A 56780-nucleotide genomic window follows, 5' to 3' on the forward strand; every position below is an offset into this window, starting at 1 on the left:
ACCGAAGTTCACCGCGGTGGTTCCGGTCAGACCTGTTCCGGTGATGACGACCGTCGTGCCGCCTGCTTCCACGCCCGCGTTCGGCACCACCGCGGTGACGGTGGGCAGTGCGACGTAGGTGTAGGCGACGCTGTTACTGGTTCCGCCCCCGGTGGTGACGGTAACTCCGACGGTCCCCGTTCCCGCCGGTGCGACGGCGACGACTTGGGTGTCGGAGACGACGACGAACGAGGTCGCCGGTGTGGCACCGAAGTTCACCGCGGTCGCTCCGGTGAATCCGGTTCCGGTGATGACGACCGTCGTTCCGCCGGTGACCGGTCCTACGCTCGGAACCACCGTGGTGATGGCGGGCACCGCGACGTAGGTGTAGGCGACGCCGTTACTGGTTCCGCCCGCGGTCGTGACGGTGACCAGCACGGTCCCGGTCCCCGCCGGTGCGACGGCGGTGATCTGGGTGGCCGAGTTGACGGTGAACGAGGCTGCCGGTGTGGCGCCGAAGTTCACCGCGGTCGCTCCGGTGAGCCCGGTGCCGGTGATGACGACCGTTGTCCCGCCGGTGACCGGTCCTATGTTCGGGACCACCGTGGTCAGCGCGGGGATCGGGATATAGGTGTAGGCGAGGCCGTTGCTGGTTCCGCCGGGTGTCGTGACGGTGACCTGCACGGTCCCGGTCCCGGCCGGCGCGACCGCCGTGATCTGGGTAGCCGAGTTGACGGTGAACGAGCTCGCGGGTGTGCCACCGAAACTGACCGCCGTCGCTCCCGTCAGATTCGTTCCCGTGATGATGACCGTCGTCCCCCCGGTGACCGGACCGGTATTCGGCACCAACGTGGTGATGGCGGGCACCGCGACGTAGGTGAAGGGGAGGCCGTTGCTGGTTCCGCCGGGTGTCGTGACGGTGACCTGCACGGTCCCCGTGCCGGCCGGTGCGACGGCGGTGATCTGGGTATCGGAGTTGACGGTGAACGAGGTCGCCGGTGTGCCACCGAAACTGACCGATGTGGCAGTCGACAGGCCCGTTCCGGTGATGACGACCGTGGTTCCGCCGGTTGTCGGTCCGGTATTGGGTGCGAGGCTCGTCAGCGCGGGGACACCGGCGTAGGTGTAGGTGACGCCGTTGCTGGTTCCGCCCGAGGCCGTGACCGTCACCTGCACGCTGCCCGTTCCGGGCGGTGCGATGGCGGTGATCTGAGTGGGGGAGTTGACCGTGAAGATGGTTGCGGTATTGCCGAACCGGACGGTCAACGGGCCGGTGAACCCGGTGCCGGTGATCGTGACGGTGTTGCCGCCCGAGGCGGGCCCGGCGGTCGGCGAAATGGCCGTGATGGTGGGTACGACGACATAGATGAACGGCACCGCACCGCTGGTGCCACCCGGTCCGGTCACCGTGACCGGCACGATCCCCGTTCCGGCAGGCGCGACAGCCGTGATCTGCGTGTCGGAGTTGACGGTGAACGAAGTCGCCGGGGTGCTACCGAAGTTGACCGCGGTGGCGCCCGTGAAGCCCGAGCCGGTAAGGGTGACCGTCGTACCGCCACCCGTGGAGCCCTGATTGGGACTGATGCTGTTCAGCGCGGGGACCGGCACATAGGTGTAGGCGACCCCATTGCTGGTCCCGCTCGAATTGGTCACGGTGACCTGCACCGTACCTACCGATCCGGCGGGAGCTATCGCCGTGATCTGCGTAGGGGAGTTGATGGTGAAAGTGGTCGCGGTGTTACCGAACCGGACGGTCATGGGGCCGGTGAATCCGGTACCCGTGATCGTGACATTGGTTCCCCCCGTGGTCGGGCCTGATGTCGGGGAGAGGGAAGTGATGGTAGGCATGATGCTGCCTCCTTGTCGCCGTGGTGATAATTCCTCTGCACCGGGGGGCGCCCGCCGCTGTTCAGCAGCCCGGCTATCTCCATTAACTCCCTTGAATCGGTGCCTGGCAACGTGTCTGACGATCCGTTTTGGTCCGTTTTCGGATTGGCAACGGCGCGTCGCATTGTGACGTGAACGTCCTGGCAGGCGTTGTGGCAGCGTTGTTTTCGGCAGGGCTTCGCCAGGGCTGCCGGTGGGTGCGCCAACGGTGAGCCCGCCGAGAGCCGCGGTGCTGGCGAACGATTGGCGACCAACCGGAACGTCCTTCAGCGTTCCGCCCGGAAAGCGTCTTCTCGCGCTACAGGAACAGCTCCGGTGGGTCGTCGAATTCGATGCCCGCCTGCCGTGCCCGGGTCACCATCTTGCGATCCCACTCGCGGTGCACCCGCAGCGCCATGCGGAACTCGCCCATCTGCTCGGACATCTGCTGGGTCTGCGAAATGGCGAGGTCGCTGAGGACTTTCGCCGCGTCGGCCTTCGTCTTCGTCATGTGAGCGTCGACGTCGCCGCGCTTGAACCACGCGGTGACCGCCGCCGACAGCACCGACGAACTGGCGATGAGCACCAGTGCCGCGAAGATCGGCGACTGCTGGATGATGTTCACGGCGCCTCCCGGAGCTTCACCGCGCGCAGCGCCCGGACGTCCTGCAGTACCTGTCGGCGCTTCCACAGGAACGCGATGCCCAGCGCGATGGGCAGCGGTCCGCCGAGAACCGTGGCCGGACCGATGGTTCGGTGCTGGATCTGCAACAGCAGCAGTTGCGCACCGTAGGCCACCAGTGACCAGCCGAGCGCCCCCAGGCCGACCTGCTCGACCAGATATCCCCAGACGCGCCGGGCGAACAGACCGACCAGCGTCGCGACGCAGCCGATCAACATGAGGACGAGCCACAGCGTGCGGAATCCGGATGGCATGGCCGTGGTCGCCGATGCCGGCGGCGGGCCGTAGATGCACTGCAACAGCATCGAGACACCGAACACAGCGCACAGCACCACCTCGAAGGGGTCGTGGCGCGTCCTTTCCTTCGGGGTCCTCATGCTGGTTCACCGCTGTCCGGTGGCGCCGGGCTCACCCGGTGGCGCGCCGACTCGACCGCGGGCAGGCCCAGAGCCGCCGCGACGATGGCGAGGACGAAACCCGAGAGGTCGGACGAGAGGACGCCCTTGGTGACCCCGTAACCGATCAGCGCCGCCAGCAGCGGGTACAGCAAGGCGCGGACGGGCTCACTGTGCAGGATGGTGACTACTTTGTTCATCGGTTCTTCCCTTTCTTTCTTGTTGTGGCACCGACGGTGCGTCGGCCGATCGCGGACTCCGCCGTCCGAAAGCTGTGCGTTCGTGCGGTTGGTCGGATTCCGGCGATCCGAAAGTTCGGATCGCGTTGTCGCAGGCCCATCCGCGTTGTGGGATCTAGTCGAACCCGTGTGCGGTGGAGGAGGGTTCGTGGTGCGGCGCTGCGGCCCGTGCCGGAGCGGTGCCGTCCACTGGAATGCCGGTTGTCACCGTGCCGCGAGGACCTCGCGAGTTCTGTCCCGAGGACGGGGAGAGGAATGTAGGCATAACGCTGCCTCTCTGTTTGCTGGTTCCTCCGTGCCGGGAGTGTCCGACGGTAGTCGTAAACCGGTTAACTCCGTTATGCCCCAGGATCTGCGGGTCGGCAACGCGTCGGATGATCCGTTTTTGTCCGTTTTCCAGATCGTTGCCAGGTATTGACCAGCGCTGGAGCTCCAGCGCGAACGCATTGTGTGGCCTTGCCGCAGCGCGGATCTCGTCGGTGTGGCCGGAGGGGGTGGTCGGCTGCGGCTTCGGCTGTACCGTACTCGAGCGAAACGCTCTCGCGCGCAACGCTTGTCGCTGTATCCCTGTTCGTCTACTCGGCAGCGGATCGTGTCCGCTCCTCGGAGCCGGTATGCGGAGAGCTCCAGATGATCCTGGTCGGTCTGTTCAATACTGACTCGGGAGGGTTTCGGAGTCGATCGGAGCCAACGTGATTGGGCCGCCGCCGGAAATCCGGCGACGGCCCATGAGCTGTCTCGATCAGGCGTAGGTGTAGGTCAGGCCGTTACTGGTGCCGCCGGAGCCGGTGACGGTCACCTGAACGTCTCCCGCCGCGTGGGCCGGGGCGATGGCGGTGATCTGCGTCGACGAGTCGATCGTGAAGGTCGTCGCGGTGCTGCCGAACCGTACCGTCAGCGGACCGGTGAACCCGGTGCCGGAGATCGTGACGCTGTTCCCGCCCGAGGTGGGGCCCGAAGCCGGGACGATCGACGTAATGGTGGGCACCACGACGTAAATGAAGGGAATCCCGTTGCTGGTGCCACCCGGAGCGGTGACGGTGACCGCCACGATCCCCGTGCCGGCCGGGGCGACGGCCGTGATCTGCGTGTCCGAGTCAACGGTGAACGAAGTCGCCGGTGTGGTACCGAAAGTGACCGCGGTGGCGCCCGTCAGTCCCGAGCCGGTGAGGGTGACCGACGTCCCGGTGGGCCCTTGGCCGGGGGCGATGGAGTTCAATGCCGGCACAGCGAGATAGGTGTAGGTGGCTCCGTTGCTGGTACCGCTCGAGTCGGAGACCGTCACCTGTACCGGACCGGCCGACCCCGCGGGCGCGACGGCCGTGATCTGGATAGCGGAGTCGATGGTGAAAGTCGTTGCGGTGGAGCCGAAGCGCACCGTTAGCGGGCCGGTGAACCCCGTACCGGCAATCGTGACGCTGGTGCCGCCCGTCGTGGGGCCCGAGGTCGGGGTGATAGCAGTGATAGTGGGCACGGCGATGCCTCCTGGTTTCCGTGGAGATCGATTCTCTGTACCGGGCAGTGCCCCGACTCACCAGATGGCCCGGCACTTTCCATTAGCGCCCCGCTACGGTTGATTCGGCAATGAGTCACCCACTCTGTTTTTGTCCGTTTTCGTCGCTGTGCCAGATGTTCTCGTGGCAGGGTGTGGCTCGGTGGTTGCCCTCCGAGCGGCGGGACCGCCGGGCTTCGAGGCCCGTTCGAGAGCGATATCGTGGACCGGTTGTAGAACATTGCGTCTGAGGGGGATTCATTGACCGATCGAGACGGTGCCGGAATCGGTAAGCCGGGCAGTCCAAGCGGGCTTCGCCGGTCTTCCACCGATGCACGAGTAAGTCGTACTCGTCGTGCCGCTCGGGCGGGAATCCGCGCGTGAACGGACGGCCTCCACTGCTCCCGGCCGGTCCGGGTCCGGTCCTCGACGCCAAGTCGATCCTCGACGGAACCGTCGACATGCGCACCTACCAGCGCAAGCACCTGATCATCTACGCGCAGCCCCGGCGCGGTCTCGCCTGGGACTCGGGCCTGCTGAAAGCCAACCACCACGGAACCCTGTCGACCCTGACATCCTGCATCGAATGGTTGGACATGTACTTCGGCTGGGAGGTGGTGAGCGTCTTCACCCGCCAGGTCGACAAGTACTACATCCACCACGCGATGCTCCGGCGTCGAGCCGCGAATCAGCAGGTCTGAATTCGCTTCACCGATCGGGTGCGCTGTCCGGTGACAATGGCCGGTCGAAGATCGTTTGGGCCATTTCGCTCGGGCAGTACTCCCGGTTGTCGAGAGCGCGCGGACGGGGGAGTTGTTCCGGTGGTTCCAGCGGAAGATGTTAGGAAGGTGCCACCAGCGCGTTGTCGTTCCACGCGCCATGCGAGAGCGATCAGCCCTTCAACGTACGGATCATGTGCACCAGTGCTTGCGCGCCCTCTCGTGTCGGTTTGTCATCTCGCGTCGTTTGATCTTCGGTGGCTCTGAAGTGGAGTTCGCCCTTCCAGCCGTCGATCGTGGCGGTGAGGTCGACGTCGAGCAGAGTGGTGGCGTGATCGCCCCCCTTGGGCAGTGGCTCGGTAGCTACCTTGACGGTCGCGCCGTCCACAGTCCGGACCTTGGCCGGGTAGTTCTCTGCCGTCGCGGGAGGTGTGGACAGGGTGTTACCACTGGTGACGCGAAACAGGGATACGTATCCGAGGTAGGGCCACGCGGACCCGTCGGCCTTCTCATAGGCGCACCCGTTGCCGCCGCCGATCTCATCGGTCAGCGCTTTTCCACCAGCACCGGGGCTGATCTTCAGATTTTCGGTACCAGCGCGGGTGACGAAAAACTGTTTCGTAGAGTCGCATAAGTCCTGGATGGTGTGGCTGCTCGTCGGTATCTCATATCTTTCGGGTTTAGTGCGCGAAAACAGATCGCAAGCCGAAAGCATTACTACCAGCACGGAAATCGCCAGCAGCTTTCGCAGGTTCATGTCGCCTGCCATTCAGGGCTGGGATAGTTGGTATTGAAGTCGTCGGAAGCGCTGCGCGGCCACCGGTTGTTATGGAACCCTTTCTGATTTTCTGTCGACTCCCGTATCTTGTTGATGCTCTGCGCTTGTAAAAGTATGGCATCCAGAAGCTTGTTCGTGTGCTCGACGGCGCTGCTGATCGCTTTTCCGATGATATCAATCGTATCGGATATTACCATCGGAGCGGCGACGAAGGTGACGATCTTGGCAAGAGCTGTCCCGAGTTTTATGAGCAGGTCCGCGATATCCGTGACGATCTTGGAATAAAAGTCCCAAGCGATGTCCGATACCTTGGCAAGTGCTTCGGTCATCTTATCGCAGGTTGATTTTGCGGAATCCATTGCGGTGTCCTGGAGTGTGCGCGCCGCTGTGTACTTGAGTGCCGCCGCTCCTGTCCAGTAGCCGATGACGTTCCCGTTGTTCACCTCGTTGTTCTGCGCGCCGCCGATCTTCCCCTTCAGCGTCGTCCATGCCTCGCTCGTCTGCAGGAAGGCGATGGGTGCCTTCAAACTGTCGACCGCGCCCTGCAGTTTGTCCAAGAGCTCCTGGATCTTCTTCTTGATCTCTTCCTTATGGTCCTGCATGTAACCGGTGAAGTCGTCCTCGGTCATCGCGCCGTAGACGGCACCTGCCACCGCACCCGCCATTCCGAAGAATGTCGCTGCCTCGACCTCGGCGGCGGCGATGGCCGCCTTCCGGAACGCGTCATCCACCTTGGCGGGTTGGCTCCTGATCTCCGCGATCTGGTCCGAGAACCTATCGAGTACCGTGTTGATCTCGTCCAGCGACTTCGTGGCACCCATCAGTAATCCGCTTCCAGCTCGATCAGAACGTTCGCGAAGTTCTGGTCCTGCTCCTGATATACCTTGGCGACATGGTCCAGAACCCTGGCGATGGAATCGGTTTCATCTCTTCCTTCGACCAGTCTGTCGTACATATACCGCGCGGCCGCCATCTGGGCATCCCAAGTTTCTCGGAAAAGCCCCCAGGCGACGTCCTGATGACTGAAGTGGATGCTCTGAGCCTCGGTAGCGGCGACGGTGAGGGCGTCCGACGCCTGATCCCAGGCTTTGGCGGCCTTGACAAGTTGGTTCAGATCCGCTGAGAAATTGACCATTACGAGTTCCTCATCAGGTAGCGCTTGTATTCCGCGAGTTCGTGTTCGAGCTCATCGTCGGTGCGGTCGGCCCATGTCCCGTCTTCGTGGAAACGTGGGCGCTGTTGCCGAATCTGATTCGCGCAGTCGAGGATGTCGTGCGCAATGTAGGACGGGCTGGCCGTGGCCGCCCACCGCGGATCGATCTCGATGCCGCCGATGCGCGAGATGTTCGCGACCACCGTGATCGAGGGCACTCCGAAGTCGGTCACCGGCCCTTGCCCTACGAATTCGTCACTCAGCCGCAATGATCGTTCGACCCTCTCGAATTCGGCGAGCGATCGGGTATCGAGAAGCGTGATCAGTTCTTCACGGCGAGAGGGCGTGACGGTCAATTCGGTCCACCTACCCGATGCGATGACCGGCGCGTCATGCCGCCAAAGCGCCACATAGTAGCCGGTCATCGCCGCGGCGGAGAGGTCCGCGGATTCCAGGCGGTCGTGAATATTCCGGCTCACATCGACATCTACCGGAAGGCGCCCTTCGTCGAGATTCATTGTGATCAGGCCGACTCCGATCAAGCCAGTCGCCACTCTTTCCCCTTCTGTCTTCACTGCAGTGGCATGGTTGTGCCGATGGCCGCCCACCGTCGAATCAAGTGACAACGGGCTGCAATCACCGCGGACCGCGTAAGTCACCAGCCCCCTCACGGCCCGCCGTGGTGCACCAGCAATCCAGTAATTCGTTCCCCTCATGCTGTTGCCGGACAGACACTACCGTTCCTTTTGCCGCCCCGACAAGGGTGAAGCCACGGCTTGGAAGGTAGGTCCTGCCACAGCGTACTTCGACGCGAAAACCACACTCCAGCAATACATGAGCCACGCGGCTTCGCTCGGTCGCGTGCGGACGCACCGCCGCTGGAGCCGGGACCCGGCGCGGCGGGCGAGTAGCGACCCACGCCTACCAACTTTCGGGGTGGGTGGCTGCGAGGCGTTCGAGGGCTTGGTTGATCCAGGTTGTGAAGTGGGTGGTCAGGTCGGTGGGGGTGGTTGGGCGGACGGTTATGTGGTCGGTGCGGTGTTCGGTGTAGCGGCCGTCGTCGGAGATGTCGTGCCATTGGAGGACTTTGGTGGGTTTTGCGCGGGTGTGTAGGGGAGCGGTGAGGAGGACGGCGGTGCCGCCGCCGTCGACGGGGCGGCCGAGGAGGCGCTGGTATTGCTCGCGGGGAGTGTTGCGGGCGTTGTCCTGGAGGTAGGTGTCGCGGCGGGGGGTCAGGTCGTGGGGGTGGAAGGTGGCCGGTCGCTCGGCTCCGGGGGTGCAGGGAGGGATGGCGTTCACGAGGCGGGCCGGGAGTTGGTCGGCGGGGAACATGCGTGCGCGGATCGGGCCGTGCTCGGTTTGATTGCCCGCCTGGCTCAGGATGACGGCGCGGTAGCTGTCGCGTGCGCCGAGGATCCGGTACTCGCGGATGTCGTCGGGACCGGTGCTGTTCTTGTGCTTGCACGTGCCGCCGAGGATCTCGATGCGGAGGTCGGAGTCGCCCAAGGTGCGGAAGGCCGCGGCGATCTCATCGCGTTCGTCGGCGGAGTAGCGCTGCCACACGGCGGTACGGTGGGCGGCGAAGTCGTCGCGGAAGGCGAAACGACTGGTGTAGCGCAAGGGGCCGGGGATGCGATCGTGGGCGTCGCCGTACCAGAGAGCGGCGAAGTCGTCGGGATCCCAGGTCCATTCAGCCATGTGAGGTCCAATCCGGCCGCGTGAAGGCGGCCAATGTCCACGCGCGCACGCCCGCCGCCGATACGCGATGCGGGCGCGCGCGAAGTCGAGAAGGGGTGTGGCCCGATCAGTCGGGCGTGCCGCCGATGACGCCGCCGGGCAGCGTTCTCGGGACTTCGCCGAGCAGCTCGTCGGTGTTCTCCTGGGTGATCAGGTAGTCCGGCGTCTTGTGCTCGGATTCGTCGTCCTTGCCGCCGCCGCGAGCCCCGGGGGCCATCATGCCCGGCGTACCGCTCGTGCCGCGGACCGAGGTGTTCGTTGTCGCGGCCGGATTGACCGATGTGCTCGGCGTGCCCGGTGCTCCCGCGATGCTGCGCCCCGGTTGCGGCTGGTTCGTGGTGCCGGGAGTCCCGGGACTGCTCGGGGTGCCCGGGCTGTGCGGAGTCGGAGTTCCGGCCGGCACGGTCTTGGTCGGGTCCGTGGTACCGGCGGGAGTCGTCGACGTGGGGTCCACGCTGGCGGGTGTGGTCGAGGTGTCCGTCGCTGTCGTGTCGGAGGATTGTTCGTCCTGCGTCGACTCGTCGGTGGACTGCGGCTCCTCGGTGCTCGTCTCGTCGGGCTTGCCGTCGCCGTCCTTTTCGCCGGGAGTGCCGGTGTCGGTAGGGCTGGTGCCCGGGTCGTTCGTCGTGGGTCCGCCGCTGTCGTCGCTGTGGTATCCACCCGGCGGGGGCGCTGGAATGTCCACCGATGCGGTCGGGCCGACCGGAGTGGGCAACACCGGGATCTTGCCGTCCATCTCGCTGAACGGCTGCACGTAGAACTCCTTCATCGCCACCCGCGCGGACTGCTCGGCCTCGGACCGGTCGTCCGACAGAATCCATCGCGTCGGATGAAAGATCCGCTCGCCGACGGAGAATTCGACGAGGTCCGGGAGAGCCTTCTTCGTATCGGCGATCGCGGTGGCGGCGTCGCGGACCCGGCAATACAGCTCATCGAGGGAAGTCGTCAAATTTTGCGCTTCACTGGTGTACTTGGCGATCGCGCTTTTGGATTGCTCCGCTGCGGGGCCGGACCAGGCTTGAGCGATGGAGGTTTGGATGGAGCGGGCGAAGGTTTCTACACCCTGCTCCCATTCGCTGCGAGCCTGCCAGTACTTGTCAGCTTGCATGAAAGCGCCACCGTTATCGAGCGGTTTGAACGCCTCGTTGATCTCGGAGTGGCCCCAACTGTCGGGATGCTCGCCACCGTTCGGAATGCGCGGGCTCTCGTAGGCGCTCATCTGCCTGTTCCATCCGGAAGTGAGACGGGTCCTGCAGGACGCTGGACGGGTGACCGCTCCGGTAGTGTTGTGTTCAGTCGCTCGAACTCCGCAGCAAAGTTGCTGTCCGCCTGCATCATTCGATCGCGGGCTATCCGGTGTACCTCTTGGATATCCTCGACGATACGATAGTGGTCGTCCAGGATCGCGTAGACGCTGTTGTTATCGTCCGCGCCTCTTGCCTTGTCCTTGAAGCGGTTGACCAATGTGGACCCTGACACTAACTTTTGGTCTGTCTCGCCAAGCCCCCATGATGGTTGCCGCGAGACCTCATCCATTATCATCTGAATACGGCGGATCGTACGCTTGAAGTAGTCGCAGTCGCGATCGATGTAGACGAAGTCTTCCGCTGTCATCTGAACTGCGACGTTACCCTCACGCGCTGCTGTAACCAGATTCGCCATTGGCCTGGTCGTCTGGTCATCACCCATGTTCACCCCTCCCGGTGATTCCGATCCAAGACCAGTTGATTACGCGTTCGTAGGCATTGTGGGAACAACTTTTTCGGCCAACGTGCGTGCAAGCTCACAGGTATCTAGCGAGCCAGTACTGCGATTCGATGCCGGGTTGCTGAGATTGATCTCCAAGCTGCCGCCTTTCATCTCGACGTTGATGGTGCAAGCTTCTCTGAAGCGTTCAGCAACCTGGCGTGTCGAGATCGACGGACGGCCGGTTATAAGAAACTCGCGGGCGTCGGCGAAGTTCTTTTTCCGAACCATGTCCAGATTGATGTTGGTCGTCTGAATGGTGGCCGCGTAGCCGTCTGTCTGAACCCACATGCATCCGCGCCATTTCACACCGCCGGTGGCTTCGGAGTTGTCCGGTGTCTTGTCGAGCAGCTTTTCCGAGTCCAAGACGGTCTTGGGGACGTCTTCGCACGGTCGGTAACCGGAGGGCACGTCAGACGCAAGGCTCGGTGCGGAGGATGGCGTGCTTTGTCCAGTCGGTTGATCGTCGTCGTCCGAAGTCGAGCATCCCGCCACTGCCACGATCGCGCCGAGAATGGGAATCATTAGTCGTTTGCTGGACCTGCTTGTCATCGAACCCCCGCCGCCGGTACTAGGACGCCCTACTCGAGGAACGGAACCGGCTCCTCCGCCCCATCAGCGAGTGTCGACGCTACCGGGGGTTTCCGGCAGGTGCAAGCGGCAGGAGAAGGACTTTCGCTCACCCGCGCGAGCACGCCCCGGCGCATCCGGCGAGAGAAGGCCGGGGCTGTGGTCGAGGGACTTAGCTACGGCTCAGTCAACTGAGCTCGCCGCTGGCTACGCGTGTGGTGAACCGGTCCCACACGCTCGGCGTGAACACGATTGCCGGGCCAGCGGGGTTCTTCGAATCGCGCACACCCACCAATCCTTCGCGCAGAAACGCGACCTCCACGCAGTCCCTGTCCGCGCTGCTGTAGCTGCTCTTGAACCAAGTGGCATCGGATAGGCTGGCGCTCATTCGGCATACTCCTTGGCGATCTGGCGGATGAGGGCTCGGCTTCTCTCCTGGTCGAGGGCCGATCGCAAGAGGTCCGCGAACGCCTGACGGTGAGCCCGGACCTCGTCAGGCTTCTCAAGATACAGGTCACCGGTGAATCCCTGCACGTAGACGACCGGTGGCTCGGTGAGATGGGCGATCGGGTGCTGCGGGAAGTCGAGAATCACGAACGAGCCGACGTTCAGCCCGGCGTATGCCTCTGCGGCAAGGGGCACCACATGTACCGAAACATTCGGTTGTTCACCGACTCGCACCAGGTGTTCGAGCTGGCCCTCCATGACCGAGGGGCCACCGATCGCCCGACGCAGTGCGGATTCATCGATGACGGCTTCGAAACGTACCGGCTCGGAGTCATTGTCCAAGCGCGATTTCCGCTGCCTGAATGCCTCCATCTTCCGCTCGACCTCCGCCCCGGACATCGCCGCGAAGCGGACCCAGATCAAGGCACGCCGATACTCGTCGGTTTGCAGCAGTCCGGGGAGGAGGGTTGTTTGATAGGAGCCGATGCGTTTGGCTGTCGCCTCCAACTCCACGAAGAGGTTGAAGTCCTCGAGGATGGTGTCGTTGAACGCATGCCACCATCCGCTGCGCTTGGTCTCCTCGACCAGGTTGAGCAGGATGGCGGTGCGTTCTTCGGACGCCCCGTATAGCTTGCACAGCCCCTCCACGAACAGGGGATGGAGCCGGACCGGCTGCCCGGTCTCCATCCGCCACAGCGTTTGTTTGCTGACGTCGATCGCGTCGCGGGCGTACTCCGCGCTGATGCCCGCGCTGATCCGCATCGCCCGCAGCTGCCGCCCCAGCATCCGACGGGGCAGGGTGGAACCTGTTGAAGTCACGACGAATCCCTTTCGTAGCCGAACTAGCGGCCGGGTACCTAACTGGAACCTTGTGGCGGGGGGCCTTGGAACCTGGGCGGTTTTCGCCCGATTCCACCACTGAGAACGTTCCCGCCCAGCAATATCCGGTGCTCTACTGATCGCGACCGGTCCGAATCGAAGAAGTGCTGAAACCTTAACCGCCCCAACGGTTACAGGTCCAGCGACCGGGATTTCTCGCGTACCGAACTAGGTGAATCGAGGTTGGCGAATGAATCATGCGGCATTCGCGGACACCCCAGCGTCCCGCTGTGCGTTTTACCGCCGCACCTGTGGGCTGCCCGCCGGGATACATCCGGAGATCGGCCGCATCGTCGTGAAGGCGGGTGTGGTGGGCGGGATAACGATGCCTGACGGGCTGGGGCAGTGTGTGCGCGACGACATGCTGTTCCGTGGCCAGGCGGTCGGCCCGGTGGTCGCGCATATTCGTTCTCGCCGATGGACTTTCTTGTGCCGGCCGGATGTACCCGACGACGTGCGGCTGTTCGCAGCGTTGTTCCGGATCGACGTTTCGATCGTGCCTTTCGGCAGCGAAATCGCATTGCCGTCACCCGCCGACGCGAGCGGAGGATTTCGTCGATGGGTGGTGCCGCCGCGGGATACGTTCCGTCCGTCCGGGATGGGGATCGTGAACTGCGTGCTGGCCCGTGCGGGCAGGAAAGGTGCGGTATGAGCGACGGACTGCCGACGCGAAGTCAACTGCTGCACGCCTGCCGGGAGGATGCGCCGCCGCCGGGACATCCGGTGCTACTGCGGGCGCGCACCCTGGCCGACCTGCATTTCCGCCGCATCCGCATGGATCGGGGATGTCGCTGCGGCGCCGACGGACAGCGGGACCGGTTGATCAGGGACATCGATCGTTGGATCGAGGTTCGTCTGCCCACGGCGCGCGGCGGAGCCTATCTGCACACCGAATCGTTCGGGTCGGTGGTCGACCGGCTGGCGCGGCTCAGCGCATGCGCGTACGCGGCCATGGCCGACGATCAGCAGTGGGATCTTTGGTTCGCGTGGGAGCGGCTGGCCGAAGCGGCGGTCGCCTACGAGGATCTGGTCAGCGAGCTGAGCAGTGGGCGGCGCCGGTTGCCGAGCACTTTCTAGTGCGGCTCAATTCCGCAGCAGGGTGGCGGCGAGGTGATGTTGCAGTGGTTCGCCGACCGCCGCCATCCGCAGTGTGTAGTCGATGGTGTCGCCGGACAGGCGCAGCGACCGGCCGAGGGCCGTGACGAGTTTCGCGGTGCTGCTGCGGCCGATGGCGGTGGAGTCCAATTCCATGCGCAGCGTGCCGTCCTCGACGGCGAGCGAGCCCTCGCAGATTTCGGTGATACCGGTGGGATGGGCGAGGATCAATTCGACGCGGTCCGGGCGCGGGCAACGCAGATAGCCGGTCTCGGCGTGCAGCGGCCGGCCGTCGTCGGCGGCGCGGGTCTTCTGCCGGTAGGTGAGGAAGGGACGGCCGAGATGGCCGAACCGGATTTCCTCGACATAACCGAACGGCTGAATGGTCGGGTATTCCCCCTGCCCGTTGCCGCGCCAGGTGCCGAGCAGCGGAGCGAGCGGAGCGATATCGGGATGGAGAGCAATAGGAGGCTGGGGTTCGACCACGGCGAACAGCCTAACCCGTCCTCGTTCAACCGTTCGGGTACTCCCGAATTTGCTCCACGCTAAGGTTAGCTTCGCCTTATCACCAATGTGGTGTGGTCGGAAAGGAAACAAGAAGTTGAACGGACGTTGGAATGAGTCGCACCGTGGCGGTCTGCCTCGGTCGCGGACCCGGAGTGGTCTGCTGCGCGCGTCGGCGCTCGGTGTCGCGTTGATCGTGGCGGCGGGCTGCTCGGACTCGAAGTCGGACGACGTGCCCGCGCTCGACGGCAACAAATACGTCCAGACCAATCTCGCGGCCAATAACGCGGAGTACAAGGCGCAGTTCACTTTTCCCGACCTGGTGAACGCCTGGGGGCTGGCCGACCGGCCCAAGGGCGCCGGTGGGCACTTCTGGGTCGGTGCGGGCGGTAAATCGTTCCAGTTCGTCGGCGATGTGACCAGGTCCTCGGACGGGAAGGTGCAGAAGCTCTTCCAGGACGATTTGAAGATCGTCACCATTCCCGGCGCCGATGCCGACACTTCGGACAAGAGCGTGGGCAAGACCACCGGCGTGGTGTTCAATCCGGCGGCGATCACCTCCGATCTGTTCGTCGTGCACGATCAGCCGGTGGAGGCGGAAGGCGGGCCGCTGAACGGTTCGGCGCGGTTCATCTTCGCCACCGACTCCGGCAAGATCTCCGCCTGGACCGAGCTGGGCCTCGAGGGCCGGATCGTGCGCCACGACGGACCCGCGAACCTGGTCTTCGACGGCCAGCCGCAGGGGATGCAGTTCTTCGGCATCGCGCTCGCCCCGTCCGGTGACAAGCTGCTGGCCGCCGACTTCGGCGCCGACCCGCAGGTCCGGACGTTCGACCGCAACTGGCAGCTGATCCCGACCGCCGGCTTCGCCAACCCGTTCGCGACCGGCGACGCGATCGACCCGGCCGCGCCGGAGAAGGGCAAGAAGGCCAAGCCCGGCGATCCGGCGCCGTTCAACGTCTCGACCATCGGTAACCGCGTATTCGTCGCCTACGCCACCACGCAGCCGGACGAGAAGGACGCGACCGGGTTCGACGCCGGCGAGGAGGATTCGCTGGACAAGGACGAAGAGCAGGACGCGGGCGGCAAGCCGGACAAGGGCAAGCTGGCCGAGTTCGACGCAGGCGGCAAGCTGGTGCGCATCATCGACGACGGCAAGCGCCTCAACGCGCCATGGGCGGTGACGATCGCGCCGGACGGGTTCGGGCCGCTCAGCGGCAAACTGCTGGTCGGCAACTTCGGCGGCGCCGGGCACGTGCTGGCCTACGACGACACCACCGGCAAGTTCGCCGATTACCTTCGCGACGCCGACGGCAAGCCGGTCGCCATCGAGGGACTGTGGGCGTTGATGTTCGGCAACGGCGAGAGCCTCGGTGACGCGGACTCGCTGTACTTCACAGCCGGGCCCGACGACGAGAAGGACGGTCTGTTCGGCAAGCTGCGCTTGAAGTAGGCCCGTTCCTGAGCAGCCCGCACCGGATCGGTGCGGGCTGCTCGCGCGTTATCGGCCCCCGGTCGGCGCCGAGTCCCGGCGTTCGGTGCGCCGTTCGCGGATCGCCGACTCGACTTCGTCGACCGCCGTTCGGATCGTCGCCCCGTAGCCGTCGTCGGCGAGTGTGTGCAGACACCCGCGGGCGGCGTCGATTTCGCGCTGCGCGGCGTCGAACGAGCCGAGCCTGCGGTAGTCGTCGGCGAGGTTGAGGTGCAGTGACGGGTAGAACGCGGCCACCCGCAGCGATCCGTCGTAGTTCCGCGCGCGATCGTCGGTAAGGCTGTCGGCGGCGTCCAGCGCGCGGATGTCCCAGGTGAGCGCTTCGGCGGCGTCGTCGTACAGGTCGGCGAGATAGTGGGCGAGCGTGCACCGGTGCAGCGGGTCGCCTTGCGGGCCGAGCGAGGCCCACGCGGAGAGCAGAGCGTTCCGCGCGTCGTCCGGACGGCCCTCGCGGCCGAGCGCGACAGCGCTGGTGATGGCGTCCATGGTGGGGTCGGTTGCGGAGTTCATCGGGTCTCTTTCCGGGGTGGATGGGTGAGGTTCGGTGTTCGGGGTGAGCCGGACGAATTGCTCGGAGCGGCCCGGCAATCGGGAGTAGTCGGAGCGAATAGTGAGGATCGCCCGGCGGAATGAAGGCGCGGTTGCGTGCTTTTCGGCGAAGTGGTTGCGAGGACGATTAGGGGGAAGAGCCGGGTTCGGGAGTCCGGACCGGCATGGCCAAGGTGGTGAGGTCTCCGTCGGTCGCGGAGCGCAGGATCACCGGCTGATCGGCCGCGATGATGTCGAGCATGAGATCGGGGCCCAGCGCGGTGTGGACGGCGGGCAGCAGTGTCGCGGGGTCGAACGACAGGGTGACGGCGCAGCCGGTGACCGTCGCGGGCAGGCGATGCGCTGCGCCGGGTGCGGACGCCATGATTCCGGTCGCGTGGATCACGAATCGTACTGGCGTATGCGCTCTTTCGAGCAAGTCCAGCATCCTGTTCCGGGCGACGATCGCTCTGGTGCGGACCGCTCCCAGTCCCGACAGCACGGCGCGGTGATCCGGAAAGGATTCGTCGATGACACCGAACCGGTGTGTGATGCCGTGGCCGGTCAGAATCAGTCCGTCGTCGGCCGGTGCGGCGACGACCTCGTCCATGTCGCGTAGCCGTTCGGTGATCGACTCGAGGCCGTTCGGATCGAGCACCACGGACCATTCGCCGCCGTGCTGCTGCTTCGCCACCACCGTGCGGGTGGATAGACGGTAGCGGTCGGTCGCCGTGAGGGTGACGGCGTTCGCGCCCGCTTCCAGCAGAACGCCCGCCAGCACGGGAATCTCCCGGGTCCGGGCAGCGGCGGTGCGCACCTGCTCGAGCGCCTGCGCCAGCGCCGCCGCATCGACCGCCACGTGAGCGCCGAGCGATTGTTTGACCGCCGCGGCGACGTGCGCGGCTTCGCGCGCTCTGCGCGTCAGTTCCGCCACGTGACGATCGAGCAGGCGGTGCGCGCGCTCGGCGTCACCGGCGAGAATCTCCGCGATCGCCTCCAGCGGCAGCTCGATCGCCCGCAGCTGCCGGATTAGCGTCGCCTGTTCCCGCTGCGCCTCGGCGTAATAGCGGTATCCGGTCAGTGGGTCGACCCGGGCCGGAACGAGCAGGCCGCAGTCGTCGTAGAACCGCAGCGCGCTCGCCGTGAGCCCGCTGGCCCGCGCGAGCACACCGATCGTGATCAACCCTGCGGGCTCCGAACTCGTCACCCGGCCATCATGGAGCCTCAACCAACTCGAAGGTCAACCCCGCCCTCCCGGCGCGACTCACCGGCTCACACACTTCGCCGAAAAGTCTCGGGCTCGGATGCGGAGCGCGGCAAGCTCCGCTGATTCGACCAGCACAATCGCCCTGATCCGTGGACGTTGCGCAGGCGCGTGAGCCGCTCAGTCGGTACCGGCGTCGGTGGGAGTCACCCGCCAGCGGCGCGACCAGTCCCAGACCGGCCCCAATGCTGTGCCGAGTTCGATGCCCGCGGTGGTCAATTCATACGACTTGTCGGGATTCTTCGCGATCAGGCCCGCGGACTGCAAGTGCTGCAACCGCACCGACAGCATGCTGGAGGAGCAATTGCCCATGCGTCTACGCAGTTCGAGGAAGCCGAGGCGATCGGGTTCCAGTTCCCACAGGATGCGCAGGATCCAGCGCTGGCCGAGCATGTCCATCGTGGCCAGCAGCGGCGCGTTCGCCGGGTTGTCCCGGCCGCGCGGCGGCTTGGGTTCGTTTGCGCTTCTCATTTAGAACCAGCATAGTGATTCTGAAATAGAAGCACTGGCCCGGGCCGCCGGGCGGACCGAGAGGGTGACAGTGGACGACACGACCGGACGGCGAATCGTTCTGATCACGGGCGCCTCCCGCGGTATCGGCGCGGAGACCGCTCGGGTGCTCGCGGCACGGGGTGACCACGTGGTGATCAACTACCGGGAGAAGGCCAAGCGGGCCGACGCGTTGGCGGAGGCGATCCGGCAGGCGGGCGGCAGTGCGTCGACGGCGGGCGCGGACATCGCCGACGCGGATTCGGCAGGCGCCCTGGTCGCCGGGGTGGTCGAGGAGTTCGGCCGGTTGGATGTGCTGATCCTCAACGCCTCCGGTGGGCTGGAGCGCAACGCCTCACCCGGATACGCGATGGCCCTCAACCGTGACGCGCAGGAACGGCTGGTTCGACTTGCCCTGCCGCATATGCCTTCCGGTTCGCGGATCGTGTTCGTGACCAGCCATCAGGCCCACTTCCACGGCCGCAAACCGGTGCCCGCCGACTACGAACCCATCGCCGCCAGCAAGCGCGCCGGCGAGGACGCGCTGCGCGCCATGATCCCGGAACTCTCCGCCGAGGGCATCGCCCTGCACGTCGTCTCCGGCGACATGATCGACGGCACGATCATCGTCCAGTTGCTGGAGCGCCGAAACCCCGACGCGGTCGCCGCGCGCCGCGACCAGGGCACTTTGCCCACCGTCGCGGAGTTCGCCACCGCCGTCGCCCTGGCCACCGCCGCTTCCGCAGAGTCGGGCCACACCACATACATCGGCGGCCAGGACTACCTCGACACCTGCGAGGCCACTTCCTGAGCCTTCATGCGAAGACGAATAATTCGTTGGCGAGTCGCGGGTAAGACTCGGTCGATGGGTCGATGGGTCGATGGGTCGATGGGTCGATGGTGGATTACCTGGGCTCTGCATCGCGGACCGGGTGGGGCGAGATGCCGCAGCCGGTGCGGCTGGAAGTGGAGCGCCTGCTCGGGGATGTCGTGTGCGCGGCCGTGGATCAGCGCGGCGGGTTCAGCCACGGGGTAGCGGCGCGCGTGCGCACCGTCGGAGGCGAGTCGGCCTTCGTCAAGGCGATCGAGGCGGGAGACGAACTCGCGCAGGTGTATCGGCAGGAGGCACACATCGCGTCGCGTCTGCCCGCGACGGCGCCCGCGCCGCAATGCCGGTTCGTCAGCGAGATAGCGGGGTGGTTCGTCGGCGGATGTCGACCCGGATCCGATCATCGCCGCCCATCCGGTGACCCGCGATGTCGACCCCGCGGCTGTCGATGCCTTCGCCTGCGCGCTCGCCGGCTACTGGGCCGCGGCCTGCCGGAAGCCGGGGCCGCCGCGTTCGCCCTGTTTGCGACAGCATCAATCGGCGTTTGCCCGGCTCGCTCGCGAGTGGCTGGCGTGTCGGATCGGATGGCAATAGTCGCAGGAAAGATAGCTCTATCCTCGAAAAACCCAAGGTCACTGGATGTTTGCCACGACAGGGGAGACGGGCAGGGACCGAAAAATCCGGGTGATGGGCGTGTCGCGTGGGCGGAACTCGCCGAATCCGAGGCGGCAGACGCGACTCTCGGTCACGCTAGGCACATGTGGATGTTCGGGCAGTGCCGGGACACCGGCGAGGCAAGGCATCGAGGACGTGGCCGAGACGCGTCCATCCTGGTCGGAAGGGGAGTTCCGGAAATGGACCAGGCATACGAGGCCCGGGTGATTCCCGGCAAAGAACTGCTGCTGGCCGCCTTCCGCGGGTTGCCGCACATGGATCATCCGATGCTGGACGCGGCCGGCGAACTGGCTCAGCTGCACCAGACGCGCGAACGCACGCCCGCGAACCGATGCGACAAACTCGACCGGCGCCGGGCGCAACTCGTGCGCGGCATCGACCGCTGGGTCACCCTGGCGACGCCGATCCCGCCGCCCGCCGCTCCCGAGCACGCGGAGACCGTGGGCCGCATGGTGGACCGCCTGGCCATGCTGGCCGCCCAGGCATTCGTCGCGCTCACGCACGCGCCGGAATCTGTCGTCTACGACGCGTGGGTCCGGATCGACGAATTGGCCGACGGCTACCAGGATCTCGTCGAGGATCTGCGCGCCGGGGCGAGGCGACTACCCGAGGGGCGCTACGACCGCTGGTAGCTATCGGTTACGCCCGAACAGCCGGAACGACCGTTTGCGCCGGCGCGGCAGGGTCGAGTACACCATGGTCATGTCGGCGAAGACCTCGGCTTCCCGCTCGCGATCGACGCCGAAATCGGCACGGCCGAGTACGTGTTCGATCGAGTGCGGCGAGATCGAGGGCAGGATGACGGCCAAGGAGGGCGGCAGCGGATCGCCGCGTTCCTGATATTTGTGGTGACCGAGCAGCATGTGACCTATCTCGTGCAGGATGACGTGATCGGCGTTGCGGCCGGTCGCCGCGGCGTCGTACACGATGATGTCGTCGTGCTTGCGTGCCACCCACAGGCCGCCTCCGCCGCAGCCCGTGTCGGCCAACATCGCTTTGGGCACGGGGTGCAGGCTGATAGAACGTCCGCGATGGGCCGCCACCGCAGCCAGATAAGCGGTCAGATTCCACGGGTTGGGGAGGGGCACGGTCCGGGTGGCATCCCCGAAACGGGCTTCCATGCTGGTCATCGGCGCCCACCTTACCTATCGGGCGGCGACTAGTCATCTACGGAATTCCGGCACACCGAGGGAGATGATCCGCAGCGGCACAAGCCGATCGGTCACTCCGCAGGAGGCCCGCTGTCCAAGGGTTGTGCCCGCATGGCGCGGATGGCCAGGTAGTTCAGGCCCCACAGCGCGATTCCGATGGCCAGCAGCACACCGGCGATGGCGTATTGCGCCGGGTTGCGGTCGGTGAACGGTGTGACCAGAAAGCCACAGCTGAGCGCACCCAGGACGGGCAGCGGCGTCGGCGTCTTGAAGTGTTTGTGCGGCACCGGGTCTCGGCGCAGCACCAGTACGGCGACGTTGACCACGGTGAACACCGCGAGCAGCAGCAGCGCCGTGGTACCGCCGAGTTCGGGCACTTCACCGACGAACAGGATCAGCCCGAGGGCGAGCAGCGTGGTGAAGATGATGGCGTTGTAAGGCGTCCGGCGTCGCTCGTGTACTCGGCCGAACGGCCGGGGCAAGACCCCTTGCCGGGCCATGCCGTAGATCAGGCGGCTGGCCATCAGCATGTTGATCAGCGCCGAATTGGCGACGGCGAACATGGTGATGTAGGCGAAGACATGGGTCGGGAAGCTCGGCGCGCCGACCTCGACCACCTTCAGCAGGGGAGTGTCGCCTTCGCCGAGCTGGTCGGCGGGGACGAGCGCGACCGCGCTGATCGACACCAGAACATAGATCAGCCCGGTGATGAGCAGTCCGGCGAGCAGGACCTTCGGGAAGATGCGGGTGGGCTCCTTGCACTCCTCGGCCATGTTCACCGAGTCCTCGAAACCGACCATCGCGTAGAACGCGAGCGTGGTGGCCACGATGACGCCGCCCACCGCGTTGCGCTCCCCGGTGTCGAACTCGACGATGCGCGAGAAGTCGCCGTCACCCACGCCCAAGGCCCAGCAGCCGATCGCGATGACGATCAGCAGACCGGTCAGCTCCACACAGGTGAGCACCACGTTGAGCTTCACGCCCTCGCTCACACCGCGCAGGTTGATCGCCGCCACCACGGCCATGAACAGCAGCGCGATCCCCGTCACCGCGGCCCCGCTGCCGAGTTCCAGGTCGAAGGCTTCGGCGAAGTTGGCCGCGAAGGCCCGCGAGGCGGTGGAAGCGGAGGTGATACCCGAACTCATCACCGCGAACGCGACCATGAAGGTGAGGAAGTGGATGCCGAACGCCTTGTGCGTGTACAGGGCGGCGCCCGCGGCGTGCGGATATTTGGTGACCAGCTCGAGATAGCTCAAACCGGTGATGAGCGCGACCAGGAACGCTACGAGGAACGGCACCCACACGGCCCCGCCGACCTCGTTGGCCACCTTGCCGGTGAGCGCGTAGATGCCGGTGCCGAGGATGTCGCCGACCACGAACAGCAAGAGCAGCCCCGGCCCCATCACCCGGTTGAGTTCCGGCCCCGATTCCGATGTCGGATTCGCGGTGACTTCGGACATGCGTCCTCCCCTCGGCAGTAAGGGCGAGGGTACCCATTCGGCCGCGGAATAGTCGTTCGACCGGGCCGTCCGCCGCCGTGTTTCGCGGGGAGCGGACGCTCTACTCCATCCGATCCATCCGGCGCGCGGCCTCCACGATCATGGCCGCGGAGTCGCGCGGGCTCAGCGCCATGGCCCGCAGCTGATCGAAAATGACGCCGAAACGGCGGATTTCGGTGTGGCCCTCGATCAACTCGTCGCCCGCGATGCCCTCCACGTAGACCAGTTCGGGATCGGCGGGATCGGGGAAATCCAGCAGGGTGAAGGAGCCCGCCATCCCGGGGTGCGCGCCCGCGTCGAACGGCAGGATCTGCAGAATCACGTTCTTACGCTTGATCTCTTGCATGAGCCGGTCGAGTTGGCCGCGCATCACGGCGGGTCCGCCGACGGAACGACGGATCGCGGCCTCGTCCATGACCACCCACAGCTCGAGCGGGTTCTCCTTGGTCAGGTTGACGGCGCGGTCCATCCTGGCCTTCGCCCTGCTCTCCATGACCGCCGCCTCCAGCTTCGGCATCGAGGTGTCGATCACCGCCGTCGCGTACTCATAGGTCTGCAAAAGTCCTGGGATGATGGAGGTTTGGTAGTGCCGGGCCGACAACGCCTCGGACTCGAAGTTGATGTAGGCGGCGTAGACCTCCGACACGCTGCCCTCGTAGGCGCGCGACATGCCGGGCTTCAGCGCGTCGGACAGGAGCTCCAGTGCATCCTCGCGCTGCTCGTCCGCGATGCGGTAGAGGTCGAGCATCGCCATGAGGGTGCGTCGCTGCGGACGGGCCTGGGCGGTCTCGATCCGGTACAGCGTCGTGACGTTGATGCCGGTCTTCGCGCTGACCTCTTCCTTGCTGAGCTGGGCATTCTCGCGCATCTCGTGCAGCATCGCGGCGAGCCGCCGCAACCGGACGGTCAGTACGGTGCGCTTGCCTGCCATCAGTACAACCCCTTCGGTCTACGCACTTGCTGGAACGTGTTATGACGTTCGCCCTCGAATGCGGCCTATGTGCAGCGGATCTGTGCCGAGTGTGGGCACAGCAACAGAGACTACCTCCAGTGATCCACGTTATGGTCAGTGTTTTCGCGGGCTCTGCGTTCGGCGGCCGAGATCGAGGGGTGAACCGAACCGGCTACTCGGTTGAGCCCGCGTGCGGATACTCGCGGACCCGCTCCGCGTAGGCATGCGGGCGGCGAGAAGGCCGTGCGGCCGGAAAGCGACCGCCGGATGCCATCCCATGCGTCCGCTTCGTCCGCCGGAGGGTGGGTTCGGCTGGGGCGCTGCCGTGCCGGCAAGGCGGCGCTTCCGCGTGGATTCCGGCTCTCGAGCGTCGCGAACCCGCTATTGCAGCTTAATTGCTAGAGGTTTCATGACTAACAGGAATAGTCATTCCATGCAGCTAGAGGGATCTTTATAGAGGATGCCGAGAGTTTGCCACAATTTGATTTCATCTCGTGTTCCGGACCGTGGGCCGCGGACGCCGATGGATAATGGCCGCGTGACGAGGATGGATGACCTCGCGCTGAGAAGCGCCTCCGCGATAGCGAGCGTCATCGCGGGCACGCCGCAGAGCGTGGGCAGCTTCCGCTTCTGGTTCGAGGATCAGCGATGGGAATGGTCGGACGAAGCGGCCGCGATATACGGCTACGCCGAGGGGGAGGCGCAACCCAGTACGGAGTTGCTGCTGGCGCACAAGCACCCCGACGACCGAGCGCTGGTCGCCCAGTCCATCGCCACCGCGGTGCGAACCGGTGAGCCGTTCTGTGGCCGCCACCGCGTCATCGACACCGCCGGGCGAACCCACCACGTCATCGTCGTCGCCGATCGCCTGCTCGACGACCGGGGGCTGGTGGTCGGCACCGCCGGCTACTTCATCGACGTGTCCGGCACCCTCGAGGAGAACCGGCAGGAGATCCTCGACGACACCCTGCCCGAGCTGGTCGAATCACGAGCGGTGATCGAGCAGGCCAAGGGCGTGCTCATGGTGGTGTACGGCATCAACGCCGAACAGGCGTTCCGGGTATTGCAGTGGCGCTCCCAGGAAACCAACATCAAGCTGCGGACGCTGGCGCGCCAACTGGTCGGCGAGGTTCCCGCGCTGGGCGGCGGCCCGGCCTCGCAACGAGCCTGCTTCGACCATCTGTTGCTGACCATGCACGACGTGCTCGCGTCGAAGTGAGCGCCGGGTTCGGTGACCGTCAGCCGATAGATCGAGCGTAGGTCGCGCGCCGGAGGACTCCGGTCGCTGCCGCGCGTCCGGAACCGGCCACTTGCCTGCATGCGCCACCGCGACCCCCCGCCGCGGGCCGAACCCGCCGTTTGCCGCGGCGTCGCCGTCTAATGCCCGGTGTCCCAACGCTATACGGGGGAGGGTGTTGCGTGATCTTCGCCCTTCGACCGATCCCACTCCCGATAAGTCGGAGACAATTCATTGAAAGTAACCATAGTGGGAGGGAGTCCGTTGTGGTCAGTGAGTACACATCGGCACTCGAGCGGGAAATCGTCGACATGCGCGGGCAACACCAGGTGTTGCTGCAGGCCGGGCGGCAGTGGTCGTTGCGCGCGATGTTCGGCACACCCGACTGGGACATCGTCGATTACTGCCGCGACTTCCGGCCCAACCGGTTCGGCGAGCAAGCGTGCGCGGAGGTGGAACGTTTCTGCCGCGAGCACGGCATCTGGCTCGAGCGCGCGGGACCGCACTACAACAGCATGACGCCCTACCTGCACCCCGGCGCCGTCAGCGCCGAGCGGATGACGATCATCGGTCTCTACAACGCGATTCTGTTCTGGCTCAACGACACCGTCGGCCGGGAGAAGTTCGGGCACCTCCGCGACGACGAACAGCGCGAGGCGCGGGTGGCGATCGACCGACTGTGCGTGCTCCTGCGCACCCGGGCGGTCCCCGAGGACGCCACCGCTCTGGAGACCTCGACGTCGGCGTTCCTCGCGATGCTGTCCGCCCTCGCGGACCCGGCCTGGCTCGACCGGTTCGTCGAATCCACCATCGAGCACCTGCGGCCCGCGATCCAGGACCAGAACGCCCGGGCTCGCGGCGGGTTGCTCGGCGTCGCGGAGTACATCGATCTGCGGGCGCAGGTATCCGGCATGTATCCGGCTATCGCGCTGTGCGAGTTCGGCCGGGACGACTATCTGCCGTGGGAACGCATCCGGCACGCCGGGCTGGCCGAGGATCTGCACCGGTTGCGAATATTGACCGTCGAGATCGGCGCGCTGATGAATGACGTGTTCTCGTTCGAGAAGGAGTGCATCGTCGATCTGGCGGATTTCAATTTGATCCCGGCGGTCCTGCTGAACCATCCCGGATGGTCACTGGAGGCCGCCGTGCAGGCTGCCACCGAGATCGTGCGCGCCCGGCTCGCCGAGTTCCGTGAGCTGGGCGCGGTGGCCGCCGAACGGTGCGACCGCCTGGCCGCGCAGGACGCTGCCTTGGCGGCGACGGTCTCGACGCATCTCGCCGATCTGGTCGCGTGCGTCCAGGCGACCTGGGTCTGGCAGATCACGACCCTGCGGTACAAAGGCGCGTCGATCTTCAGGGAGAACGGGTTGCAATAATTCCGCTATCTCGCCATTGCTGGGAATGCTTCCGGTCGGCAGTACTCGACGGTCTCGAACATCTGTGGATACGATGCGTCGGGGGCTATCTCCGGCCTGAATGGTGAGGGGGTTGCGGTGGAACAGATCGAACTCGCCAGGATGGCGAACTTGTGGTGGCGCGCCCTGCAGGCCGTCGCCGGTGGGTCCGCGTCTGTACCGGACCCCGAGGTCGTGCTGCTCGGGATGGTCGAGGAGTTGGCTGCCGGCCTGGAGGCCGAACCCTTCGACGCGGGCGTCGGTCACCGGGTGGGCTCGGCGCTGGTCTCCGCGGGGCTGCTCGGCCCGGCCGTGCCCAGTACGTCCGCCCAGGTTCTGTACGAACTGGCCGAACACCGGTCGGCTCCGGAGACCGGACGGCGGCTCGCGGCGCTGCTCGCGGCGGTCGGGCAGGGATACGAAGCTCAGGCGCGCGCGCACGAGGAAGCGGTGCGCGAGGCACGCCGTTCCGACGACGCGCGGTTCCGCGTGGTCTTCGACAACGCCGCGATCGCGATCGCCATCGGCGACACCGACGGCACCTTGCTGGACGTCAACCGTGGCTTGGCGGAGATGATCGGGGTGCCGGCGGAAGCCCTGCGCGGGGTGTCCGTCTACGACTTCGCGCACCCCAGCGACCGCGAGGGCATCCGCACGCTGGTGTACGAGAAGCTGGTCCCGGCCGGGCAGGGCACGGTGCGACTGGAACAGCGGATCCGCCGCGCCGACGACAGCTACGGGTGGGCGTCGTTCGCCATCACCTTCGTCAAGGGCGTCGACGGGCAGAGCGATTACCTGCTCGCGGTCGGCGAGGACGTCACCGAACAGCACCGGATGCGCGAGGAGTTGCACCGGCAGGCCCGGCACGACCCGCTGACCGGGCTGCCGAACCGGCGTCATCTCATCGAACGGATCGACGCGATGATCGCCGACGCCCGCAACGGGGATCGTGCGGGATTGTGCTTCGTCGACATCGACCGCTTCAAACACATCAACGATCGCTACGGTCACGGCACGGGTGACCAGATCTTGACCGCGGTCGCCGGGCGCCTGCAGGACAGTGTGCGCGAATCGGGGTGCCTGGTCGCCCGCATCGGCGGTGACGAGTTCGTCGCGCTGATCCCGCCGCCGGCCAGCGACCACCGAGTAGCCACCGTGGCGAACAGCCTGCTCGAAGCGCTTGTCGATCCCATCACGGCGGGCGACCGGCGACTACGCATGTCGATCAGCATCGGCGCGGTCGTCACCGCGGTCGCGGGCGCGGACGCCGAATCGCTGCTCGACGCCGCCGATACCGGCCTCTACCGGGCGAAGGCCGACGGTAAGGGGCGGTGGGTGTTGCACATCCTGGACACCGACACCTCCCGCGGTCCGCAACCGGTGTTGTGAGCCGCGCGAACGATCAGTGGGCGTGATCCTCGCGCTGGGCGATTCCGGGCTGTGATGGCGCGTGGCCGACGCCCGTCGCCGGAGTGACGGTCGTGGAGCTCCGGCAGCCGTTCGCGCGGGTGTTCAGCGCGCCAGCAGCCTGTGCAGGAACCTCGGCGGGACCATCGGCCGCTCGTCGTCCCAATGCCCTGCGCGCAGGTCGTAGTCCAAGCCGCGCAACAGCGACACGATCCAGGGCCCCTCGTCGAGCAACGGACGGATGAGCCCGGCGTCGGCGTACCGGATCACTACCGGGACCAACTCGTCCTTCGCCGATTCGGTCTTTCCCGCCGCCGCGAGGCAGGAGGCGAGCAGTAGTGACGCCTGGGCGGCGGCCCGGGGGCGCCGATCGGCGTCGATGGAATCCCGCAACTGCCGGGCGCGCGCGGACGCGGCGGCGACCCTCTTGGCGGCTCCGGAACGCAGCAGCATCCGGATCGCGGAATCCTCGCGCATCTCCGCGGTCATCGTCGCGATACCGCTTTCCCCGGCCGGTGGCTCGGTGACGTAGGTGGCCGTCAGGCCGAGCCGGACCTGCTCGTTGGCGATGCGGGTGGCCAGCCGTGGCAGCTTCAGCGCACGCGCCACCTCGGCGCCTTCGTCCAGTCGGCGCGCGGCGGCCGCCAGGTCACCGCGTAAGGCCTTGATCCGGGCGCCGGTAGCGTAGTTGGCCATCAGGAAGTCGACCGGCCCGCCCTCGGTGCCGAGCCGTCCCGCTTCGTCCAGCAGGCGCTCCGCGGCGGCGAGTTGGTCGCGTTCGTAGAGCAGCTCGCCGAGCATGGCGCCGGCCAGGCGGGCGGCGTAGGACCGCGGGCCCGATGACTTGGCGATGTCGAGCGCGGTCTGGAAGCTGCGCTCCGCCTCACCCATATCGAGCTGTTCGCGTGCCGCGACGCCGACCAGGCTGTGGCTGTACATCAAGATGAACGTGCTGCGGGTCTGCCGGTAGAACGGTGTGGCCCAGTCGTGCCATTCCCGGGCCCGATCGAAGTCGAACCGGCTGAACGCCGTGTACGCGGCCAGGTTCGCGGCTTCGCACAGCACCCACGGCCCCAGCGTGTCGGCCCGGCCCAGGCATTTGCTCACCACGGCGTCCACACCTTCCGGATGGTCGGAGAACGCGCGCTCCACACACTCGATGAGGTCGGCTTCGAGTGCCAGATCGGGGTCGGGGGCCGGAGCCTTCTCCAGCCCGGCCCGTACCAGCCGTAACGCGGCGTGCGATTCGGTGGGCCTGCGCAGCACCGCGTGGGCCCAGGCGATCGCGATCTGCAGCCGAGGACGCGCGGCGGCGGCCGCGGGCGGAAGCTTGGCGACCAGCCCGAGAAACGTCGCCAGTTGCGCGTCTTCCACCAGCGCGCGGGATTTCGCCTCGAGGATGTCGACGGCCATTTCCCCGTCGTCGCCGGCCAGCGCGTGGTCGATGGCCTCGCTGAGCAGCCCGTGATCGCCGAACCAGGCGGCCGCCGCGCGGTGGAGTCCGGCGACCTGCTCGGGATGGTCTCGTTCGAGTCGCCTGCGCAAGAACTGCGCGAACAGATGGTGGTAGCGGAACCAGTCGCCGCTCTCGTCGACACGGCGCAGGAACAGATTGCGGCGTTCGAGGTTCTCCAGCAGATCCTGCCCGTGCGGCCGCCCGGTCAGGGCCGTGGCGAGTTTGCCCGAGACCCGTTCCGGCAGTGACGTTTTGAGCAGCACGTCGAGGAGCTCGGGCTCGACGGTGTCCAGCACGTTCTCGGCCAAGTATTCGGCGATGGCATGGTCACGCCCGGACAGGTGGGCGATCAGCGAAGCCGGGTCGGGGTGCTCGCGCAGCGACAGCGACGCCAGTTGCAATGCCGCCGCCCAGCCCTCGGTGTAGTCGCGCAGCTCGGCGCTCTCGGTGTCCGCCAGGGTGAGCCCGGTCTGCTCGGCGAGGAACGTCCGTGCCTCCTCGGCGTCGAAACGCAATGCGGCCGCGTCGATTTCGACCAGCTGGTGGCGCACGCGCATGGTGCCGAGCGGCAGGCCCTCCAGCGATCGGCTGGTCAGGATGATCTGCAGGTGCTGCGGGCCCTCCTCGATCAGATAGTGCAGGGCGTCGACGGCGGCCGGATCGGTGATCCGATCCCAGTCGTCGATCACCAAGGCGAACCGCTCGTCGCGTTCGTCGATGGCGTCGACCAGCGTGGTGAGCACGTAGCGCGCGGCGGCCGCGTCGCCCTCCTCCAAGACCGGCGCCAGGTCGGGCGCCAGCGGGCTCACGCGGTTGAACGCCTCGATCAGATGCGTCAGCAACCAGACGACGTTGTTGTCGTCACGGTCGACATTCAACCAGGCCACCACCACCTTGTCGGTCTCGGCGAGACGCTTGGCCCACTGGGCGGCCAGCGTGCTCTTGCCGAACCCGGCCGGGGCATGGATGACGGCCAGGCGCGGCCGCGGCTCGGTCTGCAACGCGTCGATCAGGCGCTCGCGCTGGACCAGCGGCCGGGTGGACATCGCAGGGCGGAACTTGGTCTCGGGTGTCGGCGGTGTCTTGGGGGGCGGAGTGGAGAACCGCGCGGTAGCGGTCAACGGCCGCGTGCTGAGGTCTTCGGACGCGGGCCGATCGCCTGCGGGCAGGGTCATGTGCTCGACCGGCATGTCGTTGCCGCGCTGGATATCGCGCAGGATCTCGCCGAACGCGGCGGCCGAGGCCGGACGGTCGGCGGGGTTGTGCGCCATGCTGACCTCGATGGCGGTGGCCACCTCGTCGGGGATGCCGTCGAGCCGTAGATTCGGCAGCGGTTCGGCGCTGATGCGCAGGAACTGGGCGACGATCTGCTCGCCGGACCGGCGCTCGTACGCCGCGTGGCCGGTGATCATGGCGAACAGCGTCGCGCCGAGTCCGTAGATGTCCGAGGCGACCGAGGGAACGCCGGAACGCAGCACCTCGGGCGCGGTGAACGCGGGGGAGCCGGCCACCACTCCCGTGGTGGTCTCGAATCCGCCTTCCACCCGGGCGATCCCGAAATCGGTGAGTTGCGGCTCGCCGTAATCGGTCAGCAGGACATTCCCCGGCTTGATGTCGCGGTGCAGGATTCCGGCTCGGTGCGCGGTCTCCAGAGCGCCGGCCAATTTCACCGTGATCCCGATCGCCTCGGGCACGGGCAGAAAACCTTCCCGGCGGATACGGTCCTCCAGCGAACCGCGCGAGTGATACGGCATCACGAGGTAGGGCCGCCCGCTGCGGGTGGTGCCCACTTGCAGGATCGGCACGATATTCGGGTGACCGGACAGCGCGCCCATCGCCTGTTGCTCGCGTAGGAATCGTTCGACGTTCTCCGGTTCCAGCTCCGGCCGTGCGGTGAGGACCTTGACCGCGACGCTGCGATTCAACGCCCGCTGCCTGCAGCGGTAGACGACACCGAACCCGCCCTTGCCGATCACTTCGGGGTCGTCGAGGCCCGCGCCCTCCAGTTCCCGCTCGATACCTGGAGGCCGATCGTGCTGTGTGGCGAACGGGTCCGAACCGGCCATGGTCCTGCTCTGCGTCGGATGTCTTCAGTCCTGCGGTAGATACCCAGTTTATGCCCAGCGAACCCCGTCCCCGGTTATTACGTTCGATATAGAAGATCAGGTGGAGAGGATGCTGCGGAAGTGTGCACCGGTGGGCGCGGGGGCATGCGTTTCGGCAGGGCAACATGCCTTCGAGGCGCGGAAGTCGCTGTCCGGCGGCCGGTGTCACCCCGGAAAACCTCCCATAGCGGACGTCGGCGCAGGACTGTCGAGCAGCTAGGACGTGTGTCAGAATCCGCATGACCATCGACGTCTGGGCGCAACATCCGACCCGGCGATTCCTCGCCCACGACATCTTCGCCTCGCTACGGCGGTGGACCGGAGCCGTGATACCGACCGACGAGATCCCGCTCGAGGTCACCCTCGACGCGATGGACGCCGCGGGCGTCGACCGAGCCCTCATCTCGGCGTGGCACGCGCCGGAAGGCGTCCTCATCTCCAACGACGAGGTCGCGGCCTGGGTGGCCGAGGCGCCGGAGCGCCTGCTCGCGATCGCGTCGGTGGACGTGCGCAGGCCGATGGAGGCGGTCCGGGAACTGCGCCGCCGGGTGGAGCGGGGGTTCAAGGGCCTGCGGGTGCTTCCGTGGCTGTGGGAACTACCGCCGACCGACTCCCGGAGCTGACCATCGTCTGCGGGCACATCGGTTACCCGTGGACCGAGGAGATGATCGCCGTCGCGCGCAAGCACGAGAACGTCGTCATCGATACCTCGGCGTACACCACGAAACGCCTTCCGGCCGAACTGGTCTCCTATCTGAAGTCCCGTAGCGGTCGGCGCAAGGTGCTGTTCGGTACGAACTATCCGATGATCTTCCCGCAGCACGCGCTCGACGGCCTCGCCGCCCTCGGCCTGGACGACGAGACCCGCTCGCTGTACCTCGACGGCAATGCGCGGCGTGTTTTCGGACTGGCCGGTCGACCGAATCGTATGGCGGCGTGTCGGGTAGGTGCTGCGCGCTGCTCGGGCCATAAGATGCCTCGGCATGCCGGAGTCGACCGGGCTGTCGCGCGGATCTCCGCGGGATCCATCGTCGGCCTCACCGGTCGGCGCGCATCGTGAGGAGGTCGAATGCTCTGGGTGGTACAGGTGTTCGCCGTCGCGGCCGCTGTGCTCCATGTCGGCATCTTCGTCATGGAGTCGGTACGGTTCGGCGACCCGAAGGTCTACCAGGGGGTCTTCCGGATTTCCGAGGCCGAACTGCCCTCGGCGCGGCCATGGGCGTTCAATCAGGGCTTCTACAACCTGTTTCTCGCGGTGACGACACTGGTGGGCGTGGCGATCCTGCGGTCGGCGCCGGAAGCGGGATGGGCGCTGGTGCTCAGCGGCTGCGGGTCGATGCTGGCCGCCGCGGTGGTGCTTGTGGCGCACGACCGCCGGTTCGCCAGAGCCGCGGTGGTGCAGGGAACGCTACCGGTGTTGACGTTGCTGGCCGCGGCGACCCAGCTCTGAATGCGGCTCACGCGCCGAGGATCGGTGCGCCGCATCGGTATCGGGTGATCGCGCGAAGGATTCTCATCGCCCCTCCGGGGCCGGCGGGCACGATCGGCCCACCGGTGCCGACCGAAGGTTCGCGGAGGCGGCCGAATTTCGTACTCACGGGCGGGTGAGCGGCCCGCGAAGGTGACCACGAGTCGGGAACGAGCGGCGAGGCGCGCCATCGCCGACGGGTGTGGAGTGGACTCGACCGGGGAGTCGAAAAGGGTTGCGGCCGGTCTGCTCTGGGCGTTCACGCGCCGTCAGGAGCCCTTGACCGCAGAATGCGGACGCAATCTTGCGTTCTTGCATCTGTACGTGCATGATCCAGCTAGCCTAGTTGTGACAACGATCCGATGGCCGGGATAACGGAATCGAGAGCCAATTATGTTGGTACAAAGAGCGTTGGTGTCGGGTGAACTCGGGGGGCGCCGATGAGCGCGCCGACGGTGGGCGTCTTACCGACCGCACCACAATTGCTGTGCGCTTTCCAGGGTCGGCGTTTCCAGGACAGGGAGCTGCTGCGGTCCGCACACGCACTCGCCGAGCTGCATCAGCACCGCGTGCAGGTGGTGGACGCCGCACTCCTCGCCGAAATCGACTGTCGGCGCCGCGAACTCGTCGACGAGATCAACGACTGGGTCGCGCAGGAGATCCCGCAGCATCGCAACGGGGCTTCGCTGCACACCGAAAGCCTCGGCGCCGTGGTGGACCGGATGGCGCGTAGCTGGGTGAATGCGAATCGGGTCATTCACACCGAGGGCGCGCGCAGCGACAATACCCATAAACATTGGTATCAACTGGCCGAACTGGTGGACGGGTACACTGATCTGGTAACCGACGTGGCCGGTGGCCGCCGCCGTTTGCCCGAACAATGATTTCGTCGCGACGGTGGTCTCGTCCGCGGTAGTGACACTGCCCCGCAGCGTCACTCGTCCGAATGGCGACGTCCCGGTTCCGAGTCATCCGACCAGTGGCTTCGGCCGGGCGATTCTGTCGCCGGCACAGTGACGGCGGGCGCAATGGGGCGCCCCGCCCGGCGTGCCGCGTGGTCGACTGGCGCGGCACGCCCGCCACCTATTCCGCTGCGTGGCAATTATTCCGCGACTTGTAGGCTGTCGCCCGCGCGCGCTGCCCGGCGGGCGCGCCGCCGCCGGAGATAACGACGGATTCGGCTCGCACAGAAATACACCAGCGCCAGACCGAGGACGAGCAGAATCGCCGCGATCACCGCCGCGGCCACAGGGTGGAAAACTGCGAGGGAGACAACTCCGGCGACGGTCACGTCCTCGGCGGTGCTGACCACGATGTTGCTGGCGGGCTCCGGGGAGGTGTTGACGGCCATCCGCGTTCCGGCTTTCACCAGGTGGCTCATCAGCGCGGCGGTGCCGCCGACCGCGCCCGCCGCGAGCTCCGGCAGTGATCCGTCCTGTCCGGCCAGCAGCGCGGCGACCACGGCTCCCGCGATCGGCCGCACCACGGTGTGCACCGCGTCCCAGAACGAGTCGAGATAGGGGATCTTGTCCGCCACGGCCTCGATCAGGAACAACACCGCGGCCGCGATCAGGACATCGGTGCGCTGCAACGCTTCCGGCACGGAATCGGTGAATCCGAACCGGCCGAAGAGCCCGAGCAACAGGACCACCGCGTAGGCGTTCACACCACTGGCCCAGCCTGCGGTGAAGATCAGAGGTAGTACGGACACCTCGCCCATGGTATGGCGAGCGGGCCGTTGGTGCCGGAGCGGTGAGTCGTCGTTGCTTATCGAGCATTTCTTCGGCCGAGTTCGGAAATTCGGTCAGCAGCTCGACCGTGTCGTCGCTGGACGACATGGTGGCGACCGGCAAGCGGCCATGAACTCGGTTATCCGCTGGCTGAAATCTCCTGCGCGGGGGCGAAATCCCTCGAAGTTGTCCATGCGTAGAATCCGGCCGACAATCCCGTCTGCGCCGTGAGAGCGAACGCGCTGCGCAGGAATTCATAGTATGTCTCTTTACGACTTATCAGGGTCACCTGTACCAATCCCGGCCGCTCTTCGCGACCCGCCTTGTCGACCGTGACATACACGGTCGCCGCCGCGTGGAGACGAGTGCGGCACACAGGGGCTTTGTGGGCGTAGATATGGTCACTGATCGCGCGGGCAAATCCCTGAAGAGTGCGTGCGACGAAAATAGTGGATCGGTGTCACGGCGCCGAGGGGCGGCCGATGACCACCGCCCTGCGTGGGGTGATTCGAGGCCGCGCGCACCGGACCGGAACCGGACCGGGGTCCGATCCTGTTCCCGCTGGCCCTCGGCATCGGCGCGGGCGGTTGATTACGCTGTTCGCTATGTCTGTCCGCACTCGCAAGCCCCTCGTCCCCGGTACGTTGTCGCCCACCCGTGAAGTCCCGCGTGCCATCGAGCGCCCGGAATACGCGTGGAAGAAGACCGCCGACGAGGGGCGCGAGCCCTGGGTGCAGACCGCGGAGACGATCGAGAAGATGCGCATCGCGGGCAAGATCGCCGCGCAGGCGCTGGAAGAGGCGGGCAAGGCGGTCGCGCCCGGTGTCACCACCGACGAGCTGGACCGCATCGCGCACGAGTACATGTGCGACCACGGCGCCTACCCGTCGACTCTGGGGTACAAGGGTTTCCCGAAGTCGTGCTGCACCTCGCTGAACGAGGTGATCTGCCACGGCATCCCGGACTCCACCGTGATCGAGGACGGCGACATCGTCAACATCGACGTCACCGCCTACATCAACGGCGTGCACGGCGACACCAACAAGACCTTCCTCGCCGGTGACGTCGACGAGGAGGTGCGCCTGCTGGTCGAGCGGACCGAGGAGGCCACCATGCGGGCGATCAAAGCCGTGCGGCCCGGCCGGGCGCTGAACGTGATCGGCCGCGTCATCGAGTCCTACGCCAACCGGTTCGGCTACGGCGTGGTGCGCGACTTCACCGGCCACGGTGTCGGCCCGACGTTCCACAGCGGACTGGTCGTGCTGCACTACGACCAGCCCGCGGTGGAGACCGTCATCGAACCGGGCATGACGTTCACCATCGAGCCGATGATCAACCTCGGCGGCATCGACTACGAGATCTGGGACGACGGCTGGACCGTGGTCACCAAGGACCGCAAGTGGACCGCCCAGTTCGAGCACACCCTGGTGGTCACCGAATCGGGGACCGAGATCCTGACCCTCCCGTGACCCGCCGTGATCCGGCCGCCCGGGTGGCCGCTCACCGGATGACCGGACGGCGATGAAGGGCGCGCTGCTCGTCGCGGGCACGACCTCGGATGCGGGGAAGAGTGTCGTCGTGGCGGGGATGTGTCGGATGCTGGCACGGCGCGGCGTGCGCGTCGCCCCGTTCAAGGCGCAGAACATGTCCAACAACTCCGTGGTCACGCTCGACGGCGGGGAGATCGGGCGGGCGCAGGCGTTGCAGGCCGAGGCGTGCGGGCTGGAGCCCAGCGTGCGGTTCAATCCGGTCCTGCTCAAGCCGGGCAGCGACCGTCGTTCCCAGCTGGTCGTGCGAGGAAGGGCGATCGGCACCGTCGGCGCGGAAGACTACTTCCGGCATCGCCGGGAGTTGCGCGACGTGGTGGCCGCCGATCTCGCCGCGCTGCGCGCCGAATTCGACGTGGTCGTCTGCGAGGGCGCTGGTTCGCCCGCCGAGATCAACCTGCGCGCGACGGATCTGGCGAACATGGGGCTCGCGCGCGCCGCGGAACTGCCCGTGCTGCTCGTCGGAGACATCGATCGCGGTGGCGTGCTCGCCCACCTGTTCGGCACCGTCGCCATCCTGGAACCCGAGGATCAGCGACTGATCTCGGGTTTCATCGTCAACAAGTTCCGCGGCGCGGTCGAGCTGCTGCGGCCGGGGCTGGAGCGTCTCACCGAACTCACCGGCCGCCCCACTCTCGGAGTGCTGCCGTATGCCGAGGACCTCTGGATGGATGCGGAAGACTCGCTGAGCACCCTCGGCGACGCGCCGGTCGGCCGCCCTCGGCCCCCGCTGGGCGCCGACTGGCTGACCGTCGCCGCGATCCGGCTGCCGCGCATCTCCAACTCCACCGACGTCGAGGCGCTGGCCTGCGAACCCGGCGTGGCGGTGCGCTGGGTGACCGAGCCGTCCCGGCTGGCGGGCGCCGATCTGGTGGTCCTGCCCGGCAGCAAGGCGACGGTGTCGGATCTGCGGTGGCTGCGGCGTACCGGCCTCGCCGACGCCCTGCGGGCACGCGCCGCCGCCGGCGGGCCGATCCTGGGCGTTTGCGGGGGCTACCAGATGCTCGGCACTCGCATCCTGGACCGCGTCGAATCCGGCGCAGGCGAGGTCGACGGGCTGGGGTTGCTCGATCTGACCGTCGAGTTCGCCGAATCCAAGGTGTTGCGCCGGAGTGAAGGGCACGCCGCGGGAATCGCCGTGCGCGGCTACGAGATCCACCACGGCCGCGTCACGCACCGCGGTGACTCGGCGTGGCTCACGGTCGACGGCGAGCCGGAGGGCAGCGTTCGCGGCGCGGTGTGGGGTACCCATCTGCACGGGCTGCTGGAGTCCGACGAGTTGCGCCGCGCCTGGCTCCGCGCGGTCGCCACGGCGGCCGGCCGCACGGGTTTCGTTGTGGCCGACGATGTCTCGGTGTCGGCGGTGCGTGCCGCACAGCTCGATCTGCTGGCCGATCTGATCGAAGACCACCTCGACATCGCCGCGCTGGAGCGGCTGCTCTCCGAGGGCGCGCCTGCCGGGTTGCCCATCCTGGCGACCGACGCGGTGCTCGCGGGCGACCATATCGGTTGACGCGGGCCACCCAGCGCCTTACCTTGCAGTAAGGAATTCGGCTCCAGGTAAGGCTTGGAGTCGGTCGGCACGGTCGGGTGTGAGGATGATGGCGGCGGAGAAGAGGCCCAGCGGCCGAGGGACGAATGTGGTGTCGGCGACGGTGACCAGTAAGGGGCAGATCACGATCCCGATCGATGTGCGCGTGGCGATGGGGTTGCGCGCGGGCGTGCGAGTCGCGTTCGTGCCCACGCCCAACGGCACCTACGAGCTGGTGCCCGAGACGCGCACGATCAAGGCGCTCAAAGGCATCCTCGGCTGGTCCGGCTCGCCCATCGGCCTCGCGGAGATGAACGAGGCGATCGCGGGCAACGTCGTGGAAGGTAAGCGCGGATGATCGGGCTGGACGCGAATGTGCTGATCCGCTACCTCACCCAGGACGACCCGGAGCAGTCCGCCCGGGCCAACCAGGTGATCGACGGGCTCAGCGAGACCGAACCCGGCTACGTCACGATGATCGTGCTCGCCGAGATCCACTGGGTGCTGCGCCGTGGCTACAAACAGGATCCCGAGGCTGTCACCGATGTGCTGCTCGGGCTGCTCGACTCGAGCGAAATCGTGGTGGAGCGTGCCGACACCGTGCGCCAAGCGCTGCGGCGGGCCGCCGACGGCGCGGACTTCGCCGACGCGCTGATCCAGCAGCTCGGCCAGGAGGCCGGCTGTGAACTGACCGTCACCTTCGATCACAACGCAGGTGAGCGGGCCGGGATGCGCCTGCTCGCCTGATTCCGCCACCCCCGACCCGCCGCCGTAATGCCCTGATCCGTGTAGCGTGATTCGGCATGGAATCTCGGCAGATCACGGTGGGTGACCGGGCGTGGACCGTGCGGATCGATGGGCCGGAATCCCGGCACAGCGTGCTGCTGCTGCCCGACGCGGGTGATTCGGCGGACGTCTTCGATCAGGTGTGCGCCCGTCTGCACACCTCGGATCTGCGCACCTTCGCGGTGGAGTCGATCCAGGGTCTCGACGCGGCCGCCGTGACCGCGATCCTGGACGAACTCGCTCTGCCGTGGGTGAACGTGGCCGGTTGCGGCGCGGGCGCGGTGCTGGCATGGCAGGCGTGCGCCCGCGGATTCGGCCGCTTCCAGAGCCTGGTCGTGGCCGATCGCGGGCACCCGGCCACGCCAGGGCCCGACGGAGCGGTGGCGGACGCGTCGACCGGCCCGGTCGAGGTGCCGACGACGCTGCTGGTCACCAAGAATCTGCCGCGCTCGGTGGCCGACGCGTCGGGACGGTTCGTCTACGGCGAGTTCCGGGTGGTCGAGGTAGACGTCACCGACGTGGCCACCGAAGCAGGCCACGAGCTGGCCACCGAGATCGTGCTACGCACCAGCCTCTGGTGACTTCGCCCCCTGGTAGTCCGCGAGCCATTCGAGCCAGTTGTCGAGCTCGCGGAAGGCCTGGGCCAGCGGTTCGGCACCGCTGAGGAACACGTCGTGCTTGGCGCCGTCGATCGGCACCATGTTCGTGCGGTCGCCCAGGCAGCCCGACCAGCGCTGGATCTGCTTGACGTCGAGCACGGCGTCGGCCACGTCCACGGCGGGGCCGTACTCCTTGGCGAACTTCGTCATCCGGGAGCGCAGGATCAGCGAGGGCACGCCGATGTCGAGGCCCTGGTGCAGCCGCGCGTGGCCGTTGCGGATCGCGCGCAGCCAGCCGAGCCGCACCGGGAAGCCGTGCAGCGGTTTCCAGTCCAGGTTGTAATCCCACTCGCCGGACGCGGAGCGGTGCAGGCTGTCGCCGTATGTGCTGATCTTGGCGCCGGGCAGCTGGACCATCCTCCGGAAGCGTCCGACCGCTTTGATGATCGGCGTTCCGACGGTCCGGTAGTACGCGGGACCCTGCAGGTCGAACCACGGGCTGTTGAGCACCACGCCGGTGATGCCCGCGGCGGCCGTACCCTGCGCGCGGTTGAGCCGGTCCAGCCACAGCGACACGACCAGGCCGCCGGTGGAGTGGGCGTTGACAACCACGGAGGCGCCGGTCTCGGCCCGGACGATCCGCAGCGACTCCGCGAGCTCGCGGTCGTAGAAAGCGAGATCCGTCACATAGTGCGGGGTGTGTCCGTCGCGCAGCGAGCGGCCGCATTTGCGCAGGTCGAGCGCGTAGAACTGGAATCCGCGCGCGGCGAAGTGCTCGGCGAGGTGTTCCTGGAAGAAGTAGTCGGTGAATCCGTGGACGTAGAGCACCGCGCCCGCGGTCTGCTCGACGGCGCCGGAGGGCACGTAGCGCACCAGCGTGGCCACCACCTCGCCCTCGCCGTCGGGATCGGGGCCGAGCGACAGCGTGCGCTGCTGGTACTGCGGGCCCAGGACGTCGGGGCGCCAGCCTTCACCCTCCGGAGAAGTGCTGACCGGCTCGGCAAGCGACTGTTCGTTCGTCACGCGACCAATGTATTGGACAGTGTCACGCGCCGACAGACCACGGCGTGCCATCGGCCGCCGAAGTGACGACGATCTCTGTCGCATTCCGCACATTCCGCAGGCTCGTTGCCGGGCGGCGGCGTGGTGAGGTGCACAATTGGGCTTAGGTGAACGGCGGGTAACCTGACTCCCGCCATGCCGTTCGGGACCGGCGGACGCCGGAACCGAGCCACAACTACACCGTGCCCAGGCAGGTCCACCCGCCCGGTGGGCCCGCGCAGAAGGACAAGGAAGTCGATCTACCCGTGCCGAACGCTGCCATGACTGAAAAGACCGATGTAGTACTCATCGGTGCCGGCATCATGAGTGCCACTCTCGGCGCGCTGCTGCGGCAGCTGCAGCCGGAGTGGTCGATCTCCCTGTTCGAGCGGCTCGACGCCGCCGCGGCCGAGAGCAGCGATCCGTGGAACAACGCGGGTACCGGACACTCCGCGCTCTGCGAGCTGAACTACAGCCCGCAGCTACCCGACGGCTCGGTGGACATCACCAAGGCCGTCGACATCAACGAGCGGTTCCAGGTCTCCCGCCAGTTCTGGTCCTACGGCGTGGAGAACGGCATCCTGCGCGATCCGTCCGCCTTCATCAACCCGATCCCGCACGTCAGCTTCGTGCACGGCGCCGAAAACGTGGAATACCTGCGCAAGCGGTACGAAGCGCTGGCGCCGCACCCGCTGTTCGAGGGCATGGAGTTCATCGACGGTCCCGACGAGTTCACCCGGCGGTTGCCGTTGATGGCACGCGGTCGGGACTTCTCCGACCCGATCGCGCTGAACTGGACCGACGGCGGCACCGATATCGACTTCGGCTCCCTCACCCAGGAACTGCTCGCCTACCTCGGCTCCTCCGGCGCGGACCTGGCCTTCGGGCACGAGGTGCGCGACCTGTCCAAGCAGTCCGACGGATCCTGGCTGGTCACGGTGCGCAACGTGCGCACCCGCGAGACGCGCACGCTGAACAGCAAATTCGTCTTCGTCGGCGCGGGTGGCGGCGCTCTGCCGTTGCTGCAGAAGGCAGGCATCAAAGAGGCGAAGGGATTCGGCGGATTCCCGGTCAGCGGCCAGTTCTTCCGCTGCGTCAACCCGGCTCTGATCAACCAGCACGAGGCCAAGGTGTACGGCAAGGCGGCGGTCGGCGCTCCGCCGATGTCGGTGCCGCATCTGGACACCCGCGTGATCAAGGGCAAGCCGGGCCTGTTGTTCGGCCCGTACGCGGGCTGGACGCCGAAGTTCCTCAAGGACGGCAAGAACACCGACCTGTTCAAGTCGGTGCGGCCGAACAACATCTTCTCGCTGCTCGGCGTCGGCGTCACCGAGCTCGGTCTGACCAAATACCTGGTCAGCGAGCTGCTGAAGTCGGAGGCGGGCAAGGTCATCACGCTGTCGGAGTTCATCCCGCGCGCCGAGGCCAAGGACTGGGAGCTGATCACCGCGGGCCAGCGCGTGCAGGTCATCCGCCGTAAGGGCGCCGGCGGCGTACTCGAGTTCGGCACCGCCGTGATCTCCGCGCAGGACGGCACCATCGCCGGTCTGCTCGGCGCGTCCCCGGGCGCCTCCACCTGCGTCACCGCCATGCTGGACGTCATGCAGCGGTGCTTCCCGCAGGAGTACGCCACGTGGACGCCGAAGCTGAAGGAAATGGTGCCCTCGCTGGGCATCAAGCTGTCCGAGGACCCGGCGCTGTTCCACGAAGTGTGGGATTGGACCTCCAAGACGTTGAACCTCGTCGACGGCGGCGACAACACGCCGCGACATGCAGGGGTCGCGGCGAACGCCTAGGTTGTGATAGCAAGGCGCGATGATGTCAACGGTTGCTCTCAAACGCTCCTGGGCGCAGGATCTCGATACCGCGACGCTCTACCAGCTGTTGAAACTTCGCGTCGAAGTGTTCGTCGTCGAGCAGAAGTGCGCGTACCCCGAACTGGACGGCAACGACCTCCTCCCGGAGACCCGGCACTTCTGGCTCGATGACGAGGGCGAGGTCATCGCCACGCTGCGGCTGTGCGAGGAGCACCACGACGGCGTGAAGAGTTTCCGGATCGGCAGGCTCTGCACGGCGGCGCCCGCCCGCGGGCACGGCTACACCACTCGACTGCTGCAGGCGGCGCTGGCCGAGGTCGGTTCGGCGACGGTTCGCCTGAGCGCCCAGAGCTACCTGATCGACCTGTACACCAAACACGGCTTCAAGGTCGACGGGCCGGAATTCGAAGAAGACGGCATCCCGCACGTGCCCATGCGCAGAGGTTGATGTCTTCCAGCGCCTGAGGCGCTGGGTGTTCGTGGTCCCTTCATGGTTCGCGTCCGAGCGGCCACCGCCGGCGACTTCGTCGCGAACGCGGCGACCGCTCGGACGCGAACGGCGCATACTCGGGCTCGCGTCGCTCGGAAAACGTGGTGGAGCGAGCGGGCGCGCTGGATTCGCTCGAATCCGTGCGTCCTGCGCGGCACCCCTGCGGAGCCATGAGTGGATCGGCGGTGTGTGCGGTTCAGGGGGCGCGCGCATCGGTTCTGAATCGAAGGGCACTGTGGGGCCGGTGTGGCCCCGCGCTTAGAGTTGGGGCGTGTCCGTGTCCCATGCCGAAACAGTGCCGACGTCCGACCAGGGCAGCCGAACGATGCCGGGTTCGGACGGTGAAGCGGGATTTCCCTTCTCGGCGGTGGTCGGTCAGGAACGGCTGCAGCTGGCGCTGATCCTCTGCGCGGTGCATCCCGGCATCGGCGGCGTCCTGGTGCGTGGCGAGAAGGGCACCGCGAAGTCGACCGTGGTGCGCGCGCTGGCCCAGCTGCTGCCGCCTGTGGTGGACGAGACCGGCGCGCGGCCCGCCCGCTTGGTGGAGCTGCCGGTGGGCGCGACCGAGGACCGCGTGGTCGGCTCGCTGGACCTGGAGCGCGTGCTGCGCGACGGGGAGCAGGCGTTCCGCCCCGGCCTGCTGGCCGCCGCCCATCACGGTGTGCTGTACGTCGACGAGGTCAACCTGCTGCACGACCATCTGGTGGACGTGCTGCTGGACGCCGCGGCGATGGGGCGGGTGCACATCGAACGCGACGGCGTCTCGCACTCGCATCCGGCGCGTTTCGTGCTGGTCGGCACCATGAACCCGGAGGAGGGCGAACTGCGTCCGCAGCTGCTGGACCGGTTCGGCCTGACCGTGGACGTGACCGCTTCCCGGGACGTGGACGTGCGCATGGCGGTGGTGCGCCGCAGGCTGGACTACGAGGCCGACCCGGCCGGATTCGCCGCCCGGTACGCCGCGGCGGACCACGAGGTGGCCGAGCAGATCCTCGCCGCCCGCGACCGGCTCGGGCGGGTGGTGCTCGACGACGTGGAGCTGCGCCGCATCGCCGCGCTGTGCGCCGCGTTCGACGTGGACGGGATGCGGGCCGATCTGGTCGTCGCGCGCACCGCGACCGCGCATGCCGCCTGGCGCGGTGCCGACGCGGTGACCGAGGACGACGTGCGGGTGGCCGCCGAACTGGCGCTGCCGCACCGGCGCAGGCGCGATCCGTTCGACGAGCCCGGCATCAGCGAACAGCAGCTCGACGACGCCATGCGCGACGCGGCCGAACAGGCGCGGCCCGAGGAGGAGACCTCCACGCCGAACGGTCCGGACGGCACGCCCCGGGATGCCGAGGAGCCGGGCGACGATCCGGACGGTGGCCCGGACAACCCGTCGCCGCCCGAAGGTCCGGGCGGTGGGCAATCGCGTGAAGGACGCAGTGGCGCACCGACTTCCGCCGGTTCGCGAACGCCGCGCTGGGAGGTGCCCGGCGTCGGCGAAGGCGCTCCGGGGCGGCGCTCGCGCGCGGAATCACGGCACGGGCGGGTAGTGCGTCCGAGTGCCGACACGTCCTCGGGCTTGCACCTGCTCGGCACCGTCTTCGCGGCCGCGCCGCATCAGCGTTCCCGCGGCCGCGGGAACGGGCCGTTGCGGCTGGCCGCCGAAGACCTCCGCGGCGCGTATCGGGAAGGGCGCGAAGGGAATCTGGTCGTCTTCGTGGTCGACGCCTCCGGTTCCATGGCCGCCCGCGACCGGCTGTCCGCCGTCACCGGCGCGGTGGTGACACTGCTGCGGGACGCGTATCAGCGCCGCGACAAAGTCGCCGTCGTCAGCGTGCGCGGCGCGGAGGCCGAACTCGTCCTGCCGCCCACTTCGTCGGTCGACATCGCGGTGCGCCGGTTGTCCGGAATGCGCACGGGCGGGAAGACCCCGCTGGCGGCAGGCCTGCTGAAGGCCAGGGAAGTCGTGCTGCGCGAGCGTGTGCGCGATCCGCGCCGCAGGCCGATGCTGGTGCTGCTGACCGACGGTCGCGCGACGGGCGGGACCGACCCGGTTCCCCGCGCCCGCGCCGCGGCCCGCTTACTCGCCAGGGACACGGTCACCTCGATCGTGGTCGACTGCGAACGCGGCATGATCCGCCTCGGCCTCGCCGGGGATCTGGCCCGCGACCTGCGCGGCGGCTACCTGAGACTGGCCGAGCTGACCGGTGCGGCGGTCGCGGACGTCGTCCGCGCGAGTTCCGGGAACGGTAGTTCGGCGCGAGCGGCGTGAGCACGACTTTCGAACCGTGTGCCCGATGGAGGCCGTGCGGCCGCCCCTTCGGAGACGGTGGGGAGAGCCGGTGAGTCGGCGTCCAGCGGCGGTGGGCGGTTCGCGCGGCTTCCGGTCCGGACGCGGTGCACAGGTTCGGAGTGATCCGAGGACGAGCAAGGAGATTCGATGCCCAAGGGTGTTCCGGAGACAGTTCCCGACGACGGGCTGACCACGCGGCAGCGGCGCAATCAGCCGGTGCTCGCGGTGCACACCGGGCCGGGCAAGGGGAAGTCGACGGCCGCGTTCGGCATGGCGCTGCGAGCGTGGAACCAAGGCTTCGACGTCGCGGTGTTCCAATTCGTGAAGAGCGCCAAGTGGAAGGTCGGGGAGGAAGCCGCCTTCCGCGCCCTCGGCGCACTGCACGAGCAGACCGGCGCGGGCGCGCCGGTCGAGTGGCACAAGATGGGCGAGGGCTGGTCCTGGACCCGCAAACAGGGCACCGAGCAGGACCACGCCGCCGCCGCGCTGGCCGGCTGGCAGGAGATCGCCCGCCGCCTGCGGGCCGGACAGCACCGCTTCTACGTCCTGGACGAGTTCACCTACCCCCTGAAATGGGGCTGGGTCGACGTGGTCGAGGTGGTCGACACCCTCAACGCCCGCCCCGGCAACCAGCACGTCGTCATCACCGGCCGCGACGCCCCCCAACCCCTCCTGGAAGCCGCCGACCTGGTCACCGAAATGACCAAACTCAAGCACCCCATGGACGCGGGCCGCAAAGGCCAACGAGGCATCGAATGGTGATCCCCGCGAGTGGCGCATCGCTGCGGCGAATCGCGAGAGGGCCGCACGATGGTGTGCCACTCGCGGGGCGGGAGCGGCGATGAGGGCGGTGGTGGTGGCGGCGCCGGCGTCGGGCAGCGGGAAGACGACGGTGGCGACCGGCCTGGTGGGCGCGTTGCGGAAGGTGGGGCATCGGGTGGCGCCGTTCAAGGTGGGGCCCGACTACATCGATCCGGGGTATCACGGGTTGGCGGCGGGCCGGCCGGGGAGAAACCTGGATCCTGTGCTGGTGGGGGTGGAGCGGGTCGTGCCGCTGTTCCGGCACGGGGCGCGGGGGTGCGATCTCGCGGTGGTCGAGGGCGTAATGGGGTTGTTCGACGGGCGGATCGATGACGAGTACGCCGGTCCGGTGGCGGAGGGGTCGACGGCGCAGGTCGCGGCCTTGCTGGGAGCGCCGGTGGTGCTGGTGGTGGACGCGCGAGGACACAGCCAGAGCCTCGCGGCGCTGCTGCACGGATTCGCGACCTTCGACAGCGGCGTCCGGCTCGGCGGGGTGATCCTGAACCGGGTCGGCAGCGAACGGCACGATCAGGTGCTGCGCGCGGCCTGCGATCGAGTCGGGCTGCCGGTGCTCGGGTCGTTGCCGCGCCTGGCCGAACTCGAAGTCCCGTCCCGGCATCTCGGCCTGATCCCCGCCGTGGAACACGGCTCGGCCGCGACAGCGGCGGTGGCGGCGATGACGGATCTCGTCGCCGCGCACGTGGACCTGCACGCCATCGCGGCGCTCGCTCGCTCGTCGGTCACCGGACCCGCCTGGGATCCCGCCGCCGCCGTGCGCGGTCTGGAAGCAGAAGAGGCGTCCACCGCGGCGTTTCCGGCTGGAGCCGGCGGGCCGGAGGCGTCGAGGGTTCGCGGTGAACTAGGTACGCCGGAGTCGCCGCCTCTGGGCGGAATCAGCGACTCGGGGTTCTACGGTGAAGCCGGGGATTCGAAGGCATCGAGGTCCAGCGGTGGAGTCGGTGACTCGGGGGCGACGACCTCTGTCGACGGTGGGCGGGACTCGCGCGTCTCCACCGATCCCGGCGGTGAATCGCACGCCGGGGAAATCCCGGACGATCGGGAGGGTCCGCTGATCGCCGTCGCCGGTGGCCCGGCATTCACGTTCGGCTACGCCGAGCATCGTGAGTTGCTGGTGGCCGCGGGGGCGCAGGTGGTCGTTTTCGACCCGCTGCACGACGAATTGCCCACCGGGACGGCGGCATTGGTGCTGCCAGGTGGGTTTCCCGAGGAACACGCCGCGGACCTGGCGGCCAATTCCGTCCTGTTGCGGGCGGTGGCCGACGCCGCTCGGCACGGGATGCCGGTGCACGCCGAATGCGCCGGGCTGCTGTATCTGACCCGATCGCTGGACGGCCACCCGATGGCTGGGGTGGTGGATGCCGACGCCGCGTTCGGACCGCGTCTGACACTCGGCTACCGGGACGCCGTCGCACTGGCCGACTCGCCGCTGTGGCGGGTCGGCGAACGGGTCAGGGGTCACGAGTTCCACCGCACCCGTCTGGTGTCGGCGCCGCCGACTCCGGCGTGGGGCTGGCGCGGCAGCGCGGGGGAGACCGTCCGGGAGGGGACGCTGAGCGGCAATGTGCACGCGTCGTACCTGCACACCCACCCGGCGGGGAATCCTGCGGCGGTGCGGCGATTCGTCACCGCGGCAATGCGATTCGCGAGTTCCGGTGCCACCGGCTGATGTTGTCGTCGGCATCGGACTACGGCCGGGCACATCGGCGGCCGTGATCCGTGCCGCGCTGCGCGAGGGCGTGAGTGGTTACCGGATAGCGTGCCTGGCCACCATCGGACAGCGCTTCGCCGAGCCCGGCCTGCGCGCCGTCGCCGCGGAGTTGCAGGTGCCGCTGCGGTCCTACTCCGCCGCGGAACTGGCGAACGTCGCCGTCCCCAACCCGGGAAGCCGCGTACAGGCGGCCGTCGGCACGGCGAGCGTCGCGGAGGCCGCGGCGCTGCTCGCCGCCGGGGGCGGGCCGCTGGTGATACCGAAGCGCGTCGTGCAGGGAGTGGTGCTCGCGGTAGCGCAGCTCGACCGGTAGAACCATCGACCGAACGCGGGCTCGGCCACGAGCGCTGCGCTGTCCGCGAGAATCGCGGTGTCGCGACGATCGGCGACTGTCGCCACGCCGTAGCCGCCGCGCAACCGACCGCAGGCTCCGGATGTTCTGTTCGGCCCGGCCTGTGCCGGTATCCGAGTACATCGCGAAGCTCCGATCGCAGCCCGGGCGGAGCCGTTCGGCTGCGGGTACGACGGTGGTGCGCCGTTCGCGCTGGTGCTCAGCTGCTGCTGGATGCGCCGTCGCCGGAACTCGGCCCCGCGTTGCGTCCGGGCACGCATGTCTTTCGGGGACTGGTCACGAACGCCCGTGTCGGCGGCGGTGCGGCGCTGGGTTCATGGTGCGACCGAGCCCCAGTCGGCGAAGCCGGTGGGGTCGTGGCGGCCGATGCTGGCGTGTTCGAACAGGCCCCATCCCTCGGCATCGCCGCAGCGGGCACGCGCGACGTGGTCGGTCACCCCGTAGGGGGTGCGGGCGACGATCGCCGGATCGGTGAGGTCGTAGCGGCTGGAGGAGGACCAGTCGCGACCCTTCCACTGGCCGTGCTGCCAGTCGGGATCGCCGCCGTAGCCGCAGCCGACGTGCAGCGGGACGCCGACGCCCGGCGTGATCTCGATCTCCAGTGGCTTGCCGTCCGGCGTGGTCAGCTCCAGTCGCGCACCGACCGGATGCCTTGTGCCGGAGCGATAGTCGATGGATATGCGGGGCCAGCCGAGTTGTTCGGTGCGCCCGTCCGGCCAGATCCGGGTCGCGTCGTTGAGCGTGCGCCTGCCGTCCGGCTCCTCCTGCACGATGATCACGACGGCGAAGTCCTCGAACCGCAGCGGCACGTACAGCCACCAGAACCCGCCCGAGGGCTCGGTGGCCGCGCGTCCGGGCGGCTCGGTCTCCCCGACCGGCCGGATGCCCCACGAGCGGTCCCTGGTCCCGGTCCACACCGCCGGATCGACGGTGATGTCGTCGCCGTCCACGTGCAGCGTCCCCGCCCACGAGCCGACCTGCGCGAACCGGGACGCGTCGATGATCGGCCGGTTGCCCGCGAGAATCAGGTGCGGTTGTTCCTGGACGGCGGGAAAGGCGCCGGTCCAGGTGAGGTCGAAGCTCAGATCGTCGTGTTCGCAGACCGCCCGCAGGCGCCGCAGCGGCTCCAGCACCTCGATGCGGTAGCCGCCGACGCGCTGGTCGAGGCCCCGGTCGCCGAGCGCGTCGGAGAAGCGCACCGCGCGCACCGCGTCGCCACGGCGGACGGCGGCGTAGGCGTCGGTCACCCCGAGGTTGGGATACACGCCGAAACCGGTGATCAGAAACGTGCCGCCGTCACGGTCGTGGGCGTTGAAGTAGCTGCGGTCGTAGAAGTTCCGATCGCTGGAGGCCACCCGGGCCAGCGACAGCGGGGTCTGATGGATGGGGTACTCGTCCAAAGGCACAGGCATGGTCAGTCCCATTCGTAGGTTCCGTCGAGCAGCGCTTCCAGGCTCGCCCGGTGCATGACGTAGTCGTCGCGATCCGGCGTGTCGGTGTCCTCGCCGAAGTGGATCATCCTGCGCTTCACCCGCGCCATGACGATCGCGTGCCGCAACGCGGCGTAGACGATGTAGAAGTCGAGATCGCGCACCGAGTGACCGGTCAGCTCCTCGTATTTCGACACCACGTCGTCGCGGCGCAGGAAATCGGGCAGTCCGGGTTGCCCGAAGCGAGTGGCCAGATCCTGGAAGAACCGATGGATGAAGATCAGCCAGCCCAGATCCAGCTCCCGCGGCGCCAGCGCGGCCATCTCCCAGTCCAGCACCGCCACCGGGTCGAATTCGCGGTAGATGATGTTGCCCGGGCGGGCGTCGCCCCAGCTGAGCACGTCCGGGCCGGTCTCGGCGGGCCAGTGCTCGTCCAGCCACGCGAAACTCCGCTCGATCAGCGGGATCTCGAAGCCGTCGTCCGCGAGCGCCCACCGGTACCACGAGCGCTGGGCGGCGACGTGCCTGCGCAGCGCCTCGCCCGGTCCGCTCAGCATCGGGAACAGCGCCGCGGGATCGGGGATGCCGTGGATCTCGGCGATCACCTCGACGGTGTTGTGCGTGAGCCGCAGGCGCTCGGCGGGGTCGGCGTCGAACAGCCAGCCGACGAACACGTACGGCGGGTTGTCCGTCGGCACCCGTCCGTCGACGCGGCGCATCACGAAGAACGGCGCGCCGAGCGGCTTCTCGTCGTTCTCCAGCCAGCACAGGCCCGGCACCGGTACGTCGGTGGCCGCGGCCACGCCCGCCATCACCTGGTACTGGGTGGCCAGGTCGTAGGTCTCGAAGACCGGGAACGACCCGGCCTCCGGCGCCATCCGCGCGACGAACGATCCGCGCTCCGGCCGCCCTGCGGCGCTCCACTCGGCGTCGAACAGGATCGACGTGCTGGACATGCCGCCGGACTGTGGACGCGACAATTCGGAGATCCGCGGCAGATCATCCGCGGTGACCTTCGTGTGCAACCAGCGCGCCAAGTCGCCGGCGAGTGCGTCCAGGTCGCGTTCGCTGACGGTCAGCTGATGTCGCTGTGCCGGGTCCGGATCGTCGGTCATCGTTGTCCTCCTGACACGTGCGGCCCGGATGCACCGCCCGCGGTGCGCCGGGATACGCGACTGTAACGCGTTCTAGTTGTTGGCGGGCCGGAACCGGAGACGAATCCCGCTGAGCACGGTGGGGCAGGCACGTAGGCCGAAAGAGGTACCGGGAAATCGGGGGTTTTCCCGGAGGTCATCCCATGACCTGGTCGGATACGTTCGGCAAGCCAGAGTGTCGACCGGCGAGGGGAGCGGTGTGCGTACCGTCGAAACGGATGTGGTGGAGCCCCGCGGTGGCCGAACGCGGGCCGGTGACGAGCGCCGTCCATGGAGCCCGCAGGCCCGGATCGCGTTCCGCTTCGCCTTCGCCTACTTCGGGCTGTTCTGCGTGCTGTTCGCGCAGATCCTCTTCGTGTTCACCGGCATCCTGAGCAAGTGGCTGCCGGAGAGCGCGGTCATCTGGCAGATGCGCGCGACGAGCCCGCTCGTCGGCTGGGTCGGCGACCACGTCTTCGGGGTGGACGCCGTCTTGCACGAGGATTCCGGCAGCGGCGACCAGGCCGCCATCTGGCTGCTGATCTTCTGCGAACTCGTCGCGGCGGCGCTGATCACGCTCGTCTGGTCGATCCTGGATAGACGCCGCCGGGACTACATCACCCTGCGCGCCTGGTTCGTGCTGTTCGTCCGGCTGTGCCTGGGCGGCCAGATGCTCTTCTACGGTCTGGCCAAGGCGATCCCGTCACAGATGCCGGCGCCGTCGCTCACCGCGCTGCTGCAACCGTACGGGACGATGAGCCCGGCATCGGTGCTCTGGAACCAGGTCGGCGCCGCGCCCGCATACGAGGTCCTGCTCGGCACGGCGGAAGTGCTCGGCGGACTGCTGCTGTTCGTGCCGCGCACCGCGACGGCGGGCGCGCTGGTCGGCCTGGTGAGCATGGCGCAGGTGTTCGTGCTGAACATGACCTACGACGTGCCGGTGAAGATCCTCTCGTTCCACTTGCTGCTGCTGTCGCTGGTCGTGCTGGCGCCGCAGGCCGGTCGGTTGGCGAATGTGCTCGTGCTGGAACGCCCGTCCGAACCGGCCACGCAGCCCGCGCTGTTCGCTTCCCGCCGCGCGAACCGGGTCGCAGCGGCGCTGCAAGTGGCTCTGGGGTTGTGGGTTCTGCTCGGTGGGGTGCACATCGGCTGGCAGACCTGGCGCGAGGCGGGCGACGGCGCGCCGAAACCTCCGCTCTACGGCATCTGGACCGTCGGCGAGTTCAGCAGGGACGGGCATCCGGCGCCGCCGCTGATCACCGACGAGGGCCGCTGGCGCCGGCTGATCGTCGACCGCAGGGGTACGACGGTGCAGAAGATGGACGACTCGTTCCTGCCCGTCGTAGCCGTGGTCGACGAGGCTGCGCACACCATCGCGCTGTCCGCGGCTCCGCCGGACACACCGCCGAATCGCCTGGGTGCCTTCACCTTCACTCAGCCCACCCCGGACACGTTGCGGCTCACCGGTGAGTTGAACGGAACGCCGGTGACGCTGTCGCTGGACCGGATGGACCCGAACTCCTTCCCGTTGCGCAGCCGGGGCTTCCACTTCGTCCAGGAATACCCGTACTTCCGCTGACACCCTGATCCGGCGGCAGCGGGTGATCCGGCCGAAACACGATACGGCCGCGGCGCTTTTCGATACCTTCGGTCTGCATCGACCGAACTGGAGGGACCGCCGTGACCGAAGCGATCCTCGATCGAACAGACACCGCGGACGCGGTGGGTTCCGATACCAGGCCTTGGCACGGGGCGACCCGGGTGGCGTTCCGCTTCGTTTTCCTGTATTTCGGGCTGTTCTGCCTGGTGTATCCGTCGGTCGTCCCCGAGTTCCTCGGACTGGCGCGCGAGTGGTTGCCGGACTCGGTGAACTCCGGCGTCGCCCGTGCCCTGCGCCCGGTGATCGAGGGGACCGGAACACGGGTGTTCGGTACGTCCGTGGCGGCGAACACGGCTTCGATCAGTGGCGACCAGGCCTACTTCTGGGTGCTGGTGTTCGTCGTCCTCGTCGTCGCGGTACTCGGCACGTTGGTCTGGAGCGTGCTGGATCGGAACCGGCCGCACTACCGGGCCGTGCTGCCCTGGTTCCTGTTGTTCGTGCGCCTGTGCCTGGCCGGGCAGATGATCGCCTACGGCATGGCGAAGGCCATCCCGACCCAGATGCCGCCGACACCGCTGAGCCGGTTGCTCGAGCCCTACGGGAATTTCAGTCCGATGGCGGTGCTCTGGAACCACATCGGGGTGTCGCCGCAATACGAGATCCTGCTCGGCTGCGCGGAACTGCTCGGCGGCGTGCTGCTGTTCGTGCCGCGCACCGCGCTGGTGGGCGCGATGTTGAGCCTGGTGTGCACGACACAGGTGTTCGTGCTGGACATGACCTACGACGTACCCGCGAAGATCCTGTCGTTCCACCTGATGCTGCTGTGCCTGGTGCTGCTCGCCCCGGAGGCCGGGCGCCTGGCGAACGTGATCGTGTTGAACCGCCCGGCCGGACCGTCGAGCACGCCGCCGCTGCTGCGCACGCCGCGAGCCGAGCGGATCGCGGCGGCGGCGCAGATCGCGCTCGGGGTGTGGTTGCTGTTCTCGAACGCGTACACGGGCTGGGAAAGGTGGACCGAGCAGGGCGCGGGGCGGCCGGAACCGCCGTTGTACGGCATCTGGGCGGTCACCGAATTCAGTGTCGGCGGCACACCGCTTCCGCCACTGACCACCGACGAACGACGCTGGCAGCGCCTGGTCTTCGACCGGGACGGCGCCACCGTGCAGCGGATGGACGGCCAGTTGGTTCCGGTGCTCGCGATGGTCGATCCGGCAGCGCGCACCCTGGTTGTAGTCGCGCCGCCGCGAACGGAACCCCTGGGCAGTTTCGGCTTCGACCGGCCCGCGCCGGAGCGGCTGACCCTGACGGGCACGCTCGCCGGGCAGCCGGTCTCGGTCGCGTTGACCTCGGTCCCGATCGACGATTTCCCGTTGCGCAGCCGTGGATTCCATTGGGTGCAGGAGTATCCGTACTTCCGCTGAGCCGCCCGGCCGGGACCGCGCAGTTCATGCCTCGAGATCGTCGGCGACTCCGATGTCCTCGTGCCACAGCGCGGGATGCTCGGCGATGAACCGGGTCATCAGATCGATGCAGCGCCGATCTTCCAGGACGGTGACGGTCACGCCGTGTCCGGCCAGCCACTCGTGCCCGCCGGAGAACGTCCGCGATTCCCCGACCACCACCGAACCGATGCCGAACTGGCGGATCAGGCCGCTGCAATACCAGCACGGCGAGAGCGTGGTGACCATGACGGTGTCGCGATAGTCACGCCGCCGCCCCGCCGCGCGGAAGGCGTCGGTCTCGGCGTGCATGCTGGGGTCGCCGGACTGCACCCGGCGGTTGTGCCCGCGCCCGAGCAGCGTGCCGTCCGCGCCGAAGAGGGCGGCGCCGATGGGGATCCCCCCTTCGGCGAGCCCGCGCAGCGCCTCGTCGTAGGCCACGGCGAGCAGTCGTGCCGGTGTCAGCCGTTTCATCGGTCCGCCTTTCCGAACGAGACGCCTGCACGGCAACCTACCGTCGCCGACTGTCGAAACGCTTGTTACCACTGGTCACAGTAGGTGCGGCCGGCGTCGGCCTGAGCGCGGGTCGGCGCAGGCCCGTGGTGATCGTCGCGCCTGCTCGCCGGAATGGGGGCGGGCGGGCGTGCCGGGCGATTGCCGGTGCCGGAGGGCCACGCCGTAGGCTCGAAACTTGTGCCGAACACGTCAGACGCAACGCAAGACCAGCCCACCGGCGACCCGAACTACCTGGTCGGGCTCGATCTGCACGGACGGCGTGTCGTCGTGGTCGGCGGCGGGTCGGTGGCGCAGCGCAGGCTGGGACTGCTGATCGCCTCCGGCGCGGACATCCACGTGGTGAGTCGCGCGGTGACCCCCGCGGTCGAGGGAATGGCCACCTCCGGACAGATCACCGTCACGCTGCGCGAATACGCCGACGGCGACCTCGACGGCGCCTGGTACGCGATCGCCTGCACCGACGAGCCCGAGACCAACGCGGCGGTGGTCGACGAGGCGACCCGGCGGCGGATCTTCTGCGTCCGCGCCGACACCGCACGCTTGGGCACCGCGGTCACCCCCGCCACCGCGCGCTACGACGGGCTGACCCTCGGCGTGCTGGCGAGCGGGCAGCACCGCCGGTCGGCCGCCGTGCGCAACGCGTTGCTGGAGGCCCTGCAATCCGGTGTGGTGAGTGACGACTCGACCCCGATCGCGCCCGGAGTCGCTCTGGTGGGCGGGGGGCCCGGCGATCCCGACCTGATCACCGTGCGCGGGCGGCGGTTGCTGGCCAGGGCGGATCTGGTCGTCGCCGACCGGCTCGCGCCGCCGGAACTGCTCGCCGAACTCGGGCCCGAGGTCGAGGTGGTCGACGCCGCCAAGATCCCGTACGGACGGGCGATGGCGCAGGAAGCGATCAACAACGCGCTGATCGAAGGCGCGAAAGCGGGCAAGTTCGTGGTGCGGCTCAAGGGCGGCGACCCGTACGTGTTCGGGCGCGGCTACGAAGAGGTGGAGGCCTGTGTGGCCGCCGGGGTTCCGGTCACGGTGGTGCCGGGTGTCACCAGCCCCATCTCGGTGCCCGCCGCCGCGGGCATCCCGGTCACCCATCGCGGTGTCACCCACGAGTTCGTCGTGGTGAGCGGGCACGTCGCGCCGGATCACCCGGATTCGCTGGTGGACTGGCCCGCGCTGGCGCGGCTGCGCGGCACCTTGGTGCTGATGATGGCGGTGGAGCGGATCGAGCAGTTCGCCACCGCGCTGCTGGAGGGCGGGCGACCGGCAGATACACCCGCCACCGTCATCCAGGAGGGCACGCTGCGCACCCAGCGCGTGCTGCGCGCCGATCTCGGCACGGTGGCCGCCCGGGTGCGCGCGGAAGGCATCCGCCCACCCGCGATCGTGGTGATCGGCCCGACCGCCGGATTCTCCGCCGACTCGATCGTCCCGCACGCCGACTCCGCGGCCGGATGACGCTCGTGGCCCCCGCGGCGATTCGAACCGATTCGCGCGGTGACGGCGGCGGCCCGGTCGACCAGGACGGCTACTCGTCCTGAGTGGGGAAGGAGCACCAGGCGATGGCCCATCACCTCGACCCGATACCGCTGGTGGTTCGCGACGACGCCCACCCGCGGGATCGGCGGGACCGGTGCTCGTCGCGGGTCCGGCCGGATCGGTGGGCGGGCGAAGCGTGGCCCGGCATCAATTACAGTGACTCACTGTGCTTCGGAACCCCGCTGCGACGATGCAGTATCCAGTGACGCAGCGGGCCTTCGGGCTCGCGATCCTAGTCCTGAGCGGATTGCAGCTCATGGTCGTGCTCGACGGCACGGTGGTGATCTTCGCGCTGCCGCGGCTGCAAGAGGAGATGGGGTTGTCCAGCGCGGGTAGCGCGTGGACAGTGACCTCCTACGGACTCACCTTCGCCGGCCTGATGCTGCTCGGCGGCCGGCTCGGCGACGCTTTCGGCCGCAAGCGCATGCTGGTCGTCGGCGTCGCGGTGTTCACCCTGGCCTCGCTGTTGTGCGGGCTCGCGCAGAATCAGGGGATGCTGCTCGCGGCGCGAGCCATCCAGGGTGCGGGCGCCGCGATCGCCGCGCCGACCGCTTTCGCGCTCGTGGCGACGACCTTCGCACCGGGCAAGGCGCGCAACCAGGCGATCGCGATCCTCGGCTCGATGGTCGGCATCGGCTCCGTGGGCGGGCTCGTGGTCGGCGGCGCGCTGACCCAGCTGTCCTGGCGGTGGATCTTCCTGATCAACGTCCCGATCGGCGCGCTGATCATCCTCGGCGCGGCCTACAAACTGGCCGACACCAAACACCACCGCTCGGCGCTGGACCTCCCGGGCGCGGTGCTCGGCACCATCGCCTGCGCGGCGATCGTGTTCGGCGCGACCGAGGGGCCGGAGATCGGCTGGGGACACCCGGCGATCATCGGTTCGCTGATCGCGGGCGTGGTGCTGCTGATCGTCTTCATCGCGCTGGAACGACGGGTGGACGACCCGCTGCTGCCCTGGTCGCTGTTCGACAGCCGCGACCGCGTGGCCACCTTCCTGCTGATCTTCCTCGCCGGTGGGGTGCTGGGCGCGATGACCTTCTTCGTCGCCCAGTTCATGCAGAACGTCATCGGATACGGTCCGCTCAAGGCGGGTGTGGCGGCCATTCCGTTCACCGTCGGCATCGGTGTCGGCGGCGCGGTGGCTTCCAAGGCGGCGCTGTACATCGCGCCGCGCTGGCTGCTGGCGGGTTCAGCGGTGGTGCTCGGCGTCGGCCTGCTGTTCGGCTCGACCCTCGACGGCGAAGTGATGTACTTCGCGACGCTGCTGCCCCTGCTGGTGGTGATCGGCTTCGGCGTCGGCATCGCCATGGTGCTCTCGCCGCTGTGTGTGCTGGTCGGTGTGCCGCCGGCGAATATCGGCCCGCTGGCCGCGGTCGGACAGATGTTCATGAACCTCGCCACGCCCGTGGCCATCGGCCTGCTCACCCCGATCGCCGCATCCCGCACGCTGTCGCTCGGCGGTCGCACCGAGAAGGTGGCCGGGATGACGCCCGCTGAGATCGCCGCGCTGGGCGACGGCTACACCCTGGTGCTGTTCGTCTGCGCCCTGATCGCGTTCGCGGCCGGACTGGTCGCCCTGACATTGCGCTTCACTCCGCAGCAACTGGCCATGGCCCAGCACGCCCAGGAAGAAGCCCAGCAGGTGTGAGCCGCGCCTAGAAGCGGCCGGCCACCCGCCGGGGTGTCACGCGCACGATGACGCGCGGTCCGTCGTCGACCGAGGCCGGGTTGAAATCCGCGTACTTCTGTCCGGTGTACTTCGCCGAGAGTTCGTCGGGCAGCGTCTTGTCCGGGTCCGGGGTGATCGTCGCGGTGCCCCGGATCTCCGCGTAGACGTACGGGTTGTCCGGCGGGTTGATCAGCACGGTGATGCGCGGGTCGCGGGCGAGGTTCTTGCCCTGCTGACGGTCGGTCGTGGTGGAGAACAGCAGATCGTCGCCGTCGCGCTTCAGCCAGATCACGGTCAGGTGCGGTTGCCCGTTGGCCCCGATCGTGGCCGCGGTGGCGAACACCTTCTCTTCGTCCAGGTACTTCTTGAGGGCATCGGAAAGCTCTGCGGTAGTGGTCACGTTCTGAGCGAACAACGTGGCCCGGCACGACATTCCCGCCGGTTCCTTCGCCGCGTACTCGGTGAACGCCGCCTATTTGTTCTGTGGGAAACCGAGATTCAGCCCGCCGTGGCTGGGATCGAG

General features: G+C 67.6%; 56 protein-coding genes and 1 pseudogene (1 of these 57 running past the window's edge). 27 read left to right on the forward strand and 30 right to left on the reverse strand.

Features of this window, described 5'->3' with window-relative positions; genetic code table 11:
• The 5 genes from NG1_RS26890 to NG1_RS26910 form a co-directional block, all read right to left on the reverse strand.
• Positions 1-1827 (reverse strand): beta strand repeat-containing protein (locus tag NG1_RS26890; RefSeq protein WP_174554922.1); only part of this gene is annotated, 1827 nt, incomplete at its 3' end.
• A gap of 337 nt (positions 1828-2164) precedes the next feature.
• Complete coding sequence (locus tag NG1_RS26895) at positions 2165-2470, reverse strand: hypothetical protein (protein WP_040868226.1); 306 nt, start codon at positions 2468-2470, stop codon at positions 2165-2167.
• Complete coding sequence (locus tag NG1_RS26900; protein WP_062975360.1) at positions 2467-2904, reverse strand: hypothetical protein; 438 nt, start codon at positions 2902-2904, stop codon at positions 2467-2469. The genes NG1_RS26895 and NG1_RS26900 overlap by 4 nt, the downstream gene beginning before the upstream one ends.
• Positions 2901-3122 (reverse strand): hypothetical protein, encoded by a 222-nt coding sequence (locus NG1_RS26905; RefSeq protein ID WP_062975362.1) that lies wholly within the window; start codon positions 3120-3122, stop codon positions 2901-2903. The genes NG1_RS26900 and NG1_RS26905 overlap by 4 nt, the downstream gene beginning before the upstream one ends.
• 781 nt (positions 3123-3903) lie before the next feature.
• Complete coding sequence (locus NG1_RS26910; RefSeq protein ID WP_210750146.1) at positions 3904-4635, reverse strand: IPT/TIG domain-containing protein; 732 nt, start codon at positions 4633-4635, stop codon at positions 3904-3906.
• 398 nt (positions 4636-5033) lie between these two features.
• Between NG1_RS26910 and NG1_RS26915 the strand changes: the two genes are divergently transcribed.
• Positions 5034-5354: a hypothetical protein gene (locus tag NG1_RS26915; protein ID WP_062975366.1), complete on the forward strand. Its 321-nt coding sequence runs from the start codon at positions 5034-5036 to the stop codon at positions 5352-5354.
• A gap of 190 nt (positions 5355-5544) precedes the next feature.
• Here NG1_RS26915 and NG1_RS26920 read toward each other — a convergent pair whose 3' ends face one another.
• The 10 genes from NG1_RS26920 to NG1_RS26965 all read right to left on the reverse strand — a co-directional run bounded on the left by NG1_RS26920 (position 5545) and on the right by NG1_RS26965 (position 12622).
• Entirely contained in the window at positions 5545-6141 is a 597-nt protein-coding gene (locus NG1_RS26920; RefSeq protein ID WP_062975368.1) for a hypothetical protein, read from the reverse strand.
• A complete protein-coding gene (locus NG1_RS26925) occupies positions 6126-6971 on the reverse strand; it encodes a hypothetical protein (RefSeq protein ID WP_062975370.1) in 846 nt (281 codons plus the stop codon). The genes NG1_RS26920 and NG1_RS26925 overlap by 16 nt, the downstream gene beginning before the upstream one ends.
• A complete protein-coding gene (locus tag NG1_RS26930; RefSeq protein WP_062975372.1) occupies positions 6971-7285 on the reverse strand; it encodes a hypothetical protein in 315 nt (104 codons plus the stop codon). The genes NG1_RS26925 and NG1_RS26930 overlap by 1 nt, the downstream gene beginning before the upstream one ends.
• On the reverse strand, positions 7285-7962 hold the full coding sequence (locus NG1_RS26935) for a hypothetical protein (RefSeq protein WP_157114257.1): 678 nt from the start codon (positions 7960-7962) through the stop codon (positions 7285-7287). The genes NG1_RS26930 and NG1_RS26935 overlap by 1 nt, the downstream gene beginning before the upstream one ends.
• 262 nt (positions 7963-8224) lie before the next feature.
• Positions 8225-9001: an ESX secretion-associated protein EspG gene (locus NG1_RS26940; RefSeq protein ID WP_062975377.1), complete on the reverse strand. Its 777-nt coding sequence runs from the start codon at positions 8999-9001 to the stop codon at positions 8225-8227.
• A 106-nt stretch (positions 9002-9107) separates the two neighbouring features.
• The gene (locus NG1_RS26945; RefSeq protein ID WP_062975379.1) at positions 9108-10259 is read right to left on the reverse strand and encodes a chromosomal replication initiator protein DnaA; all 1152 of its coding nucleotides are present in this window, start codon (positions 10257-10259) and stop codon (positions 9108-9110) included.
• A complete protein-coding gene (locus NG1_RS26950; protein ID WP_245660071.1) occupies positions 10256-10729 on the reverse strand; it encodes a hypothetical protein in 474 nt (157 codons plus the stop codon). The genes NG1_RS26945 and NG1_RS26950 overlap by 4 nt, the downstream gene beginning before the upstream one ends.
• A 39-nt stretch (positions 10730-10768) precedes the next feature.
• Positions 10769-11311 carry a DUF3558 domain-containing protein gene (locus NG1_RS26955; protein ID WP_062975381.1) on the reverse strand — a complete coding sequence of 181 codons (543 nt, stop codon included), beginning with the start codon at positions 11309-11311 and terminating at the stop codon, positions 10769-10771.
• A gap of 232 nt (positions 11312-11543) precedes the next feature.
• Positions 11544-11744 (reverse strand): DUF397 domain-containing protein, encoded by a 201-nt coding sequence (locus NG1_RS26960; protein ID WP_062975383.1) that lies wholly within the window; start codon positions 11742-11744, stop codon positions 11544-11546.
• Positions 11741-12622: a helix-turn-helix domain-containing protein gene (locus NG1_RS26965; protein ID WP_062975384.1), complete on the reverse strand. Its 882-nt coding sequence runs from the start codon at positions 12620-12622 to the stop codon at positions 11741-11743. Before NG1_RS26965 ends, NG1_RS26960 begins: the two co-directional genes overlap by 4 nt.
• 250 nt (positions 12623-12872) lie before the next feature.
• Between NG1_RS26965 and NG1_RS26970 the strand changes: the two genes are divergently transcribed.
• Positions 12873-13334, forward strand: a complete 462-nt coding sequence (locus NG1_RS26970; protein WP_062975385.1) for a hypothetical protein — start codon at positions 12873-12875, stop codon at positions 13332-13334.
• Positions 13331-13759, forward strand: a complete 429-nt coding sequence (locus NG1_RS26975) for a DUF4254 domain-containing protein (protein ID WP_062975386.1) — start codon at positions 13331-13333, stop codon at positions 13757-13759. The genes NG1_RS26970 and NG1_RS26975 overlap by 4 nt, the downstream gene beginning before the upstream one ends.
• Before the next feature lie 6 nt (positions 13760-13765).
• On the opposite strand, the gene NG1_RS26980 is transcribed toward NG1_RS26975, so the two are convergent.
• Positions 13766-14263, reverse strand: a complete 498-nt coding sequence (locus NG1_RS26980; protein ID WP_084499217.1) for a peroxynitrite isomerase — start codon at positions 14261-14263, stop codon at positions 13766-13768.
• 115 nt (positions 14264-14378) lie between these two features.
• Here NG1_RS26980 and NG1_RS26985 point away from each other — a divergent pair, with 115 nt between their 5' ends.
• On the forward strand, positions 14379-15734 hold the full coding sequence (locus tag NG1_RS26985; protein WP_373686135.1) for a TIGR03118 family protein: 1356 nt from the start codon (positions 14379-14381) through the stop codon (positions 15732-15734).
• A 48-nt stretch (positions 15735-15782) separates the two neighbouring features.
• Here NG1_RS26985 and NG1_RS26990 read toward each other — a convergent pair whose 3' ends face one another.
• From NG1_RS26990 to NG1_RS27000, 3 genes are all read right to left on the reverse strand, one after another.
• Positions 15783-16283: a hypothetical protein gene (locus NG1_RS26990; protein WP_062975387.1), complete on the reverse strand. Its 501-nt coding sequence runs from the start codon at positions 16281-16283 to the stop codon at positions 15783-15785.
• Positions 16284-16449: 166 nt separating this feature from the next.
• The gene (locus NG1_RS26995) at positions 16450-17508 is read right to left on the reverse strand and encodes a DNA polymerase III subunit beta family protein (protein ID WP_063910446.1); all 1059 of its coding nucleotides are present in this window, start codon (positions 17506-17508) and stop codon (positions 16450-16452) included.
• Positions 17509-17685: 177 nt separating this feature from the next.
• The gene (locus NG1_RS27000; protein ID WP_062975392.1) at positions 17686-18036 is read right to left on the reverse strand and encodes a winged helix-turn-helix transcriptional regulator; all 351 of its coding nucleotides are present in this window, start codon (positions 18034-18036) and stop codon (positions 17686-17688) included.
• A 64-nt stretch (positions 18037-18100) separates the two neighbouring features.
• Here NG1_RS27000 and NG1_RS27005 point away from each other — a divergent pair, with 64 nt between their 5' ends.
• Together NG1_RS27005 and NG1_RS27010 are read left to right on the forward strand one after the other, a co-directional pair.
• Positions 18101-18865 carry an SDR family oxidoreductase gene (locus tag NG1_RS27005; protein WP_062975394.1) on the forward strand — a complete coding sequence of 255 codons (765 nt, stop codon included), beginning with the start codon at positions 18101-18103 and terminating at the stop codon, positions 18863-18865.
• 872 nt (positions 18866-19737) lie between these two features.
• Positions 19738-20190, forward strand: coding sequence for a DUF4254 domain-containing protein (locus NG1_RS27010; protein WP_062975396.1), 453 nt, complete (start codon positions 19738-19740; stop codon positions 20188-20190).
• Here the strand turns inward: NG1_RS27010 and NG1_RS27015 are convergent, their stop codons facing one another.
• The 3 genes from NG1_RS27015 to NG1_RS27025 all read right to left on the reverse strand — a co-directional run bounded on the left by NG1_RS27015 (position 20191) and on the right by NG1_RS27025 (position 23139).
• Entirely contained in the window at positions 20191-20688 is a 498-nt protein-coding gene (locus tag NG1_RS27015) for a hypothetical protein (RefSeq protein WP_062975398.1), read from the reverse strand. It abuts the gene before it with no gap.
• 92 nt (positions 20689-20780) lie between these two features.
• Complete coding sequence (locus NG1_RS27020) at positions 20781-22169, reverse strand: APC family permease (protein WP_062975400.1); 1389 nt, start codon at positions 22167-22169, stop codon at positions 20781-20783.
• Positions 22170-22269: 100 nt separating this feature from the next.
• Positions 22270-23139, reverse strand: coding sequence for a helix-turn-helix domain-containing protein (locus tag NG1_RS27025; RefSeq protein ID WP_062975402.1), 870 nt, complete (start codon positions 23137-23139; stop codon positions 22270-22272).
• Between the two features lie 568 nt (positions 23140-23707).
• Here NG1_RS27025 and NG1_RS27030 point away from each other — a divergent pair.
• From NG1_RS27030 to NG1_RS27040, 3 genes are all read left to right on the forward strand, one after another.
• Complete coding sequence (locus NG1_RS27030) at positions 23708-24379, forward strand: PAS and ANTAR domain-containing protein (RefSeq protein WP_062975404.1); 672 nt, start codon at positions 23708-23710, stop codon at positions 24377-24379.
• A 284-nt stretch (positions 24380-24663) separates the two neighbouring features.
• Positions 24664-25776 (forward strand): terpene synthase family protein, encoded by a 1113-nt coding sequence (locus NG1_RS27035; RefSeq protein WP_245660072.1) that lies wholly within the window; start codon positions 24664-24666, stop codon positions 25774-25776.
• Positions 25777-25893: 117 nt separating this feature from the next.
• Entirely contained in the window at positions 25894-27183 is a 1290-nt protein-coding gene (locus NG1_RS27040; protein ID WP_245660073.1) for a GGDEF domain-containing protein, read from the forward strand.
• A gap of 123 nt (positions 27184-27306) precedes the next feature.
• Here the strand turns inward: NG1_RS27040 and NG1_RS27045 are convergent, their stop codons facing one another.
• Entirely contained in the window at positions 27307-30723 is a 3417-nt protein-coding gene (locus NG1_RS27045) for a serine/threonine-protein kinase (RefSeq protein WP_062975406.1), read from the reverse strand.
• Positions 30724-31133: 410 nt separating this feature from the next.
• Between NG1_RS27045 and NG1_RS38565 the strand changes: the two are divergent.
• The 3 genes and pseudogenes from NG1_RS38565 to NG1_RS27060 all read left to right on the forward strand — a co-directional run bounded on the left by NG1_RS38565 (position 31134) and on the right by NG1_RS27060 (position 33114).
• Positions 31134-31822 (forward strand): annotated as a pseudogene (locus NG1_RS38565) (amidohydrolase family protein).
• 9 nt (positions 31823-31831) lie between these two features.
• Positions 31832-32212: a DUF1304 domain-containing protein gene (locus tag NG1_RS27055; protein ID WP_062975408.1), complete on the forward strand. Its 381-nt coding sequence runs from the start codon at positions 31832-31834 to the stop codon at positions 32210-32212.
• A gap of 542 nt (positions 32213-32754) precedes the next feature.
• Positions 32755-33114 carry a DUF4254 domain-containing protein gene (locus tag NG1_RS27060; protein WP_062975470.1) on the forward strand — a complete coding sequence of 120 codons (360 nt, stop codon included), beginning with the start codon at positions 32755-32757 and terminating at the stop codon, positions 33112-33114.
• A gap of 218 nt (positions 33115-33332) precedes the next feature.
• On the opposite strand, the gene NG1_RS27065 is transcribed toward NG1_RS27060, so the two are convergent.
• Complete coding sequence (locus NG1_RS27065; RefSeq protein ID WP_063910449.1) at positions 33333-33941, reverse strand: DUF4126 domain-containing protein; 609 nt, start codon at positions 33939-33941, stop codon at positions 33333-33335.
• A 624-nt stretch (positions 33942-34565) separates the two neighbouring features.
• On the opposite strand from NG1_RS27065, the gene map reads away from it, so the two are divergent.
• The 5 genes from map (at position 34566) to NG1_RS27090 (ending at position 38405) form a co-directional block, all read left to right on the forward strand.
• Complete coding sequence (gene map / locus NG1_RS27070) at positions 34566-35429, forward strand: type I methionyl aminopeptidase (RefSeq protein WP_062975412.1); 864 nt, start codon at positions 34566-34568, stop codon at positions 35427-35429.
• A 52-nt stretch (positions 35430-35481) separates the two neighbouring features.
• On the forward strand, positions 35482-37020 hold the full coding sequence (locus NG1_RS27075; protein WP_062975414.1) for a cobyric acid synthase: 1539 nt from the start codon (positions 35482-35484) through the stop codon (positions 37018-37020).
• 142 nt (positions 37021-37162) lie between these two features.
• On the forward strand, positions 37163-37396 hold the full coding sequence (locus NG1_RS27080) for an AbrB/MazE/SpoVT family DNA-binding domain-containing protein (protein WP_245660075.1): 234 nt from the start codon (positions 37163-37165) through the stop codon (positions 37394-37396).
• Complete coding sequence (locus tag NG1_RS27085; RefSeq protein ID WP_062975416.1) at positions 37393-37785, forward strand: type II toxin-antitoxin system VapC family toxin; 393 nt, start codon at positions 37393-37395, stop codon at positions 37783-37785. The genes NG1_RS27080 and NG1_RS27085 overlap by 4 nt, the downstream gene beginning before the upstream one ends.
• 56 nt (positions 37786-37841) lie before the next feature.
• Positions 37842-38405, forward strand: coding sequence for an alpha/beta hydrolase (locus NG1_RS27090; RefSeq protein ID WP_062975418.1), 564 nt, complete (start codon positions 37842-37844; stop codon positions 38403-38405).
• Here the strand turns inward: NG1_RS27090 and NG1_RS27095 are convergent.
• Positions 38385-39446: an alpha/beta hydrolase gene (locus NG1_RS27095; RefSeq protein WP_062975420.1), complete on the reverse strand. Its 1062-nt coding sequence runs from the start codon at positions 39444-39446 to the stop codon at positions 38385-38387. The genes NG1_RS27090 and NG1_RS27095 overlap by 21 nt on opposite strands.
• 299 nt (positions 39447-39745) lie before the next feature.
• On the opposite strand from NG1_RS27095, the gene mqo reads away from it, so the two are divergent.
• The 6 genes from mqo (at position 39746) to NG1_RS27125 (ending at position 46895) form a co-directional block, all read left to right on the forward strand.
• Positions 39746-41260, forward strand: a complete 1515-nt coding sequence (gene mqo, locus NG1_RS27100; RefSeq protein WP_062975422.1) for a malate dehydrogenase (quinone) — start codon at positions 39746-39748, stop codon at positions 41258-41260.
• A gap of 19 nt (positions 41261-41279) precedes the next feature.
• Positions 41280-41729 (forward strand): GNAT family N-acetyltransferase, encoded by a 450-nt coding sequence (locus NG1_RS27105; protein WP_062975424.1) that lies wholly within the window; start codon positions 41280-41282, stop codon positions 41727-41729.
• A 367-nt stretch (positions 41730-42096) separates the two neighbouring features.
• Positions 42097-44031 (forward strand): magnesium chelatase subunit D family protein, encoded by a 1935-nt coding sequence (locus tag NG1_RS27110; RefSeq protein WP_062975426.1) that lies wholly within the window; start codon positions 42097-42099, stop codon positions 44029-44031.
• 168 nt (positions 44032-44199) lie between these two features.
• Positions 44200-44814 carry a cob(I)yrinic acid a,c-diamide adenosyltransferase gene (cobO, locus tag NG1_RS27115; protein ID WP_062975428.1) on the forward strand — a complete coding sequence of 205 codons (615 nt, stop codon included), beginning with the start codon at positions 44200-44202 and terminating at the stop codon, positions 44812-44814.
• A 79-nt stretch (positions 44815-44893) separates the two neighbouring features.
• Complete coding sequence (locus NG1_RS27120; RefSeq protein WP_062975430.1) at positions 44894-46540, forward strand: cobyrinic acid a,c-diamide synthase CobB; 1647 nt, start codon at positions 44894-44896, stop codon at positions 46538-46540.
• Positions 46527-46895: a cobalamin biosynthesis protein gene (locus tag NG1_RS27125; protein WP_062975432.1), complete on the forward strand. Its 369-nt coding sequence runs from the start codon at positions 46527-46529 to the stop codon at positions 46893-46895. The genes NG1_RS27120 and NG1_RS27125 overlap by 14 nt, the downstream gene beginning before the upstream one ends.
• A gap of 353 nt (positions 46896-47248) precedes the next feature.
• Here NG1_RS27125 and NG1_RS27130 read toward each other — a convergent pair whose 3' ends face one another.
• Both NG1_RS27130 and NG1_RS27135 read right to left on the reverse strand, forming a co-directional pair.
• Positions 47249-48346: an Rv3169 family protein gene (locus tag NG1_RS27130; RefSeq protein WP_062975473.1), complete on the reverse strand. Its 1098-nt coding sequence runs from the start codon at positions 48344-48346 to the stop codon at positions 47249-47251.
• Between the two features lie 2 nt (positions 48347-48348).
• A complete protein-coding gene (locus NG1_RS27135) occupies positions 48349-49479 on the reverse strand; it encodes a phosphotransferase family protein (RefSeq protein ID WP_062975434.1) in 1131 nt (376 codons plus the stop codon).
• A 238-nt stretch (positions 49480-49717) separates the two neighbouring features.
• Between NG1_RS27135 and NG1_RS27140 the strand changes: the two genes are divergently transcribed.
• Positions 49718-51076, forward strand: a complete 1359-nt coding sequence (locus NG1_RS27140; protein WP_245660076.1) for a DoxX family protein — start codon at positions 49718-49720, stop codon at positions 51074-51076.
• A gap of 101 nt (positions 51077-51177) precedes the next feature.
• Positions 51178-52518 (forward strand): DoxX family protein, encoded by a 1341-nt coding sequence (locus NG1_RS27145; protein ID WP_245660077.1) that lies wholly within the window; start codon positions 51178-51180, stop codon positions 52516-52518.
• A 24-nt stretch (positions 52519-52542) separates the two neighbouring features.
• Here the strand turns inward: NG1_RS27145 and NG1_RS27150 are convergent, their stop codons facing one another.
• Entirely contained in the window at positions 52543-52986 is a 444-nt protein-coding gene (locus NG1_RS27150; RefSeq protein WP_062975479.1) for a nucleoside deaminase, read from the reverse strand.
• Between the two features lie 243 nt (positions 52987-53229).
• Between NG1_RS27150 and cobA the strand changes: the two genes are divergently transcribed.
• The gene (gene cobA / locus NG1_RS27155; RefSeq protein WP_062975436.1) at positions 53230-54504 is read left to right on the forward strand and encodes a uroporphyrinogen-III C-methyltransferase; all 1275 of its coding nucleotides are present in this window, start codon (positions 53230-53232) and stop codon (positions 54502-54504) included.
• Between the two features lie 271 nt (positions 54505-54775).
• Entirely contained in the window at positions 54776-56236 is a 1461-nt protein-coding gene (locus NG1_RS27165; protein WP_062975440.1) for an MFS transporter, read from the forward strand.
• Between the two features lie 7 nt (positions 56237-56243).
• On the opposite strand, the gene NG1_RS27170 is transcribed toward NG1_RS27165, so the two are convergent.
• Both NG1_RS27170 and NG1_RS27175 read right to left on the reverse strand, forming a co-directional pair.
• Complete coding sequence (locus NG1_RS27170) at positions 56244-56657, reverse strand: PPOX class F420-dependent oxidoreductase (protein ID WP_084499223.1); 414 nt, start codon at positions 56655-56657, stop codon at positions 56244-56246.
• A gap of 72 nt (positions 56658-56729) precedes the next feature.
• A protein-coding gene (locus tag NG1_RS27175) for a CoA-acylating methylmalonate-semialdehyde dehydrogenase (RefSeq protein ID WP_062975444.1) crosses the window boundary here: on the reverse strand, positions 56730-56780 show its 3' end. Its footprint extends 1440 nt past the window's final position; 51 of the gene's 1491 nt are visible here — the last part of the coding sequence; the start codon falls outside the window, past its right edge — the gene reads right to left on this strand; it ends in the stop codon at positions 56730-56732.

The organism is Nocardia gamkensis NBRC 108242 (assembly GCF_001612985.1).
Lineage (GTDB): Bacteria > Actinomycetota > Actinomycetes > Mycobacteriales > Mycobacteriaceae > Nocardia > Nocardia gamkensis.

What these genes read in the sequence shown, in the direction of transcription:
- NG1_RS26900 (WP_062975360.1), bottom strand. Translation starts at nt 2,904, where the DNA reads ATGAGGACCCCGAAGGAAAGGACGCGCCACGACCCCTTCGAGGTGGTG.
- NG1_RS26905 (WP_062975362.1), bottom strand. Translation starts at nt 3,122, where the DNA reads ATGAACAAAGTAGTCACCATCCTGCACAGTGAGCCCGTCCGCGCCTTG.
- NG1_RS26920 (WP_062975368.1), bottom strand. Translation starts at nt 6,141, where the DNA reads ATGGCAGGCGACATGAACCTGCGAAAGCTGCTGGCGATTTCCGTGCTG.
- NG1_RS26925 (WP_062975370.1), bottom strand. Translation starts at nt 6,971, where the DNA reads ATGGGTGCCACGAAGTCGCTGGACGAGATCAACACGGTACTCGATAGG.
- NG1_RS26930 (WP_062975372.1), bottom strand. Translation starts at nt 7,285, where the DNA reads ATGGTCAATTTCTCAGCGGATCTGAACCAACTTGTCAAGGCCGCCAAA.
- NG1_RS26940 (WP_062975377.1), bottom strand. Translation starts at nt 9,001, where the DNA reads ATGGCTGAATGGACCTGGGATCCCGACGACTTCGCCGCTCTCTGGTAC.
- NG1_RS26945 (WP_062975379.1), bottom strand. Translation starts at nt 10,259, where the DNA reads ATGAGCGCCTACGAGAGCCCGCGCATTCCGAACGGTGGCGAGCATCCC.
- NG1_RS26950 (WP_245660071.1), bottom strand. Translation starts at nt 10,729, where the DNA reads ATGGGTGATGACCAGACGACCAGGCCAATGGCGAATCTGGTTACAGCA.
- NG1_RS26955 (WP_062975381.1), bottom strand. Translation starts at nt 11,311, where the DNA reads ATGATTCCCATTCTCGGCGCGATCGTGGCAGTGGCGGGATGCTCGACT.
- NG1_RS26960 (WP_062975383.1), bottom strand. Translation starts at nt 11,744, where the DNA reads ATGAGCGCCAGCCTATCCGATGCCACTTGGTTCAAGAGCAGCTACAGC.
- NG1_RS26970 (WP_062975385.1), top strand. Translation starts at nt 12,873, where the DNA reads ATGAATCATGCGGCATTCGCGGACACCCCAGCGTCCCGCTGTGCGTTT.
- NG1_RS26975 (WP_062975386.1), top strand. Translation starts at nt 13,331, where the DNA reads ATGAGCGACGGACTGCCGACGCGAAGTCAACTGCTGCACGCCTGCCGG.
- NG1_RS26990 (WP_062975387.1), bottom strand. Translation starts at nt 16,283, where the DNA reads ATGAACTCCGCAACCGACCCCACCATGGACGCCATCACCAGCGCTGTC.
- NG1_RS27000 (WP_062975392.1), bottom strand. Translation starts at nt 18,036, where the DNA reads ATGAGAAGCGCAAACGAACCCAAGCCGCCGCGCGGCCGGGACAACCCG.
- NG1_RS27010 (WP_062975396.1), top strand. Translation starts at nt 19,738, where the DNA reads ATGGACCAGGCATACGAGGCCCGGGTGATTCCCGGCAAAGAACTGCTG.
- NG1_RS27015 (WP_062975398.1), bottom strand. Translation starts at nt 20,688, where the DNA reads ATGACCAGCATGGAAGCCCGTTTCGGGGATGCCACCCGGACCGTGCCC.
- NG1_RS27020 (WP_062975400.1), bottom strand. Translation starts at nt 22,169, where the DNA reads ATGTCCGAAGTCACCGCGAATCCGACATCGGAATCGGGGCCGGAACTC.
- NG1_RS27025 (WP_062975402.1), bottom strand. Translation starts at nt 23,139, where the DNA reads ATGGCAGGCAAGCGCACCGTACTGACCGTCCGGTTGCGGCGGCTCGCC.
- NG1_RS27030 (WP_062975404.1), top strand. Translation starts at nt 23,708, where the DNA reads ATGGATGACCTCGCGCTGAGAAGCGCCTCCGCGATAGCGAGCGTCATC.
- NG1_RS27045 (WP_062975406.1), bottom strand. Translation starts at nt 30,723, where the DNA reads ATGGCCGGTTCGGACCCGTTCGCCACACAGCACGATCGGCCTCCAGGT.
- NG1_RS27055 (WP_062975408.1), top strand. Translation starts at nt 31,832, where the DNA reads ATGCTCTGGGTGGTACAGGTGTTCGCCGTCGCGGCCGCTGTGCTCCAT.
- map (WP_062975412.1), top strand. Translation starts at nt 34,566, where the DNA reads ATGTCTGTCCGCACTCGCAAGCCCCTCGTCCCCGGTACGTTGTCGCCC.
- NG1_RS27075 (WP_062975414.1), top strand. Translation starts at nt 35,482, where the DNA reads ATGAAGGGCGCGCTGCTCGTCGCGGGCACGACCTCGGATGCGGGGAAG.
- NG1_RS27085 (WP_062975416.1), top strand. Translation starts at nt 37,393, where the DNA reads ATGATCGGGCTGGACGCGAATGTGCTGATCCGCTACCTCACCCAGGAC.
- NG1_RS27090 (WP_062975418.1), top strand. Translation starts at nt 37,842, where the DNA reads ATGGAATCTCGGCAGATCACGGTGGGTGACCGGGCGTGGACCGTGCGG.
- mqo (WP_062975422.1), top strand. Translation starts at nt 39,746, where the DNA reads ATGACTGAAAAGACCGATGTAGTACTCATCGGTGCCGGCATCATGAGT.
- NG1_RS27105 (WP_062975424.1), top strand. Translation starts at nt 41,280, where the DNA reads ATGATGTCAACGGTTGCTCTCAAACGCTCCTGGGCGCAGGATCTCGAT.
- NG1_RS27110 (WP_062975426.1), top strand. Translation starts at nt 42,097, where the DNA reads ATGCCGGGTTCGGACGGTGAAGCGGGATTTCCCTTCTCGGCGGTGGTC.
- cobO (WP_062975428.1), top strand. Translation starts at nt 44,200, where the DNA reads ATGCCCAAGGGTGTTCCGGAGACAGTTCCCGACGACGGGCTGACCACG.
- NG1_RS27120 (WP_062975430.1), top strand. Translation starts at nt 44,894, where the DNA reads ATGAGGGCGGTGGTGGTGGCGGCGCCGGCGTCGGGCAGCGGGAAGACG.
- NG1_RS27130 (WP_062975473.1), bottom strand. Translation starts at nt 48,346, where the DNA reads ATGCCTGTGCCTTTGGACGAGTACCCCATCCATCAGACCCCGCTGTCG.
- NG1_RS27135 (WP_062975434.1), bottom strand. Translation starts at nt 49,479, where the DNA reads ATGACCGACGATCCGGACCCGGCACAGCGACATCAGCTGACCGTCAGC.
- NG1_RS27165 (WP_062975440.1), top strand. Translation starts at nt 54,776, where the DNA reads ATGCAGTATCCAGTGACGCAGCGGGCCTTCGGGCTCGCGATCCTAGTC.